Source organism: Mycobacterium sp. NPDC003449, from assembly GCF_053588415.1.
In genome coordinates, this window is record NZ_JBSFPX010000040.1 from 1 (window position 1) to 43,285 (window position 43,285).

Annotated in this window: 46 protein-coding genes and 1 pseudogene; 21 read left to right on the forward strand and 26 right to left on the reverse strand. The window is 68.6% G+C overall.

All coding sequences use genetic code 11. From position 1 onward, the window contains the following. A partial coding sequence (locus ACWDTP_RS13170; protein WP_450020354.1) for a hypothetical protein occupies nucleotides 1–110 on the forward strand: 110 nt, incomplete at its 5' end. A 4-nt stretch (nucleotides 111–114) separates the two neighbouring features. On the opposite strand, the gene ACWDTP_RS13175 is transcribed toward ACWDTP_RS13170, so the two are convergent. From ACWDTP_RS13175 to ACWDTP_RS13185, 3 genes are all read right to left on the reverse strand, one after another. Continuing rightward, nucleotides 115–1,023 (reverse strand): DMT family transporter, encoded by a 909-nt coding sequence (locus ACWDTP_RS13175; RefSeq protein ID WP_450020272.1) that lies wholly within the window; start codon nucleotides 1,021–1,023, stop codon nucleotides 115–117. Between the two features lie 104 nt (nucleotides 1,024–1,127). Further along, nucleotides 1,128–1,421: a hypothetical protein gene (locus ACWDTP_RS13180; protein WP_450020274.1), complete on the reverse strand. Its 294-nt coding sequence runs from the start codon at nucleotides 1,419–1,421 to the stop codon at nucleotides 1,128–1,130. A 117-nt stretch (nucleotides 1,422–1,538) separates the two neighbouring features. Further along, nucleotides 1,539–2,258, reverse strand: coding sequence for a histidine phosphatase family protein (locus ACWDTP_RS13185; RefSeq protein WP_450020276.1), 720 nt, complete (start codon nucleotides 2,256–2,258; stop codon nucleotides 1,539–1,541). A 69-nt stretch (nucleotides 2,259–2,327) separates the two neighbouring features. On the opposite strand from ACWDTP_RS13185, the gene ACWDTP_RS13190 reads away from it, so the two are divergent. Then, on the forward strand, nucleotides 2,328–2,939 hold the full coding sequence (locus tag ACWDTP_RS13190; protein ID WP_450020278.1) for an O-methyltransferase: 612 nt from the start codon (nucleotides 2,328–2,330) through the stop codon (nucleotides 2,937–2,939). Here the strand turns inward: ACWDTP_RS13190 and ACWDTP_RS13195 are convergent. Continuing rightward, on the reverse strand, nucleotides 2,923–3,756 hold the full coding sequence (locus ACWDTP_RS13195; protein ID WP_450020280.1) for an AraC family transcriptional regulator: 834 nt from the start codon (nucleotides 3,754–3,756) through the stop codon (nucleotides 2,923–2,925). The two genes, ACWDTP_RS13190 and ACWDTP_RS13195, sit on opposite strands and share 17 nt — an antisense overlap. Before the next feature lie 51 nt (nucleotides 3,757–3,807). Between ACWDTP_RS13195 and ACWDTP_RS13200 the strand changes: the two genes are divergently transcribed. The 4 genes from ACWDTP_RS13200 to ACWDTP_RS13215 all read left to right on the forward strand — a co-directional run bounded on the left by ACWDTP_RS13200 (nucleotide 3,808) and on the right by ACWDTP_RS13215 (nucleotide 7,414). Then, nucleotides 3,808–5,070, forward strand: coding sequence for an amidohydrolase family protein (locus tag ACWDTP_RS13200; RefSeq protein ID WP_450020282.1), 1,263 nt, complete (start codon nucleotides 3,808–3,810; stop codon nucleotides 5,068–5,070). Between the two features lie 147 nt (nucleotides 5,071–5,217). After that, entirely contained in the window at nucleotides 5,218–5,733 is a 516-nt protein-coding gene (locus tag ACWDTP_RS13205) for a WXG100 family type VII secretion target (protein ID WP_450020284.1), read from the forward strand. Continuing rightward, a complete protein-coding gene (locus ACWDTP_RS13210; RefSeq protein ID WP_450020286.1) occupies nucleotides 5,730–6,878 on the forward strand; it encodes an ESX-1 secretion-associated protein in 1,149 nt (382 codons plus the stop codon). Before ACWDTP_RS13205 ends, ACWDTP_RS13210 begins: the two co-directional genes overlap by 4 nt. Before the next feature lie 35 nt (nucleotides 6,879–6,913). Continuing rightward, nucleotides 6,914–7,414: a hypothetical protein gene (locus ACWDTP_RS13215; protein WP_450020288.1), complete on the forward strand. Its 501-nt coding sequence runs from the start codon at nucleotides 6,914–6,916 to the stop codon at nucleotides 7,412–7,414. 91 nt (nucleotides 7,415–7,505) lie between these two features. Here ACWDTP_RS13215 and ACWDTP_RS13220 read toward each other — a convergent pair whose 3' ends face one another. From ACWDTP_RS13220 to ACWDTP_RS13250, 7 genes are all read right to left on the reverse strand, one after another. Beyond that, entirely contained in the window at nucleotides 7,506–7,931 is a 426-nt protein-coding gene (locus ACWDTP_RS13220) for a Rieske (2Fe-2S) protein (RefSeq protein WP_450020290.1), read from the reverse strand. 13 nt (nucleotides 7,932–7,944) lie between these two features. Next, on the reverse strand, nucleotides 7,945–8,529 hold the full coding sequence (locus ACWDTP_RS13225; RefSeq protein ID WP_450020356.1) for a DUF6529 family protein: 585 nt from the start codon (nucleotides 8,527–8,529) through the stop codon (nucleotides 7,945–7,947). 37 nt (nucleotides 8,530–8,566) lie between these two features. After that, nucleotides 8,567–9,034 (reverse strand): hypothetical protein, encoded by a 468-nt coding sequence (locus ACWDTP_RS13230; protein WP_450020292.1) that lies wholly within the window; start codon nucleotides 9,032–9,034, stop codon nucleotides 8,567–8,569. 78 nt (nucleotides 9,035–9,112) lie between these two features. Continuing rightward, nucleotides 9,113–9,598 (reverse strand): hypothetical protein, encoded by a 486-nt coding sequence (locus tag ACWDTP_RS13235; RefSeq protein ID WP_450020294.1) that lies wholly within the window; start codon nucleotides 9,596–9,598, stop codon nucleotides 9,113–9,115. Next, nucleotides 9,595–10,800: a cytochrome P450 gene (locus ACWDTP_RS13240; protein ID WP_450020296.1), complete on the reverse strand. Its 1,206-nt coding sequence runs from the start codon at nucleotides 10,798–10,800 to the stop codon at nucleotides 9,595–9,597. The genes ACWDTP_RS13235 and ACWDTP_RS13240 overlap by 4 nt, the downstream gene beginning before the upstream one ends. A gap of 97 nt (nucleotides 10,801–10,897) precedes the next feature. Further along, complete coding sequence (locus ACWDTP_RS13245; protein ID WP_450020298.1) at nucleotides 10,898–12,637, reverse strand: ABC transporter ATP-binding protein; 1,740 nt, start codon at nucleotides 12,635–12,637, stop codon at nucleotides 10,898–10,900. Further along, nucleotides 12,634–15,207, reverse strand: a complete 2,574-nt coding sequence (locus ACWDTP_RS13250) for an ABC transporter ATP-binding protein/permease (protein ID WP_450020299.1) — start codon at nucleotides 15,205–15,207, stop codon at nucleotides 12,634–12,636. Before ACWDTP_RS13250 ends, ACWDTP_RS13245 begins: the two co-directional genes overlap by 4 nt. A 154-nt stretch (nucleotides 15,208–15,361) precedes the next feature. Here ACWDTP_RS13250 and ACWDTP_RS13255 point away from each other — a divergent pair, with 154 nt between their 5' ends. Both ACWDTP_RS13255 and ACWDTP_RS13260 read left to right on the forward strand, forming a co-directional pair. Next, nucleotides 15,362–15,970, forward strand: coding sequence for a TetR/AcrR family transcriptional regulator (locus tag ACWDTP_RS13255; RefSeq protein ID WP_450020301.1), 609 nt, complete (start codon nucleotides 15,362–15,364; stop codon nucleotides 15,968–15,970). Further along, complete coding sequence (locus tag ACWDTP_RS13260) at nucleotides 15,967–16,623, forward strand: enoyl-CoA hydratase-related protein (RefSeq protein ID WP_450020303.1); 657 nt, start codon at nucleotides 15,967–15,969, stop codon at nucleotides 16,621–16,623. Before ACWDTP_RS13255 ends, ACWDTP_RS13260 begins: the two co-directional genes overlap by 4 nt. Here the strand turns inward: ACWDTP_RS13260 and ACWDTP_RS13265 are convergent, their stop codons facing one another. Beyond that, entirely contained in the window at nucleotides 16,624–17,268 is a 645-nt protein-coding gene (locus ACWDTP_RS13265; protein ID WP_450020305.1) for a TetR/AcrR family transcriptional regulator, read from the reverse strand. A gap of 105 nt (nucleotides 17,269–17,373) precedes the next feature. Between ACWDTP_RS13265 and ACWDTP_RS13270 the strand changes: the two genes are divergently transcribed. From ACWDTP_RS13270 to mhpA, 3 genes are read left to right on the forward strand one after another with little or no spacing between them, the layout of a single operon-like run. After that, nucleotides 17,374–18,450: a VOC family protein gene (locus tag ACWDTP_RS13270; RefSeq protein WP_450020307.1), complete on the forward strand. Its 1,077-nt coding sequence runs from the start codon at nucleotides 17,374–17,376 to the stop codon at nucleotides 18,448–18,450. Next, complete coding sequence (locus ACWDTP_RS13275) at nucleotides 18,447–19,385, forward strand: fumarylacetoacetate hydrolase family protein (RefSeq protein WP_450020309.1); 939 nt, start codon at nucleotides 18,447–18,449, stop codon at nucleotides 19,383–19,385. Before ACWDTP_RS13270 ends, ACWDTP_RS13275 begins: the two co-directional genes overlap by 4 nt. After that, on the forward strand, nucleotides 19,382–20,920 hold the full coding sequence (mhpA, locus tag ACWDTP_RS13280) for a bifunctional 3-(3-hydroxy-phenyl)propionate/3-hydroxycinnamic acid hydroxylase MhpA (protein ID WP_450020311.1): 1,539 nt from the start codon (nucleotides 19,382–19,384) through the stop codon (nucleotides 20,918–20,920). Before ACWDTP_RS13275 ends, mhpA begins: the two co-directional genes overlap by 4 nt. On the opposite strand, the gene ACWDTP_RS13285 is transcribed toward mhpA, so the two are convergent. The 7 genes from ACWDTP_RS13285 to ACWDTP_RS13315 all read right to left on the reverse strand — a co-directional run bounded on the left by ACWDTP_RS13285 (nucleotide 20,871) and on the right by ACWDTP_RS13315 (nucleotide 27,198). After that, nucleotides 20,871–21,176, reverse strand: coding sequence for a hypothetical protein (locus tag ACWDTP_RS13285; RefSeq protein WP_450020313.1), 306 nt, complete (start codon nucleotides 21,174–21,176; stop codon nucleotides 20,871–20,873). The genes mhpA and ACWDTP_RS13285 overlap by 50 nt on opposite strands. Before the next feature lie 95 nt (nucleotides 21,177–21,271). After that, the gene (locus ACWDTP_RS13290) at nucleotides 21,272–21,940 is read right to left on the reverse strand and encodes a GNAT family N-acetyltransferase (RefSeq protein ID WP_450020315.1); all 669 of its coding nucleotides are present in this window, start codon (nucleotides 21,938–21,940) and stop codon (nucleotides 21,272–21,274) included. 56 nt (nucleotides 21,941–21,996) lie between these two features. Continuing rightward, nucleotides 21,997–23,196: a Dyp-type peroxidase gene (locus ACWDTP_RS13295; protein WP_450020317.1), complete on the reverse strand. Its 1,200-nt coding sequence runs from the start codon at nucleotides 23,194–23,196 to the stop codon at nucleotides 21,997–21,999. After that, on the reverse strand, nucleotides 23,189–23,686 hold the full coding sequence (locus tag ACWDTP_RS13300) for a copper chaperone PCu(A)C (RefSeq protein ID WP_450020319.1): 498 nt from the start codon (nucleotides 23,684–23,686) through the stop codon (nucleotides 23,189–23,191). Before ACWDTP_RS13300 ends, ACWDTP_RS13295 begins: the two co-directional genes overlap by 8 nt. Continuing rightward, the gene (locus ACWDTP_RS13305) at nucleotides 23,679–25,076 is read right to left on the reverse strand and encodes a PepSY-associated TM helix domain-containing protein (protein WP_450020321.1); all 1,398 of its coding nucleotides are present in this window, start codon (nucleotides 25,074–25,076) and stop codon (nucleotides 23,679–23,681) included. Before ACWDTP_RS13305 ends, ACWDTP_RS13300 begins: the two co-directional genes overlap by 8 nt. Nucleotides 25,077–25,168: 92 nt before the next feature. Continuing rightward, nucleotides 25,169–25,711 (reverse strand): hypothetical protein, encoded by a 543-nt coding sequence (locus tag ACWDTP_RS13310; protein WP_450020323.1) that lies wholly within the window; start codon nucleotides 25,709–25,711, stop codon nucleotides 25,169–25,171. A 92-nt stretch (nucleotides 25,712–25,803) separates the two neighbouring features. Continuing rightward, a complete protein-coding gene (locus tag ACWDTP_RS13315; RefSeq protein ID WP_450020325.1) occupies nucleotides 25,804–27,198 on the reverse strand; it encodes a DUF222 domain-containing protein in 1,395 nt (464 codons plus the stop codon). A 150-nt stretch (nucleotides 27,199–27,348) separates the two neighbouring features. Here ACWDTP_RS13315 and ACWDTP_RS13320 point away from each other — a divergent pair, with 150 nt between their 5' ends. Both ACWDTP_RS13320 and lipE read left to right on the forward strand, forming a co-directional pair. After that, on the forward strand, nucleotides 27,349–27,840 hold the full coding sequence (locus tag ACWDTP_RS13320; protein WP_450020358.1) for a peroxynitrite isomerase: 492 nt from the start codon (nucleotides 27,349–27,351) through the stop codon (nucleotides 27,838–27,840). Beyond that, entirely contained in the window at nucleotides 27,837–29,072 is a 1,236-nt protein-coding gene (lipE, locus tag ACWDTP_RS13325) for a lipase LipE (protein ID WP_450020327.1), read from the forward strand. The genes ACWDTP_RS13320 and lipE overlap by 4 nt, the downstream gene beginning before the upstream one ends. A gap of 6 nt (nucleotides 29,073–29,078) precedes the next feature. Here the strand turns inward: lipE and ACWDTP_RS13330 are convergent, their stop codons facing one another. Both ACWDTP_RS13330 and ACWDTP_RS13335 read right to left on the reverse strand, forming a co-directional pair. Then, nucleotides 29,079–29,516 carry a PPOX class F420-dependent oxidoreductase gene (locus ACWDTP_RS13330; protein ID WP_450020329.1) on the reverse strand — a complete coding sequence of 146 codons (438 nt, stop codon included), beginning with the start codon at nucleotides 29,514–29,516 and terminating at the stop codon, nucleotides 29,079–29,081. Nucleotides 29,517–29,560: 44 nt separating this feature from the next. Beyond that, nucleotides 29,561–30,049: an N-acetyltransferase family protein gene (locus ACWDTP_RS13335; RefSeq protein ID WP_450020331.1), complete on the reverse strand. Its 489-nt coding sequence runs from the start codon at nucleotides 30,047–30,049 to the stop codon at nucleotides 29,561–29,563. A 56-nt stretch (nucleotides 30,050–30,105) separates the two neighbouring features. Here ACWDTP_RS13335 and ACWDTP_RS13340 point away from each other — a divergent pair, with 56 nt between their 5' ends. The 3 genes from ACWDTP_RS13340 to ACWDTP_RS13350 all read left to right on the forward strand — a co-directional run bounded on the left by ACWDTP_RS13340 (nucleotide 30,106) and on the right by ACWDTP_RS13350 (nucleotide 32,009). Then, nucleotides 30,106–30,543: a DUF4383 domain-containing protein gene (locus ACWDTP_RS13340; RefSeq protein ID WP_450020333.1), complete on the forward strand. Its 438-nt coding sequence runs from the start codon at nucleotides 30,106–30,108 to the stop codon at nucleotides 30,541–30,543. 287 nt (nucleotides 30,544–30,830) lie between these two features. After that, nucleotides 30,831–31,229, forward strand: a complete 399-nt coding sequence (locus ACWDTP_RS13345; protein ID WP_450020335.1) for a heme-binding protein — start codon at nucleotides 30,831–30,833, stop codon at nucleotides 31,227–31,229. A 90-nt stretch (nucleotides 31,230–31,319) separates the two neighbouring features. After that, on the forward strand, nucleotides 31,320–32,009 hold the full coding sequence (locus ACWDTP_RS13350; protein WP_450020337.1) for an SDR family oxidoreductase: 690 nt from the start codon (nucleotides 31,320–31,322) through the stop codon (nucleotides 32,007–32,009). Between the two features lie 13 nt (nucleotides 32,010–32,022). Here the strand turns inward: ACWDTP_RS13350 and ACWDTP_RS13355 are convergent, their stop codons facing one another. Further along, complete coding sequence (locus tag ACWDTP_RS13355; protein ID WP_450020339.1) at nucleotides 32,023–32,691, reverse strand: class I SAM-dependent methyltransferase; 669 nt, start codon at nucleotides 32,689–32,691, stop codon at nucleotides 32,023–32,025. 74 nt (nucleotides 32,692–32,765) lie between these two features. Here ACWDTP_RS13355 and ACWDTP_RS13360 point away from each other — a divergent pair, with 74 nt between their 5' ends. From ACWDTP_RS13360 to ACWDTP_RS13370, 3 genes are all read left to right on the forward strand, one after another. After that, complete coding sequence (locus ACWDTP_RS13360) at nucleotides 32,766–33,644, forward strand: helix-turn-helix transcriptional regulator (RefSeq protein WP_450020341.1); 879 nt, start codon at nucleotides 32,766–32,768, stop codon at nucleotides 33,642–33,644. 65 nt (nucleotides 33,645–33,709) lie between these two features. Beyond that, nucleotides 33,710–34,942, forward strand: a complete 1,233-nt coding sequence (locus ACWDTP_RS13365; protein WP_450020343.1) for an esterase family protein — start codon at nucleotides 33,710–33,712, stop codon at nucleotides 34,940–34,942. Nucleotides 34,943–34,955: 13 nt separating this feature from the next. Beyond that, entirely contained in the window at nucleotides 34,956–35,861 is a 906-nt protein-coding gene (locus tag ACWDTP_RS13370) for a fumarylacetoacetate hydrolase family protein (protein WP_450020345.1), read from the forward strand. On the opposite strand, the gene hrpA is transcribed toward ACWDTP_RS13370, so the two are convergent. Then, nucleotides 35,858–39,748 (reverse strand): ATP-dependent RNA helicase HrpA, encoded by a 3,891-nt coding sequence (gene hrpA, locus ACWDTP_RS13375; RefSeq protein ID WP_450020347.1) that lies wholly within the window; start codon nucleotides 39,746–39,748, stop codon nucleotides 35,858–35,860. The genes ACWDTP_RS13370 and hrpA overlap by 4 nt on opposite strands. A gap of 140 nt (nucleotides 39,749–39,888) precedes the next feature. On the opposite strand from hrpA, the gene ACWDTP_RS13380 reads away from it, so the two are divergent. Next, the gene (locus tag ACWDTP_RS13380) at nucleotides 39,889–41,718 is read left to right on the forward strand and encodes an acyl-CoA dehydrogenase (protein ID WP_450020349.1); all 1,830 of its coding nucleotides are present in this window, start codon (nucleotides 39,889–39,891) and stop codon (nucleotides 41,716–41,718) included. Nucleotides 41,719–41,778: 60 nt separating this feature from the next. Here the strand turns inward: ACWDTP_RS13380 and ACWDTP_RS13385 are convergent, their stop codons facing one another. Further along, a complete protein-coding gene (locus ACWDTP_RS13385; RefSeq protein ID WP_450020350.1) occupies nucleotides 41,779–42,111 on the reverse strand; it encodes a type II toxin-antitoxin system PemK/MazF family toxin in 333 nt (110 codons plus the stop codon). Then, nucleotides 42,108–42,359, reverse strand: a pseudogene (locus ACWDTP_RS13390) (type II toxin-antitoxin system antitoxin MazE5); the annotation flags it as partial. The pseudogene ACWDTP_RS13390 and the gene ACWDTP_RS13385, both read right to left, overlap by 4 nt. Nucleotides 42,360–42,421: 62 nt before the next feature. Here ACWDTP_RS13390 and ACWDTP_RS13395 point away from each other — a divergent pair. Then, nucleotides 42,422–43,111: a fumarylacetoacetate hydrolase family protein gene (locus tag ACWDTP_RS13395; RefSeq protein WP_450020352.1), complete on the forward strand. Its 690-nt coding sequence runs from the start codon at nucleotides 42,422–42,424 to the stop codon at nucleotides 43,109–43,111. 4 nt (nucleotides 43,112–43,115) lie between these two features. Here the strand turns inward: ACWDTP_RS13395 and ACWDTP_RS13400 are convergent. Then, nucleotides 43,116–43,285 (reverse strand): mycobacterial-type methylenetetrahydrofolate reductase (locus ACWDTP_RS13400; protein WP_450020360.1); only part of this gene is annotated, 170 nt, incomplete at its 5' end.

Below are 43,285 nucleotides of genomic sequence, written 5' to 3' on the forward strand. Positions count from 1 at the left end.
TCGACACCGGCGCGTCCATCGCGCCCTACAACCACTTCGAACTGGGCCAGCCGATCCTGACCGAATACGTCTGGGGCCGCCAGGTGGGGGAGAACACGATCAACCCTTGATCGGCTATTCGCCGACCGGGCCCACCGCCTTCGCCTCCAGTTCGGCCTCCAGGCTCGCCTCATAGGCTCCCTCGTCGCGGCCCAGCGCGACGGTGGCCGCGGCCATCGCCCCGATCGCGAACACCAGCGCGACCGGCTCCCACCCGGTGATGGACATGGACTCGCCGAGCACGATCGAACCCAGCACCACCGCCACGACCGGTTCGAGGACCAGCATCGTCGGCACCGAGGTCTGCAACGAGCCGGCATGGAACGCCGACTGCTGCAGCAGGGTGCCCACCACCCCGAGCAGCAGGACGAGGTAGAGGGCGGGGGTGGTCAGGGCGTCGAACAGGTCGCCTTCGGCGACCATGTGCATCACGATCTTGGTCAGCACCGCCACCACCCCGAACATCAGCCCCACCGCGACGGCCAGCAACACCGCCCGGCGCCAGTTGGTGCTGCGGGTGGCGGCCACCACGCAGAGCGTCACCGCCGCGGCACAGACCACCGTCACCAGGACCGACGTCGACACCGGAACCGAATAGTCACCGGTGCTGGCCCTGGCCAGCACGACGAATACGGTGAGCGCCGCGGTCAGGACCAACGCCCACACCCATTCGGCGCGGCTCACCCTGCGGTGCGCCAGGTGGGCGCTCATCGGCAGCGCGAACAGCAGCGCCGATACCAGCACCGGCTGCACCAGCAGCAACGATCCGAAACCCAGGGCCAAAGCCTGAAAGCCGTAACCGGCCACGGCCGCCGCGGTGCCCGCCCACCACAGTCTGCGCCGTAACAGGGTGCGCAGCATGACGGTGCTGACACCCTTCTCCGGGGGCACGTCCATGGTGGCCCGCTGCCGGACCACGATGCCGACCGCCGCGAAAACCGCGGCACACAGGGCGAACAGCACCGCAAGACCGTTGCCGAGCAAGCCTCGTCAACCCCTTTCGGGCCGGCGTTTTGGGCCTGCTCCGATCGGGAGGAGGCCAGTCCCCTCCAACCGTAGAGTGCCTGCGCCGGTTGCGCTGTCCCGGGTCAGACCACCTGCAGGTGGGGCCGGGACGGCTCGGCCGACGGTGTGGTGGGGCGGTCGGCGGGCGGTGGCGCGGGCGCGATCCGGTCGTTGACGGTGGCGACGGCGGAGTCGACCCTGTTCACGGCGTTGTCGCACAGATCGCGGACCCGGCCGCTGGCGGTCTCGACATCGTCGGCGGCGCTGCGCAGGTAGGCCCTGACACTCACCCGGAGACGTTCGCCCTTGTTGCGCATCCGTTGCCGCAGCCGCGAGTCGACCTCGACGGTGACGTATGGCAGCACTCGAAATCTCATATGCCCCGCTCCCATCTCCGATGTCATGGCTCACAGTAGCGCCGGCAGGCCGGAGTCGGCAGCCAGGCGTGATGGGCGACGCATACCCCAGCTTCGGAGAGCCAGATCACATTCGGGTCAGGACGGCACCGGGGTGCCATCCCAATCGACCAGCGTCCAACCGTCGGTCGGGTTGCCTTTCAGGACGACGGAGCCGGTGTTGCCGAGCGGATGGGTGCGCAGCAACGCCGGATCGGGATTCCTGACGTTCATGGCCACCCAGAGCATGATCGCGCCGCCGTGGGAGTAGGCGACGGGATTGTCCTCGCCGGTGTCGTAGATCTGGTGCACGGCCGAGTCGAAGCGGTCGTCGAATTCGTTGCCGTCCACCGAACCGGGAATCCGGGCGTTCCGGTCCCCCTGCAGCCACCGCTGCGGCGCGGTGAAGTAGGTGTCGGCCGCCCCCGCCTCGGGCCTGCCCTCGTACGCGCCCGCCTCGATTTCCCGCAGCCCGGCCAGCACCGTGACCGGTTCGTGCAGTGTGTCGGCCATCGGCTGGGCGGTCTGCTGGGTCCGGATCATCGTCGACGCGAAGATCCCGTCGTAGCCGTTGGGCGAGAGCGTGCGTGCGCTCTCGACCGCTTGACCGAGGCCCTTCTCGGTGAGCGCGGGACCTGGCGTCGAGGTGTCGATGAAACCCGATGCGTTGCCCGCGGATTGAGCGTGCCGGACGAGCGTCAGGGTGATGGTTCGGTATCCACCCGCGGCCGCCGTCGGCATCACGCCGAATCCGGCGGGCACCACGGCGATCATCGCGACGCACAGCAGCTGCACAGCTTTCGAGCGACCCATCTTCATCCCATCGCGCGTAGGTTCGTTAGCGTGACTACGCTTAACAATGACAGAGTCGCAGGCGCGTTGAACCGCATGTACGCCGCGTCCGCCGGACAGATCGAAAAACTCCGCCAGCAACCCCAAAGATTCGCCAACTTCTCGGAGGCCAGCGCTCAGGAGCGCGCGGATGCGCTCAGCGACATCTACATGCCGGTGACCCCGGAGGCGGGCCGCCTGCTGTATTCGCTGGTGCGGTCCGCCCGTCCGGCGATCGTGGTCGAGTTCGGCATGTCCTTCGGCCTGTCGGCGCTGCACCTGGCGTCGGCGGTGCGGGACAACGGAACCGGGCAGGTGTTCACCACCGAACTCAGTGCGGCCAAGATTGCCGCGGCCAAACAGACCTTCGCCGAGACCGGGCTGGACGACGTGATCACGGTGTTGGAGGGCGACGCCCTGCAGACCCTGAAATCGGTGACCGGCGATATCGGTTTCGTCCTGCTCGACGGCTGGAAAGAGCTGTACCTGCCCGTGCTGCGCGAGGTCGAACCCCGGCTGGTGCCCGGCGCGCTCCTGGTGGCCGACAACACGTCGATGGACGATACCCAGCCGTACCTGGACTATGTCCGCGACACCGCGAACGGGTATGTCAGCGTGCACTTTCCGGTCCGCGACAGCGACAGCATGGAGATCAGCTGCCGCTCGTAGCGCGCCGCCGGTAGGCCGACGGGGTCTCACCGCTGAACTGCGCGAAGCACCGGGTGAACGAGCTCAGGTTCTCGAACCCGACGGCGGTCGCGGTGGCCTGCACCGACTGCCCCGGTGCTGCCAACAGGGCCATGGCCCGCAGCATCCGGGCATGCAGAAGGTATGTGCGCCAGGACAATCCGAGGGTTTCGGCGAACAAGCGCCGCAGCGTGCGCTCGGACACCGCCACCGCACGGCTGACATCCTCGGCGGTCGCCGAGTCGAGGTGCGCCTTGGTGTAGGCCAGCGCCGCCGCCACGATCGGGTGCTCGGAGGTGGGCAGGCTCAGCGGCGCCTCGTGATCGAGCGCCTCGGCCACCAGATTGGCCAGGGTCGAGAAGAACCCGTCCGAGGTGTCATCGCCATGGGCCCGGTCGATCGGCCAGCGCAGCCCGTAGATCATCATCTCGCGAATCAGCGGTGACACCGCGATGATCCTGGCCCGGTCGCCGCCGGGGATCAGCCGCGGGTCGAACATCACCGCGACGGTCTTGACGTCGGGGTTCATCACCGCCTGATGCTCCAGGCCGGCCGGGATCCACGCGGCCTGCTGCGGCGGGAGCAGATAGTGCGCGGTGTCGGTCTCCACCTCGACCACGCCGTGCAGCGCGTACTCGATCTGGTGCACCTCGTGGGAGTGCCATCCGGTGATCAGGCCTTCGCCCTGGTAGAGGTAGCTGCCCGAGGGGGCCCGGCCGCCGCGCCGCAGCTCGATCACCGGCCTGCCGAGGTTGGCCGGTTGAGCTAAACCTCTGTCCGAAGGTGCAGAGACGGTCACGCTGTCCGAGGGTACTAGTTGAACTATGCAGGTGCGCACGCGAGGAGCAATATGAAAAAAGACGACCTGATCCTGGTGAGCATCGACGACCATGTCGTCGAGCCGCCCGATATGTTCCTGCGCCACGTCCCGGCCAAGTACAAGGACGAGGCCCCGATCGTCGTCACCGACGACAAGGGCGTCGACCAGTGGATGTATCAGGGCCGCCCGCAGGGGGTCAGCGGGCTCAACGCGGTGGTGTCCTGGCCGGCCGAGGAGTGGGGCCGCGATCCGGCCGGATTCGCCGAGATGCGTCCCGGCGTCTACGACGTGCACGAGCGGGTCCGCGATATGAACCGCAACGGCATCCTGGCCTCGATGTGCTTCCCCACCTTCACCGGATTCTCGGCGCGTCACCTCAACATGCACCGCGAGGAGGCGACGCTGGTGATGGTGTCGGCCTACAACGACTGGCACATCGACGAGTGGGCCGGGTCATACCCGGGCCGGTTCGTGCCGATCGCGATCATGCCGACCTGGAATCCCGAGGCCATGTGCCGCGAGATCCGCCGGGTTGCCGCCAAGGGCTGCCGGGCCGTCACCATGCCGGAACTGCCTCACCTCGAAGGACTTCCGAGCTACTTCGACGAGGACTACTGGGGCCCGGTGTTCCGGACCCTGTCCGAGGAGAACGTGGTGATGTGCCTGCACATCGGCACGGGCTTCGGTGCGATCTCGATGGCCAAGGACGCCCCGATCGACAACCTGATCATCCTGGCCACCCAGGTGTCGGCGATGTGCGCCCAGGATCTGCTGTGGGGCCCGGCGATGCGCAACTACCCGGACCTCAAGTTCGCCTTCTCCGAGGGCGGAATCGGTTGGATCCCGTTCTATCTGGATCGCAGCGACCGGCACTACACCAACCAGAAGTGGCTGCGCCGCGACTTCGGGGACAAGCTGCCCTCCGATGTGTTCCGGGAGCACTCACTGGCCTGCTACGTCACCGACAAGACCTCGTTGAAGCTGCGCCACGAGATCGGCATCGACATCATCGCGTGGGAGTGCGACTACCCGCACTCGGACTGTTTCTGGCCCGACGCGCCCGAGCAGGTGCTCGCCGAGCTGAACGCCGCGGGCGCGGACGATTCCGATATCGACAAGATCACCTGGGAGAACTCCTGCCGGTTCTTCGGTTGGGATCCGTTCCGGCACACCGCCCGTGACCAGGCCAACGTCGGCGCACTGCGGGCCAAGGGCGCCGACGTCGACACCTCGATCCGCCCGCGCGCCGAGTGGGCCCGGCTCTACGAGCAGCGCCAGCTCGCCAAGACCTGATCCCCTTCCCCCGCGAGCAGACACTCCGGTACCCCTAAACCGGCCATTTCGGGTACGCCCACGTCTGCTCGCCGTGAAAGTTTGATGCGCCTGCGGCCCCGATCCGTGAGTGACAATGTAGGCACTCACGCGAACGAGGGGTCGTGGATGCCGTACACGGTGTCGCAGGTACTGGGGTCTGACCCCGAGTCGCTGTCGGCTGCCTCCACCGAGGCGGCCCGCTCCGCCGAGCGGGTCGATGCGCAGATCGCCAACGCGCGCACACAATTCTCCGCCCTGGGTGCCGATTGGACCGGCACCGCGGCCGACGCCGCGCAGAAGCAGGGCCGCGAGATGCTGGCGGATCAGGGCGAATATCGCGACAAGCTGCGCGACGCGGCCGTCCCGCTGCGAGAGGGCGGCACGAAAATGGCCGAGTACCGCAGGCGCCTGAAGATGCGGGTCGACGCGGCCGAGGACTGGTGGGACGTCGCCGACGACGGTTCGGTCTCACCCGGCTTCTGGCTCCGCCAGTTCGCCGGTCTGTCCGATGTGAACGCCGTGACGGTCGAATCCCGCCGGATCCCGATCGAGTGTGACATCAAGCTGCTTCTCGCCCAGTTCGAAGCCGCCGACAAGGACACCGCCTACAAGCTCCGCAAGATCGGTTGGGACCTGGCATGACCGCGGGCCTCGGGGTGACCGTCACGTCGCTGCGCGAGACCGCGACCGGGTTGGACGGCCTGGCGAGTGGGCTCTACAACGACGGCGGTGGCCCGATGCTGGCAGCGGCGGCCGGGCCGGTTTCCGGATTGGACACCGGGGCGGCGTGCCGCGAGGTCGGGGACGCGTTTCTGCGGCGGGCCCAGGTTCTGGGGGACGGCGCATCCGCATTCGCCGGCCGGCTGAGCTCGGCGGCAACCCTGTACGAGCGGGGCGACAGCGAGGCCGCCGAACGCATCGAGTTCGACCCGCCGGAGGCAGAAGAGAAGGAGACCGGCGACGATCCCGGCGAGCCCGGCTACGACCCGGTCGACGAATACGAAGCAGCGCTGCGCGACGCCGGCCTGCTCGACGGCCCGAAACCCGACGGTTTCTACCGGGAGTGGCTGCGGAACGCGTCCGACAACGACGTACCGCCCGAGGTCATCGTGGACATCGCCCGGCGCCAGCACATCACCCCCCAGAGCTTCGATGTCCTCAAGGGTTCCGAACGGGTCACCGACAAGGACGGAAAGTCGTTCTTCCTGCTCCCGAAAGGCCTATCCGCCGAGCAGTCGCGTAAGGCCGCACTCATGACCTACGTCCTCAACGCCGGTACCGACTATGCGAAAGGCAATCCCGACAACGACTTCGCCGAGACCCCGTATTCCGCCGACGAGATACAACGGATCGTCGATCGACAGAGCGCGAACGGTTGGAGCTACGGGCTGGCCGAACATTTCGATGGACGGTTGACCACTACACCGAACGGCATGCTGATGGGACTGGGCGGCGACCTGCTCGACGATCAACTGAGTCAGCAGGCCGGTTCGACCGCGGGCGATGTCTTCCTGGTCAACATCGACAACCCGGCCGACCCGGCCCAGACCCTTCGCAGCATGATCGGATCCGGCCAGATCTGGTACAGCGACAGTGCGCCGTCGGGCTCGACCATCGATCTCGATCGGATACTTCATCACGAGGAGCGGCATTCCCAGCAGTGGGCCGATCTCGGATTCACGGACATGGTCGGCGACTACGGCCTCAAGATGATCGAAGAGAGGCTCACCAGCGTGCGCAATCCGTTTGAAACCAACGCCGGAGCCTCCGACGGCGGCTACCCGTGATGCGGATCGGCGCGATCCTCTGCACGCTCGTCACAATGCTCGCCATCTGCGGCTGCGACCCCCTTGGCAAGCAGCGGTATCGCCCACCGTCCAAGCCGCCGACGGTAGGAGTCCGGATCATCGACGGAGAACTGCGTATCTGGACGGGCTCACCGTGCCCGGGCACTACCGAGGTCTATCTGGTCTTCGATATGGGCCAACCCGACGCCCCGGCATTGCAGCTGACCGCACCCGGTCCCGGAGTCCGAGTCGAATATCTGACCGTCGGTGACCCTTATCCGGGTTTCGATATCGCCCGGGCCCTACCGCCCGACTTCGACTGGCACACCGCCGAAACCCTGTACGTCTCGATTTCGGGTCCACCCGCGGCGTGGAACGTCACGATCGACCTCGCCGATGCCCTGGACGGTTCCGCACAGCACCCCGACGATACCTACTGGTTCCAGGGTTTCGGCTGGCTCGACCCCGCCGAGGTCGCCGCCCAGAACGGCGAGAAGTTCCTCACCCTGTGCACGCCCGACCCCGCCGGCGGATGATCCCTCGACAGTTTCCCCGCGCGTCCCCCCGCGAGCAGACACTCCGGTACCCGTAAACCGGGATTTTCGGGTACGCTCACGTCTGCTCGCCCTACTTCAGGGTGATCGAATCACCGTCTACCGCAATGGCCTTGGTGTCCAGTGGCCGCTTGGCCGGCCCCTTGGCCACGGTGCCGTCCAGATTGAACCTGCTGCCGTGGCACGGGCAGTTGATCGACGCGCCCACCACCTCCGACACCGTGCATCCGGCATGGGTACACACCGGTGAGAACCCCTTGAAGGTGCCCGCGGTGGGCTGGGTGAGCACGACGGCCCGCTCCCCCGAACCGACGATGACGCCGGATCCGACGGGCACGTCGGCGGTCTTGGCGAGCGGCTGAACCGGCGCCGCGGCGGGAGCCGACGTCGCGGCCGGCTCGGTTGCCGGCGGCTTGCCGTAGGTGGCGCATCCGGCGACTGTGCTTGCGGCCAGGGTGATTCCGGTTCCGACCAGGGCTTGACGACGGGAGAAGAACATGCGGGTCGACCTTTCAGAAGGTGAGGCCGGTGGTGTCGAAGAACCACAGGGCCGAGGTGAGCCAGACGTAGACAAGGACGAAGAACAGCAGCCCACCGATGACCGGAATCACCCAGGGCTTAACGTTTTTGCGGGTCAGCAGCATCATCTTGGTGACGAAGACACCGTAGAAGAAGCACCCGAACAGCGAATGGAACAGCACCCGGGTCTCGCCGGACTGAAAGCCGAGTGCGTACAGGCAGTGCACCGCGACCGGCACGCTGGCCAGCACCGCCAGGCGCCCGGACCACACATGCGCCGGGACGATCCACGACGGCGCCCGCCCGCTCGGCGTCAGCCGGTACATGACGAATGCCGACACCAGCTGGAAGATGGCCAGCGTGACGGCCAGGGTGGCCAACCAGGATTTCACCGCGGTGCCGCTGGAGAATCCGGCGATGCTGACCGAGAAGAACTGCGGGTCATGGATTTTCCCGAATGCCCCGAGCGCGACGGCGACCGCCGCGCCGACCAGGACAGGCACCAGGATGGCCAGGGTTCCGCCGCGGGAGACCACGGGTGCCGGCCGGGTCGGTTCGGTGGCCCCGGTGCCGACCACGGGCGCGGGCCGGGTCGGTGCGGCGTTGAAGTCGGGTTCAGAAGACACTTGTGGTCCCCGGCACGGCGGTGAATTTCCAGCTCTTCTCGCCGATCTTCAACTCGCCGACGATCGTGTTGCCCTGGTGACGGCCCTGCAGGCTACTGGCTTTGTCGGCGCTGGCGAGCTTCAGCACGCCGCCCTTCGAGCTGCCGGACAGCCAGGTCTCGATGCCCTTGTTGTCGCACGCATAGGCCCTGGCGGTGTCCCCGGTGACCCGGATCTCCAATCCGAGGTTGCCGGCCTTGGTCGGGATGTCGGCGACGAAATCCTCGCGGGGACCGAACGGCACCGCCGCGGCCACGCTCGGGGTGGGTGGTGCGGCAGGCGCGGCGGCAGGCGCTGGGGCGGTGGCCGCGGCGGGCTGCGGTGCGGCGGTGTCCCCCTGGTTGGCGTTGACCAGGAATATCCCGGTGCCCAGCGCGGCGGTGGCGGCGATGGTGAGGATGGGTCCTTTGATCTTCATGCCGACGAGCATGCGCGCGGCCCGGGTGGCGCCGCTTGGAGAAAGTGTGGAGATCGCGTGGAGATCGGCGGCCCGGGTTCAGGCGTGCAGCGCGGCCCGCTGCGCGACGTCGACGCAGGCGAACCGCTCGGTGACGCCGATCTCGGCGACCTCGACCCCGGCCGCGGCGAGGGCTTCGGCTTTGAAGGCACGCCCGGCAGCGCTGAGCCGGTGCTCGAACGTCCGCCCCGGCTCGGGTGAGCGCCCCCAGACCAGCACCTCGGTGGGGCGCGACGACTGGCCGTCGTCGTCGGGGCGGTACAGATCGGCGTCGACGGCGAGCACCCAGCGATCGTCGTCGTCCGGACCGGTGCCGGTGCCGTCGTCATCGCCGTCGACGATTGTGGCACCCAGGATCCGCACCGGACCGGCATCGGCGTTGTCGCGCAACGCAACCGTCACCCGCCAGCCGCCCATCACCCGGTCACAGATCAGGCCCGCGACGTGTGCGGCCACATCCGCGGCATCCCGCGCGATGACGTGCAGGCGGTAGACGGTCGGCCCGCCCTGGGCGGCCCCCCTCATCGCCGCACCCGTACCGGGACGTGCGACCAGCCGGCGACGTTCTGCATGCTGACCCGTTCGCAGCGGTCCCAGTCGACGTCGTAGCGGGGCATGAAGTCCAGCAGCTTGTCCAGGGCGATGGTGCATTCCAGCCGGGCCAGCGCCGCACCAAGGCAGCTGTGGATGCCGTAGCCGAAGCCGAGGTTCTGCGCCTCGGTGCGGTCCCGGTCGATGTCGAAGACGTCGGCATCCGTCCAGGCCTGCGGATCCCGGTTCGCCGAGCCGCCGACCAGGAACACCGGCTTGCCCTCGGGGATGGTGACACCGTGCAGGTCGATGTCGCGCAGCGACCGCCGCACGTTGTACTGGGCCGGCGCCTCGTAGCGCAGCAACTCCTCGATGGCGGCGCCGATCTTGCCGCGGTCTTCGCGCAGCATCTGCCACTGCTCGGGGTGGCGGGCGAACGCCACCGCGGCGGCACCGATCAACTTGGTCACGGTCTCGGCGCCCGCTCCACCGAGAAGTGTTGCGAAACCGGCGATCTCGGAGTTACGCAGGCGGGTCGTCCGACCGTCCTCGCGTTCGATCTCGGCGGCCACCAACCGGCTGATCATATCGTCGCGAGGCTCGGCCCTGCGTTGCTTGATCAGGTCGTGATACATCATCCAGGTCTGCGCGATGCCCTGCACCCCGGCCTCCGACATCTCGATCTGGCCGGGCTCGCGGTGCAGCTGGGTGTCGATCCAGAGCCGCACCTGCTGTCGATGCTCGGGTGGCACACCGAGCATGGTCGCGATGACCTCGACCGGGAAGTACGCCGAGAAGTCCGACACCACGTCGAATCGGTCGGGGTCGACGGCGTCGAGATAACGCACGATCTGCTCCTCGACGGTGTCGTGCAGGGCCGCGATCGCTCTGGGCGTGAACACCTTGTTCACCAGGCTGCGCAGGTGGCGGTGCTCGGGTGGGTCGAGCGAGATGATCATCTTCGCCGGTGCCTTCTGCCCGGTCCGCACCATCGCGAGATCGACCCCGTAGGCCGACGAGTAGGTCTCGAAATCCTTGAACGCCGCGGCCACATCGGCATGGCGGGTCAGCGCGTAGAAGTCGTACTCCGCGCTGTAGTACACCGGCGCTTCCCGGCGCATCCGCCGATAGGTCTCGTACGGACCATTGAAGAAATCCGCCGAGAACGGATCGAACACCAGCTGTGCCGTCGCCACGTGACCTCCTACCCGCATGGTCGACACCTTTGCGGGACGCCTAACTGTAATAGTTACAGTAGCGGAGCTCAACTAGCCGCGCGGCTAGGCCGGGGGGTCAGTGGGTGATCTGCCAGCCCGCGGCCTCACCCTGCTGACGCCAGAACTCGCCGAAGCGGCCCTCCGCGGCCAGCAGCTCGTCGATGCCGCCGTCCTCGACGATCCGGCCACCGTCGAGAAACAGCACGCGGTCCGCATTCCGGATGCTCGCCAGCCGGTGCGCGACGATCACCCGGGTCCGTCGTTGCAGGTCAGCGGTCAGAGCGTCGACCACGGCGGCCTCGTTCTCGGTGTCGAGCGCACTGGTCGCCTCGTCGACGAGCAGCACCGGCGCGGATTTCACCAGCGCGCGGGCGATGCTGACCCGCTGGCGTTCCCCGCCAGACAGCGCCGACCCGGCCTCGCCGACCCTGGCCGCATCGCCGTCGGGCAGCCGGCCGGTGAGCTCGTCCACCCGGGCCAGCCGGACCGCCCCGGCCAGCCGTTCGGCGTCGGCATCGGGATCGCCCACCATGATGTTGTCCCGGATCGAGCCGTCGAACAGATAGGGCTGCTGGAACACCACGCTCGTTGCGGCCCTGCGTGTTTCGGCACTGAGCGAGGCGGCGTCGACACCGTCGATCAGGACCCGCCCCGCGGTGGGCTGGTACAGTCCCGCGATCAGCGACAGGATCGTGCTCTTACCCGATCCGGACGGCCCCACGATCGCGGTGGTGCCCCCTGGCTCGAGCACGAAGCTGACCTGATCGAGCACCGTGACGTCGCCGTAACCGAAACTGACGCCGTCGAACTCGATGCGCGGCGCCGACGCCGGATCGGCCAGGCCCGCGGCACCCGAGGTCAGCCCGGGCGCACCGAGGACCCCCCGGATCCGGTCAAGTGTGGCCCTGGTCGATTCGATCGCGGGCGCCAACTCGCTGAGCGCGGTGAACGGTTCGAGGTAGCGGGCGATCACCACGATCAGCGCGATCGCCTCGGGACCGCTGAGCGTCCCGCGCACGGTCAGCACCGTGGTCATACCGGCCAACAGGATCAGCGCCAGCTGGCTGGCCAGGCTGAACAGCAGCTGTCCCGGGATCTGCATGGCCAGCAGCCGGATACCGGCGCCGTGCTGGGTGGCCAGCGCCCCGCCGACCAGGCTGCGGGCCGGCTCCACCCGCCGCGCGGCGCGCAACGCCTGCTGGGTGCGGGCGAATTCGATGATCCGCTCGGTGAGGGCGCTGTTGGCCTCGTCGGCGACGGCGTCGGCCCTGCGGCTCAGCCGGCCCGAACCCCACAGCGCACCGAGCAGCACCACCAGTCCGGCCAGCGCGGCCAGCCCGAGCGGCGGCGACACCGCGACCAGGGCCAGGGCGATCGCCGCGGGCAACAGCACCGCGCCGATCAGCGGGGTCAGCAGGTTGACCACCAGGCCCACCAGTTCCGGTCCGGTCGACGCGATGGCCTGGCGCGCGGTGGCGGTGTTCGCCCCGCTCTGGCCGGCCAGCCACTCCAGCCGGATCAGGGGCAGCCGGTCGGCCACATCGTGCTGGGTGTTGTCGAGCACCGCGAAGCCGAGATCGAAACCGAGACGCGATGTGGCGGAGTCCACGACCCAGCCGGCCACCGTCGCCGCGGTCAGCCACCCCAGCCACGGCCAGGCGTCGGAGGGTGTCGCGCTGAACAGCGCGGCCACCAGCGGCACCAGCAGCACCGTGCCCGCGGCCCGGATCAGCACCGAGACCAGCGTCAGGACCGAGTACAGCGTGAGCCTGCCGCGCATCGCGGCGGGAATCAGGGCGATCAGCGTGCGGATCATCGGCCGGCCTCCACGACGGCGACGGTGTCGCGGCGGCCGGTCTCCCACAGCTGTTGGTAGCGCCCGGCCCCGGCCAGCAGCTGTTCGTGGGTTCCGGATTCGACGATCCGGCCGGCCTCCAGCACCACGATCTGGTCGGCGTGGGTGATGGTGTGCAGCCGGTGTGCGATCACCAGCACGGTGCGGTCCTTCGTCAGCCGGTTGAGGGCCTGCTGCACCAGGTATTCGGATTCGGGATCGGCGAAGGCCGTGGCCTCGTCCAGGATCAGCACCGGGGTGTCGGCGAGGATCGCCCTGGCGATGGTGAGGCGCTGACGCTCACCGCCCGACAGGGCCGACGCCGCGCCGAGCACGGTGTCGTAACCGTCGGGCAGGCGCAGGATCCGGTCGTGGATCTGGGCGTCGCGGGCGGCCTGCTGGATCCGGTCGAATCCGGCGTCCGGATCGGCCAGCGCGATGTTCTCGGCGACCGTCCCCTGGACCAGCTGGGTCTCCTGCAGCACGAACCCGACCTGCCGGTACAGCTCGTCGGCGCTCAGGGTGCGGATATCGGTGGCGCCCAGCCGGATCGCACCCTGGTCCACATCGTAGAACCGGGCCAGCAGCGCGGCCAGTGTCGATTTGCCGGACCCGGACGGCCCGACCAGCGCGGTGACGGTGCCGGGTTGCAGCGTCAGCGAGACGTCGCGGATCACCGGCACACCCGGGCGGTAGCCGAAGCTGACGTGGTCGAACTGGACGGTGCCCGCGACCGTGGTGCCAGCGCGCGCCGGATCGGCGTCGACCTCGAGCTCGGCCTCGTCGAGCGTGGTCTGGATGCGGCGCGCGGCCAGCATGCCGTCCCGGATCCCGCCGAGGCCGTATCCGACACCGAGCAGCCGCACCCCGAATGTGGTGCCCAGCAACAGGAACGGCAGCAGATCCACCGGGTCCATCGCGCCGCCGGCGATCAGCGGGGTGCCGACGGCGGCGATCAGCCACAGGAAGGTGCCGGGCCGGGTCACCAGATCCATCAGGGACTTCTTACCGGTGAACGGCCGCTGCCAGGCCACCAGGAAGGCGATGTACTCGTCGAGCCTGCGCCGGAAGCTCGACGACGCCGCGCCGCCGAACACCCGCACCACCGGCTGACCTTCGAGATAGGCACCGGCCTCGCCGTTCATCCGTTCCGCCCACCGCGCGGCCTGCGCGATGCGCGGACCGGATTGGATCGTCATCACCGACATCAGGACCAGGTAGGTGAGCACCGGGATGAACAGCACCAGCGCCACCCGCCAGTCCACCACGAACAGGTAGACCAGCACCGCGACCGGGGCGACGACGGCCGCGACCGCGTCCGGGATGGCGTGGGTGACCAGGTAGTGCAGCGACAGCGTGTCGTCCTGCACCAGTTGTTTGACGCTTCCCGAGCCGCGGGCGGTGAACCAGCCCAACGGAAGTCGCGACATCTTGGTCAGCAGCCGGGTCCGCAGATCGCGGGCGAATCCGGCGTCGATCCAGTGCAGCCACAGGGTGAGCGCGGCCGCCAGGAAGGTGCCGGTGCCGAGCAGCCCGATCGCGGTCAGCCCCAGCGTCCACAGCCGCTCGGAGCCCGCATCCGACAACAGCAACCGGGACAGCTCCACCAGCAGCACGAACGGCGCCAGCTGCACCAGCGTGATGATCGCGTGCAGCACACCGGAGACGATGAGCCGGTTTTTCAGCGGTGCCAGCAGCCGACCGGCGGCCTGGGCCCGCCAACTTCCCCGCGCGGCCGCCTGCGGCGCCTTGGCCACCGGTTCCGGTGCCGCAACGGGATCGGGTGTGGCGGCGGGTGTCTCGTTGTCCTCGCGTTTGGTGCCCATCGCACGGCCGTCGGTCCAGTAGGCCTGCGCGTGCAGTTCGGACTTGGGGAACCCGAATTCGCCTCTGAGCCGGTTGCGCAGATGCTTGAGCGAACCGGCCTCCGGCGTCACCCAGCAGTACCAGTTCGACCAGTCCCGGTTCTCGACGGCCGCCGCCAGCGAAGTGGTGTCCGCGCGCTCGACCCAGTGCAGGTTCATCCGCGGATGTTCGGCGATCGGGATCAGCAGATCGCTCTCGTGGTGGCGTTCGAGGTACACCTCGATCGGGATGTCGTCGGGGACGATTCCGATGATCCCGTTGATGGCCGGGGTGGCCGCGGCGTCGCCGATCAGCAGGTACCCGGCGGGACGCTCCTCGGGGATGCTGAACCCGGGCGACCCCAGCGTCATCACCGGGACGGTGTCGCCCGGCACCGCCGACCTGGCCCATTTCGATGCCGGACCGGACGGTTCGTGCAGGACGACGTCGATGGTGAAATGCCCGGTGTCGACCTCGGGCTCGGTCATCGTGTACGCACGCTGGAATTCGGTCTTCGAGCCGTCCGGATCGGGCACCCAGAACCGCAGGTAGGACGTCGGCTCGGCGACATGGTCTTCGAACAGCGTTGGCGAGACCATCCGGATCCGGAGCAGGTTCGGCGTCACCTGCTCGGTAGCGACCACGGTGGCCCGGTGGTCGCGGGCCCCGAAGCCGCGCATCATCACGCCCTGGAAGCCGCGCGCCATCAGCGGTCCCCCACCAGGGCGGTCGGATCCGCCACGATCTCAGCAAAAGCCACGCCAACCTCCCAGTCACCTACTCGGACAAACTAAGGGTTGCCTTACCAAACGTCAACCGGCGACTTCAGTAAAAGAGCAATCGCTCTGTTATTGTGGCCGGGTGCCCCGCCCCCGCATCTACGACCCGGACACCGTCCTGGACGCCGCCGAGTCACTGGTCGTGGCGTCGGGTCCCGCCGCCGCCACGGTCCGGGCGGTCAGCGAGGCGGTCGGCCAGTCCAACGGCGCGCTGTACCACAGCTTCGGCTCCAGGGCCGGCCTGCTGGGCCGGGTCTGGCTGCGGGCGGGACGGCGATTCCTGGACGTACAACGCGAATTGGTGACTGCCGCACGTCCCGGAGTCGACGCGATCGCCGCCGCCGCGCAGGCCCCGGCCGTCTTCGCCGAACACTTCCCCGCCTCGGCCACGCTGCTGCTGCTGATCCGCCGTGACGAGGTGCTCGACGAGACGCTGCCCGGCGATCTGTCCGCCGAACTCGACGGCCTGCAAGGGCTTCTGGTTGAGCAGATGGTGCACCTGGCCGCCGGCGCCTGGAACCGCGGGGACCGCGCCGCCGTCGATACCGTCACAACCTGCATCGTCGACCTGCCAACCGCGATTCTGTTGAACCGCAACCGAATCGCCGACCCCACCGCTCGCGCACACCTCGACGCGGCCGTACAGGCCGTACTCACGATCGGCCCGGCACCACAGAAGGGAACACCATGACACCGACCCTGGACTACGACGGCGAGATCGCCATCCTCGACCTCGGCGACGACGAGAACCGCTTCTCACCCGAGTTCCTCGATGCGGTCGGGGCACATCTCGACGCCGTCGTCGACAGGGGCGCACACGGGTTGGTCACCACCGCCGACAGCAAGTTCTACTCGAACGGCCTGGATCTGGATTGGCTTGCTGCACACAGCGATCAGGGCACCGAGTACGTCGGCCGGGTCCAGGGGCTGCTGGCCCGTTTCCTGACGCTGCCGATCCCGACCGCGGCGGCGGTGGTCGGCCACGCCTTCGGGGCCGGGGCGATGCTGGCGATGGCGCACGACTTCCGGGTGATGCGGGCCGACCGCGGCTACTTCTGTTTCCCCGAGGTCGACATCCGGATCCCGTTCACCCCCGGGATGGCCGCACTCATCCAGGCCAAGCTGACCCCGCGGGCCGCGGTGGCGTCGATGACGACCGGGCGCCGGTTCGGCGGACCCGATGCCGTGGAGCACGGGATCGTCGATGCGACCGCCGCCGAGGGCGGGGTGACGACGGCTGCCACCGACCTGCTGCGCCCACTGGCCGGTAAGGATCCGGGCACGCTCGGGGCGATCAAGCAGGTGATGTTCGGTTCCACAGCGCGGGCGCTGCAAACCCCGTAACTAGTCAGGCGCGTCGAGGTCCGGGAGCGGCCTGCGGCAGACGGCCGCGGCCTCGTCGGCAGGCACCCCGAACATCCGCAGCAGGTCCTCGGTGACCCGGTCGGCGGCCGCCGCGTCGTCACGCTCCGGCTGATCGCGCAACAGCCGGCCCAGGCCCAGCAGCGCCCCGGCCGCGACCGCGAGCGCGAGGTCAGGATCGTCGACCGTGAACCGGCCGGCCAGGGCGGCCGCGGCGATATCGCGACGCGCCCTCGGCGCCAGGCCGCGGGCGGATGCGACCAGTTGCAGCCCGCTGGCCAGCATGATCTGGCTCTCCTGGGGTCGCCTGCGAAACAGCCTGCCGGTCAGCCGGAAACTGCGGGCGAACACCTCGGCCGGGTCGTCCAGATCCTCGGTGAGCCGGTCCAGCAGGGCGCCGTGGGCGTCGAGCACATCGCAGACGGCGGCGTCGAACAGCTGCTCCTTGCTGTCGAAATGGTTGTAGAACGAGCCCATCCCCACGTCGGCGGCCTGGGTGATCTCCAGTACCGGCACGTTCAGCTTGCCGTCGGCGATGAAGGACTGCGCGGCGCGGACCAGCGCGGCCCTGGTGCGCTGCTTGCGGCGCTCCAGCCGGCTGACCGGGGCTTCGGACGGCTCACTCACAGTGTCTCAGGCTAACAGGTCGTCTTCAGTTTTGATGATTTCGTCAGAAATTATTGACTGACGGCAGCGTCGTATGTGACGATTTCGTCAGCTGAAGGAGGAGTGATGGACCCCCACCCGGGCAGGGCCCCGAATCCGGTCATCAAGGTGCACGATCTCGCGTGGCTGGAGTTCGAGAAACCGGACCTGGTCCGGGCCGAGGCGTTCGCGGCCGACTTCGGGTTCGGCATCGCCGCACGCACCCCGGCCGAACTCCGGCTGCGTGGCGCCGATCCGGGTGCACCGTGTGTGCTGATCCGGCCCGGTGCCCGCTCCCGGTTCACCGCGGCGGCGTTCACCGCGGCCGACGAGGCCGATGTGCACAGGCTCGCGCGGCACACCGGCGCCGCCGTGCGGGCGCTGCCCGAATCGCTCGGCGGCATCGCGGTGGATCTGGCCGACCCCGGCGGCCTGCCGGTGCGCGTGGTGGCGGGCACCCACCGACTCCCGGCCCGACCCGGCCAGCGGCCGCATGTGCTCAACGTCGACCACGATCTCGCCCGCACCAATGCGACCCAGCGGCCGCCCCGGACCCCCGCCACGGTGCAACGCCTCGGGCATCTGGTGCTGCAGACCACCCGCTACCGCGAGACCCTCGACTGGTATCTGGACCATCTCGGGCTGATCGTCAGCGACTTCCTGTTCTTTCCCGGGCAGCGCGACCGCGGGCCCACGATGAGCTTCATCCGTTGCGACCGCGGGATGACCCCGGCCGACCATCACACCCTGGCGTTGGCCCTCGGGCCGGCGAACCGCTACCTGCACTCCGCATTTCAGGTGTGTGACCTCGATGCGCTGGCCGCCGGCGGTCAACATCTGCGCGACCTCGGCTATCACCGGTCCTGGGGCATCGGCCGTCACATCCAGGGCAGCCAGCTGTTCGACTACTGGCGTGACCCGGACGGCTTCCTGGTCGAACATTTCACCGACGGCGACATGTTCGACTGCACCGTGACCCCGGAGTGGGCGCCGTTCACCGCGTCGGGACTGGCGCAGTGGGGTCCGCCGGTCAGTCGCGACTTCCTCGGCACCGACCCCAGATCACTACCCCACCAAGCCCGTTCGATGCTCACAGCGCTGCGCGGCAGCAACGAATTCGACCTCAGCCGACTCGTCGGCCTGATGAAAGTAGCCCAGTCATGACCTTCTCCATCCTCCGCACCCCCGAAAACTGGTGGCTGAACACGGCTTCCGGCGCCACCCGGATCGCCACCTCCGCGACCACCACCGCCGGGTTGCTGGCCGACCGCGAGGCCGTAGCTGCCGCGGCGGCGGGTACCGACACCGTGCCGGTGGACTCCCTGACGTTACTGTCCCCGGTCACCAGACCGTGCCGGGTGGTGGCCCAGATGACCAACTACATCTCCCACGTCCGCGACGCCGGAATGGATCCCGGCAGCGTCCCGCTGACCTTCTTCCGCAAATCCTCGGCCTCGATCACCGGGCCGCACGACGATATCGTCAAACCCGCCCATGTGCGCCTGCTCGACTACGAGGTCGAGATCGGGTTGGTGCTCGGCCGCGACATCCCGGTCGGCTCAACGGTATCGGCGGACAACCTCGGCGATTACATCGCCGGTCTGGTGGTGACCAACGATGTGTCGGCCCGCGACATCCAGCTCCCGCAGACCCAGTTCTACGAGGCCAAGTCCTATCCGGGCTTCACCCCCGTCGGCCCCGCGCTGGTCCTGCTCGACGACGACGAACTCGCCCGGTTCGACGAGCTCCGGCTGCGGCTGAGCGTCAACGGCGAAGTGCGCCAGGACATGCGGGTGGGCGGTGACATGTTGTACCGGCCCGCCCAGGCGCTGCGATCCCTGGCCCGCTTCCAGGATCTGGCCGCGGGCGATCTCATTCTCACCGGCACGCCGGTGGGTACCGCGTTGAGCGCACCGCCCAAGCCGCTCGAGATCATCGGCTCATTGCTGCCGCCCGCGGTGAAGTGGAAGGTGTTCTTCAAACGCCAGGCCGCCAATCCGCGCTATCTGCACCACGGTGACGTGGTCGAGGCCGCGGTCGCCACCGACGACGGTGCGATCGACCTCGGGCGCCAACGCAACACGGTGCGTTTCGGGTGACCTCGGTCGTCCTCGTCGGCGCCGGGCCGACCGGGGTCCTGGCCGCCACATTGCTGGCGTCCTACGGCGTGGACTGTGTGCTGTTGGAGCGCTGGCCCGAGGTGTACCGCAGGCCGCGCGCCGTTCACCTCGATGACGAGATCTATCGCATCCTGGCCCGGATCGGTGTCGCGGACGGATTCGCGGCGATATCCCGGCCCGCGGCCGGCTTACAGCTGCTCGGTCCCGACCGCCGCGTGCTGGCCCGATTCACCCGCGAGCCGGCCGGCAAACATGGCTTCCCCCAAGCCAATATGTTCGACCAGCCCGAACTCGAGGCGCTGCTGCGGACCAACCTGCAACGGTTTCCGCAGGCCCGCCTGCGGACCGGCGTCGAGGTCACCGGGTTCGCCCGGATCGGCACCGACCGGGTCGCCGTGGACTTCGTCGATCGCGGCACCGGGACCGCCGAACGCATCGAGGGCGACTATCTGCTGGCCTGCGACGGCGCCAACAGCGTGATCCGCCGGACGCTCGGCGTGCCGATGACCGATCTGCGGTTCGAGCAGCGCTGGCTGGTGGCCGATATCAGGTGTGCCGACGACCTCAATCAGTGGGACGGGGTCCATCAGGTGTGCGACCCGGTCCGGGCCGGCACCTATATGCGGATCGGAGAAGACCGGTACCGCTGGGAATTCCGGCTTCTGGCCGGCGAATCCGCCCAGCGGTACGAGACGCTCGACGACCTGCGGCCGCTGATCGCGCCATGGGTGGGTGCGGCCACCGGCCTGGAGTTGGTGCGGGTCGCCGAGTACACCTTCCGGGCCCGGATCGCCGAACGCTGGCGGGACGGCCGGGTGTTTCTGCTCGGCGACGCCGCCCACCTGACCCCACCGTTCATCGGGCAGGGGATGGGCGCGGGCCTGCGGGATGCGTTCAACCTGTGCTGGAAGCTGACCGCGGTGCTCGCCGGTGACCTGCCCGCCGCCGTCCTCGACAGCTACGAGGAGGAACGAAAACCACACGCCCGCAAGTTGATCCGCGTCGCTCTTGCGGTCGGATGGGCGATGACCGCGGGCGGCCGGTTCGGCGACGCGGTACGCGGGGCGCTGCTGTCGTGGGCCGGGCGAACCCCCGGCCTGCGGAACCGGCTGCGCAACGGCGCCAGCCCGGCGTTACCCGCATCGGCGCTGGTGCACCGGCCTGGGTCGGGGCTGGCGGGCACGTTGTGCCCGAATTACCTGATGGCCGACGGGAACCGCGTCGACACCAGACTCGGCGACGGGTTTGCGGTGATCACCACCACGCCGCCGTCGGCACCCGAGCATGCCGCGCTGTCGCGCCGCGGCGCCGTGGTGGTCGTCACCGACCCGGCCGATGAGCTGGGCCGGTGGCTGCGCGCCGGACGCGCGAAAGCCGCGATCATCCGGCCGGACCGCACCGTGATGCGGGCCGGCCCGGATGCCGCAGCGCTCTATCGGGTAGTGCCGACGTCAGCGGGCTTGGTCAGTTACCCCACCCGCGCTGGCCGTCCCAGCCACCGCAGATGCCGTTGAGGCAACCGTGACCCCAGCCGCCCTGGGCCGGGTTCCAGCCACCGCAGCCGTTCCAGCCGGGGCCGCTGTCGCAGCCACCACCGCCACCGGCGTCGCCGCCGCCGACGGGGTCGGCCAGGATGACCTGGCTGGTTCCGGGCATTTCGTTGACAGTGGACGGCGCGTCGGCGAGCAGCATGGCTGTCGGTGCGACTGCAATCGCCGCTGCGGCTCCCGCTACGAACACTGGTCCCATGAGTTTTCGTATGGTTAGCATGACTCCATAATCCTCCGCTGTGAGCCTGCTGCCAAGTAATTTGTGAGCGCTGACACCAGTTTTCGTCAAAGACGCTGGTGAGCGCGCCGACGCTGCTACCCGGGTGGCGTGGCGCCGGGGGCGCGGACCACCATCGGCACCGCGGGGAAGTACGAGGCCATCTCCGACCGGCATTTACGCAGCGCGGCCGTCCCGTAGCCGCGCTTGCGGAAATCCGGATGCACCCAGATCCGGACGTTCACCTCGCCACCGACGAGTTCGCCGAAAACCATGCCGACCTTGTCGGCCCCCTCGATGGCCACGAACCAGGCCGCCTCCTCCGCCGTCACCCGGGCCAGCGCCGCGCTGATCTCATCGTCGATCTCGGCGGCCGGCGCGCCCGATCCGTCGCCGGACGCACCCACATCGGTAGTACGGGCAACGAAGATGTCGCGGTCGGTGTCCGCGGAGAACGGGCGCAGCTCCAGCGTCTCGCCCGAACTGGCCGGACGCTCCTGGGCGGTGAAACTGAGTTGGCTGTTCAGGTCGTCGAGCTCGGCGGCGATGCGCCGCCGCGACTCCTTGGTGATCTGGTCGAAGGACAGGCCGACGACCGCCTCGGCCGCCGGATGCGAGGTGCCGAGCAAGGCCGCCGTCGCATCGACGGCGGCCTTACGATCATCGGCCTCCACGATCACGTCGAGCAGTTCATGTCGCCGATTGAGGGCGTCGAGCAGAGCGTCGGCGATCTCACGTCGGGCCGCGGCCTTGTCCAGATCGGTCATGCTGTCGAGGGTAGATCAGCAACCGTCGGGTCGCCGCCCGCTTCGCACTCCCGTGATCAGCCGCCCAACAGCGCCTGCCCCAGATGACCGTCCGGCCCGGTGACACCCGGCAACACCACGAACACCGCGGAACCGATGGCGGTAGTCCACTGGTTGAGGGCGTCGAATTCGGCCAGTCTGCGCTGCACCGGCAGGAACTGCGCGTCGATGTCGCGTTGACAGGTCACGAAGATCAGCCCGCTGTTCGAGGTCTGCCCCGGTTCCGGTGGATCGTCGTAGTTGTACGGCCTGCGTAGGAACCGCTCCCGGTCGGTGCGGTGGTGCGCCAGCGCGATATGCGAGTTCTCCGGGATGACCGGAATACCGTTGTGCGACATCCCGAAATCCGGTGCGTCGGTTTCCCGTTCACCGGTCAGCGGGGCACCGGTGTCCAGCCTGCGACCCACGGTGAACTCCTTGCTCGGCCGATCCAGCTCATCCCAGGTGTCCAGCCGCATCGCGATCCGCCGGATCACCATCAGGGTGCCCCCGGTCAGACCGGCATCCACCTCATCGCCGGTCCACACCAGGTCGTCGAACTCATCGGGTGCCAGGTTGACCGTGCCGTCCACCTGGCCCATGAGGTTGCGCATCGACGTGCCCCGCTCGTCGGCGCCACGCGCGCCGCGAAACCCGGCCTGCCGCCAGCGCTGCACGGTCATCGACCGGACGTTCTTGGCCAGCACCCGGTTGGCGTGTGCGACGGTCACCGGATCATCGGCGCAGATCTGTACCAGCAGATCGCCACCGGACCACCGGTCCTCGAGCCGGTCGGCCGCGAACGCCGGCAGGTCCCTGGCCGATGGCGGCCTGACCGACCCGAGCCGGTCCAACAGCGCGCCGCCCAGGCCCACGGTGATCGTGAGCCGGGCCGGCCGCATCGCCAGTTCCGGCTCGGTATCGGCCAGGGCGGGGATGCCGCCGGTCAGCCGGGCCGCGTCGGCGGTCCACAGCCGCAGGATCGCGGCCACGGTATCGCGTTCGCTACGACCGGCCACCGGTTTGAGGTCGAACGCGACGAACACCGCATGCGATTGCGGCGCGGTGGCGATGCCGTGCTGATGGATGCCGTGGAACGGTTCGACGTCGGCTCCGAAGGCCGGGGCCGCCGACTGCGCGGTACCGCACTGGGTGACTGCCGCGCCCGCGGCCAGCGCGGCGGCGCCTCCGGTGAGGAGACGCCGCCGGCTGACCGCGAGCCGGGAACGATCAGCCATGATGACCCTGCGGTGCCGAGGGTTGGTAGTTCTCGTCACCGCCGGCGGCGTCGCGGACCTGTGCGGTGACGGGAAGTGTCGAGCCGTCCTCGAACACCACGGTGACCTCGACGTCGGCGCCCGGCGCCAGCGCCGTCCTCAGGTCCATGAGCATCAGGTGATCGCCACCGGGTGCCAGCTCGTGACTACCGTCTGCCGGGATGGTGAAACCGCCCGGTTTCGGCCGCATCGTCTTCGATCCGGCCGAATCCGCGACCACCTCGTGCAATTCGACCATGCCCGCGGCCGGTGAATTGGCGGACACGATGTGGGCGTCGTGGTGACCCGAGTTCTGGAACGTACCGAACACCGCCGTCATCCCGGTGTCGGCGGCACTCACCCACTGGTCGGCGATCGAGACGGTCGTCGCCATCTTCTCGTCCTGGTGCGACGCCGCGCATCCGGCCAGTGCCAGGGCCGCGAGCCCGAGAATGATCGTCGACCTAGACATTCGCGTCTCGCTTCCGCAACGCCACCACGGCGTCGACGATCAGGAAGGCCAACAGGCTCAGCCCGAACAACGGCAGACACCACCCGATCACGACCGCCACGGCCACCACGGCGGCGATCGCCCGCGGAGGGAGTCGGCGGATCGCCCCGCGCAGCGGGGGGCGGCCGAGCGCCCAGGAGGATCCCCTGGTCGGACGACGCTGCCACCACATCCGGTAGCCGCGCAGGATGACGGTGATCAGACCGATCGCGGTGAGCGCCAACACAATCTGGTTGGCGATCCCGAACAGCAGACCCATATGGGCCTCGATGGTCCACTCGGTGAGCTTGGCCAGCAGCGGCCAGTCCGCGAAGTTCACCCGATCGGTGATCTGCCCGGTGTCCGGGTCCACCGCGATCGAATCGTAGCGGGTCGGCCAATCACGTTTGCGCTCAGATACTTTCCAGGCCTCACCGGGCTCGGCCGGGGGATACATCCACATCGGTCCGGCCAGTCCGGCCTTCTCCGCCGTCTGCAGCACGGTGTTTGCGCCGTGCAGGTTGGTCTCCCCGCCCGCGTGCCCGTGATGTGGTGTGGCCGCGGTGGATGCGCCGGCCAGTGCGGTTTCGACGCTCGGCGCCGCGGTGTCGAGCTGGGTCTGGATCTTGTTGACCGTCTCACCCGCGTAGCGCGACCAGGTGATGCCGGATACCGAGAGGGCCAACAGCACCAGAATCGCCCAGACCCCGACGGCCGCGTGCCACGACATCGTGCGGCGCCGGCCGCTCGCCGAGCGGTCGGGTACGGCCAGCGCGCGCAGCCTCGCGGCGTCCCTGCGCTGCAGGACCCACAGCGCCACGCCGGCCAGGGCGATCACCCACATCCAGCTGGCCGCGAGTTCGCTGTAGTTGCGGCCCACCGCGCCGAGGTGCAGGTTGCGGTGCAGTTCGTCGAACCAGGACCGCAGCGGCATCCACATGCCGTAGGTGGTCAGGGCGCCGCGAACCTCACCGGTGTAGGGGTCGACGAACACCGTGCGGGAGTAGTCGGGCGGCACGTCACCCGTGGCGGGATCGACGGCCAGGCTCACCTGGGTGGTCTCATCGGGCCCGGCGGGTGGCCGGACACTCTCCACGGTGCCCTCCGGATGGGCGGCGCGCACCGCGGCGATCTGGTCGGCGAGCGGGATGCGGTGCTCACCGACGTGGTCGACGGTGAGCTCGTGGCGGTAGACCATGGTGTCGATCTGCGGGATGAGCGCGTAGAGCAGCCCGGTGACGGCGGCGATCAGGATGAACGGGCCGATGAAAATGCCCGCATAGAAGTGCAACCGGATCAGCAGCGGACGGATGGCGTGCGGTTTGGCGGGTGGGGACTCGGTGCGTAGTTGGTCGTCAGGGGTTGTGGTCATGGAAATGCCTTCGTGTGAGGGATGCGGGCGCGCAGGCGCGCAACGGGTAACTGCCCGCCGGGTGCCGACGGGCTCGAAGTGCAGGACGGGCGCTAGTGGCCCATGCCGGGAAGCACTGGCGGTGCCCGCATTCCCAGACCGGTGCGCAGCAGAACCGGCCGCGCCACAACAACATTCGAACGCCACCAGATCGCACGGCCGACCGGGCGGATCCGCAGGGCGTTGAAGATGCGCAGCCAGCACAACACCGACGCGCAGACCACGTAGAGGTATTCGACCGCGCCGATCATCAGGCCGAGCCCGATCGCGGCGGCGATGTGCAACGCCAGCATCGGGGCGTCCATCGCCGCGGCGGCGTGGTGGTGACCGCCTGCCATTCCGAGCGCGAGGTGACCGAGCAGCTGGCCTGCGCCAAGGCCCGCGATCAGCAGGGCCACCCGGGCCGGACGGGCGGCGGGCGTGAATCCGGCGACGGCCGCGCCCAGCGCCGCGCACACCAGCAACAGCACGACCACGGGGCTGCTGGACGGCGGCGCACCCCCGGCCGCGGTGTGGGCCACCGCCGCCGTCATGGCCGAGCAGCCGCCGACCAGGCCACCGCGCATCCGCGCGGCGTGGTTGGCGGACGTGCTCACCTGCGGAACCTTACCGTTCGGCCTGATCGGCGGCCACGGTGGCAAGCTTCCGCCGTCGTCGGCCCCGTCGCGATCGCTCGGCGGGCCCGGAATCAGGCTGGTTGACAGTCGGTTTCGTCGTCGTCTTCGAGTTCGGTGAGGTAGAGCTGTGGGTGGTGGTAGTTGTTGACCCGGGCTTGGCGGGTGTCGAGGAGTCGTGGCGGTGTCCATTCGCAGCGGCCGTGGGTGTTCATGGCGGTGCTCCAGCCGCCGGCGGTGACCAGGCGGTTGTCGGGACCACAGGCCAGGGCCAGGTCGTCGATGTCGGTTCGCCCGCCGGCGTCCCAGTCCTGTTGGGCGTGGTGGGCCTGGCAGGCATAGCCGCTTGCGGTGCAGCCGGGTCGGGTGCAGCCACGGTCGCGGGCGAACAGCATCAGCCGCTGCCCCGGGGTGGCGATCCGTTTGGTGCGGCCGAGATGCAAGGCGACGTTGGTGTGTTTGTCGAACACCGCCAGGTAGTGCCAGGCGTGGCTGGCCAGCCGGATCAGGTCCGGGATCGGCAGCCGGGCGCCGCCGGCAGTGACCGCCACCCCGGCCCCGGCTTCCAGTTCCTGCAGGGTGGTGGTCACCACGATGCTGACCGGCAGCCCGTTGTGCTGGCCCAGTTGGCCCGACATCAACGCGATGCGGCAGATGACCAGCATGGCGTCGTGAACGCGTTGGGGGTAGGTGCGGGTGTCGGCGTCGATCTGGGCTTGTGACGGGGTGCCGGAAATGCAGGGGTTCTGCTCGGCGGGGTTGCACATGCCGGGCGCGGTGAGCTTGGCCAGCAGCGGCTCCAGCGCGGCCCGCAACTCCGGGGTCATCAGCCCGAGCATGCGGGTCATCCCGTCGGCGGCCTGCTTCTCCACGCGGATGGCGCGTTTGCGTTGACAGTCCTCGTCGACGGGTTCGGGCCCGTCCTGGTTGAGCAGGTACAACGTCTGATCGGCGGCCTTCTGCAACGCCTCGGGCGGCTGGTGTGCGGCGACCGCGAGCAGGGTCTGTTCGGCCTGCTGGGCGGTGGTGGCGTCCACCCAGTCGGGCAGGTGTTCGGCGAATGTGTCCAACAGGTCGACGTGCTCTTGGTTGATTCTGCCCGCGGCTTGAGCGGCCGCGGTCGCCGCACGCCGCGGGGCCAACGGCTGCCCGCTCAGCGCGGTCCGCGGCCCGAGGTTCTCGGCGTCACGCAGCCGGCGGCGGGCCTGCTGCGCCGAGATCCGCAACCGGATCCGTAGCACCTCGGCCCAGTTCTTGGCCCCGACCGCCTTCGGACCGGTCTGTGCCGTCAGGGCCGCCAACAACGCGTGATCGATGACGGGATCACGCCGGGCCACGACTTCGCGGCGAGTCTGCAGCTCCAGCAACTCCCCGGGGGTCAACCCGCCGTAATCGAGGTCGGCGAGCCGGGCCTGGGCGGCCTCCCACGCGGTGAACGCTTCCGCGATCTCGGCTCGACCCGACCTCATGACCCCGAACATACATTCGACCACCGACAAGTCGGCCCAGCTCACCGACCCAAACCGCGAACGTGCGCAAACTGCCGACACAACCCGGCGCGCCCACCGACAAACACGCACGGTCGCGGTGCAGGCGCACCGCCGTAGGCTGGCCGGGTGATCGACCAGCCCGGCCTGCACCCCGGCATCGCGGTGCTCGCACCCCTGCTGGGCGGCTGGGCGGGCCTCGGCGCCGGCGAGTACCCGACGATCGACCCGTTCGGTTACACCGAGGAGGTCACCTTCGGCCATGTCGGCAAACCATTCCTGACCTATCACCAGCGCACCAAGGCCCGCGACGACGGCAGGCCGCTGCACGCCGAGACCGGCTACGTGCGGGTGCCCTCCCCCGCTCGGGTCGAGTGGGTGCTCGCGCACCCGACGGGCATCACCGAGATCCAGGAGGGGACGCTGAGCACCGACGGCGCCACGATCGAGATGACCCTGACCGCCACCACGATCGGCCTCACCGGATCGGCGAAAAACGTTACCGCGCTGAGCCGTTCAATTCGGGTATCCGACGACGAGCTGACCTACACGGTACAGATGGGTGCGGTGGGCCTTCCGCTGCAGCACCACCTGGCCGCGACGCTACGCAGGAAGCAGGCATGACCTCAGACGGCAGAATCGCGGTACCGGCCGACCTCGACGCGGTCACCGATATCGGCGATGAGGACCATTCGGGCGTCGATCCGGAAGCCATCGAACGGATCTGGCAGCAGGTGCGGCACTGGTATCTGGCCGGAATGCACCCCGCCATCCAGGTCTGCCTGCGCCATGACGGCAAGGTCGTGCTGAACCGCGCGATCGGACATGGCTGGGGCAACGGGCCAGGCGATGCCCCCGACGCCGAAAAGGTCCCGGTCACAACCGAAACCCCGTTCTGCGTGTACTCAGCCGCCAAGGCGATCAGCACGACCGTCGTGCACATGCTGGCGGAACGCGGCCATTTCTCCCTCGACGACCGGGTGTGTGACTACCTGCCGACCTACACCAGTCACGGCAAGGACCGCACCACCATCCGGCACGTGGTGACCCACAGCGCCGGTGTCCCGATCCACACCGGGCCGCGGCCCGACGTCACCCGGGTCGACGACAGTGAGTACACCCGGCAGCAGCTGGCGGCACTCAAACCGGTGTACCGGCCCGGCCTTGTGCACATCTACCACGGCCTGACCTGGGGGCCGCTGATCCGCGAAATCGTCCTGGCCGCGACCGGACGCGGTATCCGCGACATCCTGGCCGAGGAGATCCTCGATCCGCTCGGGTTCCGCTGGACGAACTACGGCGTCACCGCCGACGAGGTTGCGCTGGTGGCACCGAGCCATGTCACCGGTAAGCCGCTGCCCCCGCCGATCGCCGCGGCCTTCCGCGCCGCGGTGGGTGGCACCCTGGACCGGATCATCCCGCTGAGCAACACCCCGCTGTTCCTGACCAGCGTCGTCCCATCGTCGAGCACCGTGTCGAATGCCGACGAGCTGTCCCGGTTCGCCGAGATCCTGCGCCGCGGCGGGGAACTCGACGGTGTCCGGATCATGAAACCCGAAACCCTCTATGCGGCCACCCAACCGTGCCGCAGGATGCGGCCCGATGTGGCGACCGGGCTCAAGCCGATGCGCTGGGGCACCGGATACATGCTGGGCGGTAAGCGGTTCGGGCCGTTCGGCCGCGACACCGTATCGGCGTTCGGCCACACCGGGCTGGTCGACATCGCGGTGTGGGCCGATCCTCGGCGCAGCTTGTCGGCCGCCGTCGTGAGCAGCGGTAAACCGGGCGCACACCGCGAGGCCAACCGCTACCCGTCGGTGCTCGACCGGATCGCGGCCGAGATTCCGCAGCGCTGATCCGACTCAGCGCAATTTCTCGCCGTAGACCCGTTCGACGGTCAGCGCCATCAGCACGCGGCGGTCGGACACCATGACCGCCCGGTACTCGTCCCAGTCCGGATGCTCACCGGCCGCGCTGCGGTAGTAGTCGACGAGCGCCTGCACCTCCGGCCCCTGCGGGTCGGTACCCGGCCCGGTCAGCGTCACCGGACCCTCGGCGGTGGCCCAGGCCCAGCCGTCGGCGCTGGTCACCTCGAGCGCGGCCCGCGGGTCGCGGCGCAGGTTCACGGTCTTGGCGCGCCCCTCGGTCATCGACACGTAGACGATGCCCGCCTCGCGGTCGTAGAACGGCGTCACCGGGGACAGCTGGGGTATGCCGGTGGCCTTGATGGTGGCGAGCACACCCAACCGGGCCTCGGCCAACAGTGCGCGCGGATCGAATGCAGAAGTGGTGGCGGTCACATCGATGGGCAACCTCGACGGCGGGCCCGCTATTCCAGGCACGGCTACCCGAGTTCGAGATACATGATGTGCAACCCGACCAAGCCGTGCCTGCGGGACCGGTAGGCCTTCGGCACGGTGCCGATGATCCGGAAACCCAGGTCCTGCCACAGGGCGACGGCCCGCGCATTGGTCTCCACGACGGCATTGAACTGGATTGCCGTATAACCGTTCTCGCGATGCCAGTCGATCACCCACCGGGCCATCGCACGTCCGGCACCGCGGACCGGGGACGCGGGATCGACCATGAAGCTCGCGGTACCGACGTGATCGCCGCGGCCGGGCTTGTTCGGCCCCATCCTGGCGGTGCCGACGATGTGAGTGTCCGCGACCGCGACAATGGTTCGGCCGGGCGGGGGTCCGAGCCAGAGCCCGGCGATCTGCGCGTCGGTCAGGTCCTCGGGATAGGTGTAGCTTTCGCCGTCGGCGACGATGGCGCGAAAGAACGGCGCGATCCCGGCGATATCGGCATCGGTGGCCGGGCGGATGTCCACCCACCGACCCTATACGGGCATTGACTACACGCTGTAGTAGACGTAGCGTCCGAGCCATGAAGCAATGGAGCTTCGCGCAATGGGGACTGCTGATCATCGCGGCGTTTCACGTGGTCCAGGCGATTATCGGGTTCATCCTCGAACCCAGCTTCGCGACCGGCCCCGGCGCCCCGACGGTCCAGCTTTTCGGCATGGACTACAACGGTTGGCACGCGGTCGCCGGGCTGGCCCTGTTCGGGCCGGGGCTGATCCTGTGCTGGCGCAAATCCTGGTCGGTGCTGTATCTGCTGTTGGCCGCGGTGGCCGGGGCACTACCCGGGATCTGGGCGTTCTTCTCGAATCAGGTCGCCTACGTCTTCTCCTTCCCGAACAACGTCACCGACGCGGTGGTGCACCTGGTCACCGCCGCGGCGATGCTGGCCGTGGCGGGCGTCCAGATCCGTCTCGACGGCGGTCTGCGGAATTCGCTGGCCGAGCTACGGGCAAAACGCTGAGTTGACATGGTTAGCTGAGCCCGGCCGACGATAACGATTCGATAACCGCGCACATCACGATCAATTAAGAACGTCGGCCGGAGTCTGAGAATTCGCTTTACCACCCGGCGAACAGGTCGGAATTTGAGGCGCAATTCACTGCCGCGACCGGTAACGCCGTCGCACCGGCGGCACCGCACCGGGCCACGCGAGTTTTGCCCACCGGGGACGCGGTTACCGTCGATTCGGGCGGGGAAGTCGGCGACCGGTCGAGACCGGATCGCAACACGACCCAAAGGAAATTGATCATGAAATTCACTGGTATCACTTCACGCGTCGGAATTGCCGGCATCTGCGCGTCGGGTCTGCTCGGCGGCGTCGCCGCGACGATGATCGGCGCGCCTGCGGCAAATGCGGCGCCGGACTGCAGCGCGAGCGAGGTCAGCCGCACCGTCAGCGCGACCTCCGATGCGGCCCGCGCCTACCTCGACACCCACCCTGGCGCGAATCAGGCGGTGAGCACCGCCTTCACCCAGCCCCGTGCCGAGGCCGCGGCCACCCTGCGTGGCTACTTCACGTCCAATCCGGGCGAGTACAACGACCTGCGCGGGATCCTGGCACCGATCGGCGACACCCAACGCAGCTGCGACGTGACGGCGCTGGCGCCGGAACTGGCCTCGGCCTACGACGAGTTCATGGCCGGCTGACCACCGGCGGGAACAACCCGCCCCACCCCGCGGTTCTCACTCCATATAACCAAGTCAGCCCTCGGGGGCAGACCCAGCCAAGGAGTAGCCGTGCAGATTCAGGGATCGGTCGCATTCGTCACCGGAGCCAACCGCGGCCTTGGCCGCCACCTGGCCCGACAACTCGTAGCCCGCGGCGCCAAGGTGTACGCCGCGGCGCGCAAACCCGAGTCCGTCGACCTCGACGGCGTCATCCCGGTCCGGATCGACATCACCGATCCGGTCAGCATCGACGCCGCGGCCGAGATCGCCCGCGACACCACCCTTCTGGTGAACAACGCGGGCACCGCCAGCTACAACGGCCTGCTCGACGGTCCGCTCGACGACATCCGCGCCCAGATGGAATCGCATTACTTCGGCACCTTGGCGGTCACCCGGGCCTTCGCTCCGCACCTGATCGCCAACGCGCCCGGTGCCGTGCTCAACATCGCATCGGTGCTGTCCTGGGTGCACCCGGCGGGCATCGGCGCCTATTCGGCGGCCAAGGCCGCCCTGTGGTCCCAAACCGATTCTGTCCGCGAGGAATTGGCTCCCAAGAATGTTGCCGTGACCGCGCTGCACGTCGCTTATATGGACACCGATATGACCGCGGGCGTCGACGCCCCCAAGGCCGACCCGGCCGCGGTCGCCGCGGCCGCACTGGACGGCGTCGAAGCCGGCCTCGTCGAGGTGCTCGGCGACGACCTCACCCGCCAGGTCAAGGCCGGTCTCAGCGTCGACCGCGGGACCGTCGGCGGGTAGTCACCGGTCCGGTCTAGCCTTCCCGGCGGACCGCGCGGTAGAAGGTGAGCCTGCCGATCAGGCGGTGCGGCACGGTGCCTGCCACGGCGCAGTCGAATCCGGCCGAGGAGAACAACCGCGGCAACGCATCTCCCAGGTTCCCCGCGTTGTGCGGGTTGTGTTTCATGAAGCGGGCCGCCGGGTGGTGGTCGGCGGACATGTCCCCGCCGACATCGACGATATGTACCTGCCCGCCCGGTTTCAGTACCCGGAACAGCTCTGCCGCCGCCGCGGCCTTGGTGGGCTCGTCCAGGTGGTGCAGCATCATCGAGGACAGCGCCCGGTCGAATACCCCGTCGGCGAACGGCAGGTCCTGGGCGTAGGCCCGCTCGAACCGGATCTCGGTCATACCCTTGACCTTCCGCTGAGCCCGGGCCAGCGCACGGGGATCGGGATCAGTGCCCGTGATATCCGCCCCGGGGCGAGACCGCTTCAGTCGCATGGTGAGATTTCCGGTGCCGCAACCGATCTCGACCACGCGCTGACCGTCGGCCAGGTCGGCCTGTGCGACCAGGGCATCGTAGGTCCGGCCCATCCCCAGCAGCCGGGTCAGCAGGTCGTAGCCCGGTAACAGCAGATCGTGGCCCGCCGCGGGCAGATAATCGTGACGGTTCTTCAACAGATGCGGATGATGTTCGGCCATGCTGTTCATCGTGAACCGATTTTCAGCTGCGGTGTTTGATGATCATCGGGAATATCGGGACTATCTTTGGCAGTGTGGTCGATGCGTCCCGGTTGGTCACCCACCGCGCGGGTGTCCCGGTCTACCGGTACTGGACTGAGTGCGGTGTACCTCCGGTCACGGTGGTCCGGGGCAGGCGTGCCGATCTGCCCGAGCACCGGCCGCATATTCACGAGTTCCCGGTGCTCTGGTACACACCCGACACCGCGGTGGTGAGCGTGGTGGCGCCGGGCCGGGTGGTCGACCCGATGCGGGTCGACCCCGACGGCAGCGGCGTCGGGGTGTTCTTCGACCCGGCCGCGCTCGGCGGCGACGGCCATTCGCCATGGCCGGTGTGGCAGGCGCACCCGCTGCTGTTCCCATTCAGCCACGGCCGGTCCGGGGGTCTGCTCCAGCTCGCGGTACCCGCCGACCGGCGATCCGGATGGGACGACGGGATTGCGACGATCGAGGCCGAGATCGCGATGCGCAGGGACGGATTCCGGCAGGCGGTGCTGGCTCACCTGACCCTGCTGCTCATCGACCTGGCCCGGCTGGCCGACGATGTGGTCGGCGACCTGCGCCGCAGCGGTGAGCCACTTCTGGCCGATGTGTTCACCGTGATCGACCGGCGGCTGGCCGAGCCGCTGTCGTTGCGTGACGTCGCCGACGAGGTCGGGATGACCGCAGGCCATCTCACCACGCTGGTGCGCCGGAGGACCGGGCGTACGGTCGGCGACTGGATCACCGAGCGACGCATGAGCCTGGCCCGCGAGCTGCTCGCCACTACCGCCCTGCCCGTCGCCGAGGTCGCCCAACGGGTCGGAATGGCCGACCCCGGGTATTTCAGCAGACGCTTCCGGCGGGTCCATGGCGCGTCGCCACGCGATTGGCGCCGAACCGCAGGCACCGGCATCGGAACTGAATCGCCTTGATAACAGAGCGGTTACGCCGGGCGCGGCCCGGGTGATCGGCAGGTCGGCGTTGTTAGCGTGCCGGTGTGAAGCGGACGTTCCCGAACAGGATGTGGCGCCGCGTGGCAGCGGCCGCGGTGGCCGCAATGACCCTCTCCGCACTATGGGTGGCCGGACCGCTGCCGAACGCGGCGGCGTACTCACCCGAAGGACTACCGGTCGAATACCTGCAGGTGCCGTCGCCGGCGATGGGGCGTGACATCAAGGTCCAGTTCCAGCCGGCCAGCGGCCCGACGCCCAGTTCCGGGGGTGCACACGCGCTCTATCTGCTCGACGGGCTGCGCGCCCAGGACGACGCCAACGGCTGGGACATCAACACCGCGGCTTTCGAGTGGTACCACGATTCCGGTGTCGCGGTCGTGATGCCGGTCGGCGGGCAGTCCAGCTTCTACAGCGACTGGTACCGCCCGGCCGCGGGCACCGCCGGAACCACCACCTACAAGTGGGAGACGTTCCTCACCCAGGAACTGCCCGGCTGGCTGTCCACCAACCGTGGTGTCTCCCCGGTCGGCAACGCCGCCGTCGGGCTTTCGATGTCGGGGGGCGCGGCGCTGACGCTGGCGGCCTGGCACCCCACCCAGTTCATCTTCGCCGGTGCCCTGTCGGGATTTCTCAACCCATCGAACGGATTGTGGCCCACCATGATCGGATTCGCGATGAAAGACGCGGGTGGCTACAACGCGGCCGATATGTGGGGCCTTTCGAACGATCCGGCGTGGAGGCGTAACGACCCGACGGTCAACATCAACCGTCTGGTGGCCAACAACACCGCCATCTGGGTGTACTGCGGCAACGGCACGCCATCCGATCTGGACGCCTCCGACGGAAACTTCGGCACGATGTACAGCGCGCAGTTCCTGGAGAATATCACCGTCAACTCCAACAAGGAGTTTCAGCAGAAGTACGTGGCCGCAGGCGGCAGGAACGCGAAGTTCAGCTTCCCGCCCAACGGCACCCACAACTGGAACTACTGGGGTCAGCAGTTGCAGGATATGAAGCCCGACCTGCTGCGGGTGCTCGGCGTCGGTGCCCCGGAGCCCGCGCAGGCACCGGCCGTGCCGGGCCAGGCCCCCGCCGTGCCAGGACAGGTGGCGCCGGTTCCGGGCCAGACCGTTATGCCCGGCCAGGTCGCGCAGGTGCCCGGTGTCGCGGCCGCGCCCGCCTACCCCGCCGCGCCCGGCTACCCTGCCGCACCCGGCTATCCCGCGGCGCCCGCCTATCCCCGAACGCCCGTCATACCCGCGGCACTCCCCCGCTGAGCCACGGCGTGCCATGAAGCTTCGCCGAGTCCGCGGCGGCACCGGCCTCCGGGTCGAGTCGCTTGACCCGGACGGAAATTGGACGCCCCATCCCGACCTCACACCGCTCGGCGGCCCGGTGTTCGACGAGGACTGGCAGCTTGCCGCGGCCGACCGTCAGCTCCGGCACAGCCCGCACCTGCTGCCATTCCAGCCGGTGTCGTTCCGTGACTTCATGCTGTACGAACAGCACAATATCGACGCCGCGCGGGGCCTGATCCGGCGCTTCCATCCCGGCCTTTTCCGGGTGACCTCCCTGTTCGAGCGGGTGACGGGTCGACCGGTACCGCAGTTCAAGCCCAAACCGCTGTTCTACCGCCAGCCCATCTATTACATGTCGAACGCTCAGACGTTCGTGCCTTCGGGCACACCGATAGCCGTGCCGAGCTATTCGCAGGCACTGGACTTCGAGCTGGAGATCGGTTTCGTCCTGGCCGCACCGCTGTTGGGCGCATCGCCGGCCGAGGCGACCGCAGCGATCGGCGCGTTCGTCCTGCTCAACGATTTCAGCGCCCGCGATGTGCAGCGTCCCGAGATGCTCAGCGGCTTCGGGCCGCAGAAGTCGAAGCACTTCACCAGTTCGATGTCGGAGACCGCGGTGACCGCCGACGATGTCCTGCCCCGGATCGACCGGCTCACCGGGTCCGTCGTCCTCAACGGTTCGGTGGTGAGCAACGTGAGCAGCGCCGGGATGCAGCACAGCCTCGGCGAGGTGCTGGCACATGCCTCACGCAGCGAACCACTGTTCCCGGGTGAGCTTTTCGGCACCGGGACGCTCCCCGGCGGCAGTGGCATGGAGACCGGGAACTGGCTCCGACCAGGAGATACCCTCACCCTGGTGCTCGACGACATCGGCCTCGTCGAGCACACCGTCAGCTAACGGGTGACGGCGTCGATGGCCTTGTAGATTCGCTGTTCGCTGACCGGCCGCGGCGTCCCGAGCTGCTGGGCCCACAGACTGACCCGCAATTCCTCGATCTGCCAGGCGATCTCGCGGACGTCGGCGGCGGCCGCGCGGGCCGGTGACAGGGCCTGCACCAGATCGTCGTAGGCGTCCTCGACGGCGTGGACCCGCTGCATCCGGTCCCGGTCGGCCGCAGGCGCCTGCGCCAGCCGCTCCAGCCTGCGCAGGACCGCGGTGAGGTAGCGGGTCAGGTCGGCCAACCTCGCGATTCCCGCGCTGGTGACAAATCCTCTGGGCAGCAACCGATCCAGCTGTGACCGGATATCGGCGACGGCATCCGACTGGGCCTGCGACGGTGTGTCCGGCACCGCCACCCGTGCCTCGTGTACGGCGGCGAGCACCTTCTCGACCCGGGTCACCGCGGCCTGCGTGGTGGGTCCCAGCTCCTTGGCGGCCCGCTCGGTCAGGGCCACGAACTCCGCCCGGGTCCACACCGGCGCACGCAGCAGCACGTCGGCGGCGGCGTCGGCGCAGTCGTCGAGCAGTGCGGCCAGGGTGCCGTCCGGGTTCGCGTTGAGCGACAGCCGGGCCCTGGTGCCCAGTCCCCGTTCGATCGCCTTGACCGGCGACGGCACGCTCAGCCGCAGTAATCGGCGCAGGCCGCGGCGCATCGCGGCGGACTGTTCGGCTTGGCTGGCGAAAACCTTGAGGTCCACCGACTTTCCCGTGTCGACAAATGCCGGGTAGCCGCGCACGGTGTGCCCGCCACTGGCATTCTCCACCATGCGGGGCAGCTCGGGCAGATCCTCGGGCCAGGTTGTGAGACCGCTGCGTTCCAGGTCGCCCGCGACCGCATCGGCCACGGCCTGCGCCACCGGAACCGCCAGCTGCTCGCGCAGCGCCTCGATATCCTTACCGCGGGCCACCTCTTCGCCGTCCGAGGATTCCACGGCGAACGTGACCCGCAGATGCGGCGGGAGCTTACTCAGGTCGAACGCCTCGATCGGCACCAGAATGCCGCTACGCCTGCGTAGTTCGCGCTGCACGGAATCCAGCAGTGAATCTGTGCCCGGATCGAGATCGGCAAGGATCGCGCGGGCGGTGTCGGGTGCCGGAACGAAGTTGCGGCGCAGGTCTTTCGGCAGTGATTTGATCAGCGCGGTGACCAGCTCCTCACGCAGTGCCGGGACCTGCCAGGCGAATCCCTCCCCGCCGAGCCGGGCCAGCACGCCGACCGGGACGTGCACGGTGACACCGTCGTCGGCCGCCCCCGGTTCGAAGCGGTAGCTCAGTGGCAACCGCAGGTCGCCGGTCTGCCAGGTGTCGGGATGCTCGTCGGCGTCGTCGGTGGTGCGCACCAGGTCGTCGCGGGTGAAGGTGAGCAGGTCCGGCGTCCGGTGCCGCTGTTTCTTCCACCAACCGTCGAAGTGGCGTCCCGAAACGATATCGGCCGGGATCCTGGCGTCATACAACGCGTAGACCTCGTCGTCGCCGACCAGCAGGTCACGCCGGCGCGCGCGCTCCTCCATCTCCTCCAGATCCGCACGCAGCCGGGCGTTGTCGCGGAAGAAGTGGTGCCGGGTCTGCCAGTCACCTTCCACCAGCGCATGCCGGATGAACAACTCACGGCACAGCTCCGGCTCGATCTGGGCGTAGCCGACCTTACGGCGCGCAACCAGCGGCAGCCCGTAGAGCGTCACCCGTTCGAAGGCCATCACCGCGGCCCGCTTCGCCTCCCAGTGCGGCTCGCTGTAGCTGCGCTGTACGAGATGGTCCGCGACCCGCTCGACGGCCTCGGGTTCGATGCGCGCCGCGACCCGCCCGAACAGCCTGCTGGTCTCGACCAGGTCGGCCACTACGATCCAGCGGGGCGGTTTCCTGGTCAGCACCGAGCCGGGCGCCAGCACGAATTTCGAGTTGCGGGCCCCGGCATAGTCGCGGCCCTCGCCCTCGCGCAACCCGATATGCGAGAGCAGCCCCGCAGTGAGCGCGGCATGGATGGCGGCCGGCTCGGCCGGTTCGTCGGACTCACGGATTCCGATATCGCGGGCGATGTTGCGCAGCTGCCCGGTCAGGTCCTGCCATTCCCGAATCCGCAGGTAGTGCAGGAACTCGTCTCGGCACATCCTCCGGAAAGCACTGCCGGAGCGCTGGTTACGCTGCTCACGCAGATAGTTCCACAGGTTGAGGTAGGCCTCAAAATCAGATGAGCAGTCGGCGTCGGAGAACCTGGCGTGCTTCTGTCGGGCCGCCTCCTCGCGGTCGGCCGGCCGTTCCCGTGGGTCCGGGATCGACAGTGCCGCGGCCAGCACCAGCACCTCACGCACGCAGCCTTCGGTGCCGGCCTGCAGGATCATCCGGCCGACCCGCGGGTCGAGCGGCAGGCGGGCCAGGCGGCGCCCCACCTCGGTGAGAGCACCACCGGAGTCGAAGGCACCGAGTTCCTGCAACAGTTGGACGCCGTCGCGGATGCTGCGTGCGTCGGGCGGATCGAGAAACGGGAAATCCTCGACCGCACCCAACCCCAGCGCGGCCATCTGCAGGATGACCGCGGCCAGGTTGGTCCGCAGGATCTCCGGATCGGTGTAGCGGGGCCGGGATTCGAAATCGGCCTCGGAGTACAGCCGGATGCAGACACCGGGCGCGGTGCGTCCCGACCGGCCGGCTCGCTGCGCGGCCGAGGCCTGCGAGATCGGCTCGATCGGCAGCCGCTGCACCTTGGTCCGCCTGCTGTAGCGGGAGATGCGCGCGGTGCCGGGGTCGACGACATAGCGGATGCCCGGAACGGTCAGCGAGGTTTCGGCGACATTGGTGGACAGCACGATCCGGCGCAGCGCCGGGCTCGGCTGGAACACCTTCTGCTGTTCGGCCGTGGACAGCCGGGCGTAGAGCGGCAGCACCTCGGTGCGGTCGTCCAGCACGGTCCGAAGGGCTTCGGCGGTGTCCCGGATCTCACGTTCCCCGGACAGGAACACCAGCACATCGCCGGGTGGCTCGGATTCCAGTTCGGCGACCGCGTCGATGATGGCCTCGGTCGGATCGCGGATCACGCTACGCACGATCTCGTGGTCGGGATCGTCGGGATCGTCATCGGTGTCCGATGTCACGGCGACTTCCAGTGGCCGGTAGCGGATCTCGACGGGATACGTTCGACCCGACACCTCGACGATCGGCGCGTGATCGAAGTGCGCGGCGAACCGCTCCGGCTCGATCGTCGCCGAGGTGACGATCACCTTGAGATCGGGGCGGCGCGGCAGCAGCTCACGCAGGTACCCGAGGAGGAAGTCGATGTTGAGGCTGCGCTCGTGGGCCTCGTCGAGGATCAGCGTGTCGTAGCGCAGCAGCCTGCGGTCCCGCTGGATCTCGGCGAGCAGAATGCCGTCGGTCATCAGTTTGACCAGCGTTGCGTCACTGGCCTGATCGGTGAACCGGACGGTATAGCCGACCGCATCGCCGAGTGGGGTACCGAGCTCGTCGGCGATCCGCTGCGCGACCGTGCGCGCCGCCAGCCGGCGTGGCTGGGTATGGCCGATGGTGCCGCGGATGCCGCGGCCCAGCTCCAGACAGATCTTGGGCAGCTGAGTGGTCTTACCCGATCCGGTCTCCCCCGCGACGATCACCACCTGGTTGGCTTCGATGGCCGCGGCGAGGTCGGCGCGACGCTCGCTGACCGGCAGGTCGGGATAGGTGATGTCCGGGACGGCGGCTTGCCGGGTCAGCACCAGCGCTTCCGCCGCGGCGAACTGCCCGGCGAGTTTCCCGGGATCCCGGAGATTGCGCAGCCGCCGGCCGAGCCGGGCCGCGTCCCGGATGGTCAGACCGTCGAGGCGGGCGCGCAACTCGGCGACTGACGGTTCGGACACTCGACCAAGGATAGGCCCCCGGGACCAGGTGTGATGCAGGTCATACCCGGCATTGAGCTGGCAACATCCGGTTGCGTAGGCGTAGGTCGGCGATACCTACGGTTGCGTATCCCGCCTGGCGTGAGCAACGCTTTCGGATCGTGGGTCATTACATCGCCAATGTGCGCGATCTCGAATTCAATCTTTTCCAGGTTCTCGGCTTGGGGCCGATCCTCGACTCCGGCTCGTTCGGCGAGCTCGACAGCGACACCGTGCGGACCATGCTCGACGAGGTCGCCCGGTTCGCCGAAGGCGTTGTCGCGGAGTCCTTCGCCGACAGCGACCGCAACCCGCCGACCTTCGATCCGGCCACGCACGACATCACGGTGCCCGGCCCGATCGCCAAGACCGTGCAGGCGGTCAAGGACGCCGAGTGGTGGCGCATCGGCATCGCCGAGAACGCCGGTGGCACACCCGCGCCCGCATCTCTGGTGTGGGGCATCCAGGAAATGATCATGTGCGCCAACCCATCCGCGATGTTCTTCTACGGTCTGGGTCCGGCGATGGCCCACACCCTGGCCGAGGTCGGCACCCAGGAGCAGCAGCGCTGGGCCCGGATGAGCATGGACCGGGGCTGGTCGGGCACCATGGTGCTGACCGAGCCCGACGCGGGCTCCGACGTCGGTGCCGGCCGCACCAAGGCCGTCGCCCAACCCGACGGCACCTGGCACATCGACGGCGTCAAGCGGTTCATCTCGGGCGGCGACGTCGGCGACACCGCCGAGAACGTGTTCCATCTGGTGCTGGCCCGCCCCGAGGGCGCCGGACCCGGCACCAAGGGGCTGAGCCTGTTCTATGTGCCCAAGTTCCTGTTCGATCCCGAGACGCTCGAACTGGGCGACCGTAACGGCGTATTCATGACGGGCCTCGAACACAAGATGGGCATCAAGTCGTCGCCCACGTGCGAATTGACGTTCGGTGCGCACGGCACCCCGGCCGTCGGTTACCTCGTCGGCGACGTCCACAACGGCATCGCGCAGATGTTCCGGGTGATCGAGAACGCCCGGATGACCGTCGGGGTGAAGTCGGCGGGCACCCTGTCGACCGGCTACCTGAACGCGCTGGCCTACGCCAAGGAGCGGATCCAGGGCTCGGACATGCTCAAGATGACCGACAAGACCGCACCGCGCGTCCCGATCATCGAGCACCCCGATGTCCGGCGCAGCCTGCTCACCCAGAAGGCGTACGCCGAGGGGTTACGGTCGGTGTACCTCTACACCGCCGCCCATCAGGATCCCGTGGTGGCGCAACAGGTCTCAGGCGCCGATGCCGAGCTGGCGCACCGGGTCGAGGATCTGCTGCTGCCGATCGTGAAGGGGGTCGGCTCCGAACGCGCCTACGAGATCCTGACCGAATCCCTGCAGACCCTTGGCGGTTCGGGCTACCTGCAGGACTATCCGATCGAGCAGTACATCCGCGACGCCAAGATCGACTCGCTGTACGAGGGCACCACCGCCATCCAGGCGCTGGACTTCTTCTTCCGCAAGATCGTCCGCGATCAGGGCGGCGCACTGGCCCATGTGTCGGCCCAGATCACCCAGACCGTCGAGGCCGGGGGCGCCGAACTCAAGACCGAGATCGAGCGGCTGGCCACGGCGCTCGCGGATGTGCAGTCCATGGCGGCCACCCTCACCGGGTATCTGATGTCGGCCCAGGAGCAGCCCGAGCAGCTGTACAAGGTGGGGCTCGGTTCGGTGCGTTTCCTGCTGGCGGTCGGCGATCTGCTGATCGGCTGGCGCCTGCTGGTCGGCGCCCAGGTGGCCACGACCGCACTCGCCGAAGCCGAGGACCGTGACCGACCGTTCTACGAGGGCAAGATCGCGGCGGCGAAGTTCTTCGCGCACAACATGTTGCCGCTGCTGACCGCGGTTCGCGAGGTCGTCGAATCGGTCGACGGCGACGTCATGCAGCTCAGCAACGAGGCCTTCTGACGTAGCGCGCTCGCGAGTGTGAATCGTCGGCGAGAAATCGGCCCGCACATCGCACAGGATTCACATTCGCGAGCAGTCGACCGCCACGCCCAGCGCCGCGCATACCTCCCGCATCCGGACATCGGCCAACCGGCCGAGCCGATCGACCAGAACCGCGGTTGCCACGCTCTCGATCGAGTCGAGGTTGACGGCCGAACGCCGTGGGATCGGGTCGGTGCCCGGCTCCAGGACAACCTCGCTGGCCAGCTCGCGGATCGTCGTCGTGCAGGGGGCGACCAGCGCGCGTCGCAGCCTCGGAATGGCGGCGTCGCGGGACAGGACCACCACCGGGCGCCGTCCGACTTGCGGCAGCTCGCACCACCAGAGTTCGCCGCGGGCAGGCACCTCGCTCACGAGGCGCCGGCCGCTCGTCGCCAGGATGTCAGATCGCCCCATTCGTCGGGCTCGTCCGGCGGGTGCTTGTCGTAGGCCCGGTAGCCGGCGTCCACCACGGCGGAACGGTGACGGCTGAGCAGCGCCTCCAGGGCTTCGTCGATCAGTGCGGCGTCGGTGATCCCCGACCGGGCCCTGCGGGCGTTACCGAGCAACTCCGCGTCGACCGTGGTGCTCAGGCGTGTGCGACTCATGCCATAATCATGCCACTGCGCGATCTGGTGACAACCTCGTTCGCCGGCCCGCGACGGCCTTCGCAATGATGGGTCCCATGACCGAGTACGCGATCGCCCCGCCACCGCAGGCATCCCTTCCGGTGAGCACCGGGCCCGAACGTTTCCCGATCCGGCGGGTGTTCTGCGTCGGTCGCAACTACGCGGCCCACGCCCGCGAGATGGGTAAGGATCCGGACCGCGAGCCGCCGTTCTTCTTCATGAAGCCGGCCGACGCCGTCATCGACGCCGCGGGCACGGTTCCGTACCCGTCGCTGACCTCACAGTTCCACCACGAGATCGAACTGGTGGTGGCGCTGGGGTCCGGTGGCCGCGACATCGCGGCCGACGACGCGCCGAACCTGGTGTGGGGCTACGGTGTCGGCGTCGACCTGACCCGGCGTGATCTGCAGGACCAGGCCAAGAAGCTGAGCCGGCCGTGGGACTGGGCCAAGGGTTTCGACGCGTCGGCGCCGTGCACCCCGATCCGTCCGGTCGCCGAGGTCGGCCACCCAGATACCGGTGCGATCTGGCTGCGGGTCAACGATGACCTCAAACAGCAGGGCGACCTGAAAGAGCTGATCTGGTCGGTGCCGGAGGTCATCGCCGCGATCTCGACCGCGGTGGACCTGGCACCCGGCGACCTGATCTACACCGGGACGCCGGCCGGGGTCGGGCCGATGCAACCCGGCGATGTGGTCTCGGGCGGCGTCGACGGGGTCGCCGAGTTCACCTTCACGGTCGGCTGATCCGTCAGGCCTGGTCCGGCGACCAGTAGTCGAGCATCTCGGCGAAGGTGTCGAACGCGGGCCGCGATACCCCGTAAGCCGCTTCGAAGTGGATGCTGATCGGGAAGCCGAGGTCGGCCACCCCGTCGATGACCCGCTTGTAGAGGTCGAGCATCAGTTTGCGTTTCTCGGTCG

Bases quoted from the DNA above. Each gene is read 5' to 3' on its own strand.
- ACWDTP_RS13295 (WP_450020317.1), bottom strand. From the start codon at position 23,196: ATGGCTGATCGTTCCCGGCTCGCGGTCAGCCGGCGGCGTCTCCTCACC.
- ACWDTP_RS13230 (WP_450020292.1), bottom strand. From the start codon at position 9,034: ATGAAGATCAAAGGACCCATCCTCACCATCGCCGCCACCGCCGCGCTG.
- ACWDTP_RS13300 (WP_450020319.1), bottom strand. From the start codon at position 23,686: ATGTCTAGGTCGACGATCATTCTCGGGCTCGCGGCCCTGGCACTGGCC.
- ACWDTP_RS13285 (WP_450020313.1), bottom strand. From the start codon at position 21,176: ATGCTAACCATACGAAAACTCATGGGACCAGTGTTCGTAGCGGGAGCC.
- ACWDTP_RS13180 (WP_450020274.1), bottom strand. From the start codon at position 1,421: ATGAGATTTCGAGTGCTGCCATACGTCACCGTCGAGGTCGACTCGCGG.
- ACWDTP_RS13210 (WP_450020286.1), top strand. From the start codon at position 5,730: ATGACCGCGGGCCTCGGGGTGACCGTCACGTCGCTGCGCGAGACCGCG.
- ACWDTP_RS13220 (WP_450020290.1), bottom strand. From the start codon at position 7,931: ATGTTCTTCTCCCGTCGTCAAGCCCTGGTCGGAACCGGAATCACCCTG.
- ACWDTP_RS13260 (WP_450020303.1), top strand. From the start codon at position 15,967: ATGACACCGACCCTGGACTACGACGGCGAGATCGCCATCCTCGACCTC.
- ACWDTP_RS13305 (WP_450020321.1), bottom strand. From the start codon at position 25,076: ATGACCACAACCCCTGACGACCAACTACGCACCGAGTCCCCACCCGCC.
- ACWDTP_RS13270 (WP_450020307.1), top strand. From the start codon at position 17,374: ATGGACCCCCACCCGGGCAGGGCCCCGAATCCGGTCATCAAGGTGCAC.
- ACWDTP_RS13190 (WP_450020278.1), top strand. From the start codon at position 2,328: ATGTACGCCGCGTCCGCCGGACAGATCGAAAAACTCCGCCAGCAACCC.
- ACWDTP_RS13185 (WP_450020276.1), bottom strand. From the start codon at position 2,258: ATGAAGATGGGTCGCTCGAAAGCTGTGCAGCTGCTGTGCGTCGCGATG.
- ACWDTP_RS13395 (WP_450020352.1), top strand. From the start codon at position 42,422: ATGACCGAGTACGCGATCGCCCCGCCACCGCAGGCATCCCTTCCGGTG.
- lipE (WP_450020327.1), top strand. From the start codon at position 27,837: ATGACCTCAGACGGCAGAATCGCGGTACCGGCCGACCTCGACGCGGTC.
- ACWDTP_RS13205 (WP_450020284.1), top strand. From the start codon at position 5,218: ATGCCGTACACGGTGTCGCAGGTACTGGGGTCTGACCCCGAGTCGCTG.
- ACWDTP_RS13235 (WP_450020294.1), bottom strand. From the start codon at position 9,598: ATGAGGGGGGCCGCCCAGGGCGGGCCGACCGTCTACCGCCTGCACGTC.
- ACWDTP_RS13200 (WP_450020282.1), top strand. From the start codon at position 3,808: ATGAAAAAAGACGACCTGATCCTGGTGAGCATCGACGACCATGTCGTC.
- ACWDTP_RS13245 (WP_450020298.1), bottom strand. From the start codon at position 12,637: ATGATCCGCACGCTGATCGCCCTGATTCCCGCCGCGATGCGCGGCAGG.
- ACWDTP_RS13275 (WP_450020309.1), top strand. From the start codon at position 18,447: ATGACCTTCTCCATCCTCCGCACCCCCGAAAACTGGTGGCTGAACACG.
- ACWDTP_RS13315 (WP_450020325.1), bottom strand. From the start codon at position 27,198: ATGAGGTCGGGTCGAGCCGAGATCGCGGAAGCGTTCACCGCGTGGGAG.
- ACWDTP_RS13290 (WP_450020315.1), bottom strand. From the start codon at position 21,940: ATGACCGATCTGGACAAGGCCGCGGCCCGACGTGAGATCGCCGACGCT.
- ACWDTP_RS13340 (WP_450020333.1), top strand. From the start codon at position 30,106: ATGAAGCAATGGAGCTTCGCGCAATGGGGACTGCTGATCATCGCGGCG.
- ACWDTP_RS13345 (WP_450020335.1), top strand. From the start codon at position 30,831: ATGAAATTCACTGGTATCACTTCACGCGTCGGAATTGCCGGCATCTGC.
- ACWDTP_RS13355 (WP_450020339.1), bottom strand. From the start codon at position 32,691: ATGGCCGAACATCATCCGCATCTGTTGAAGAACCGTCACGATTATCTG.
- ACWDTP_RS13250 (WP_450020299.1), bottom strand. From the start codon at position 15,207: ATGGCGCGCGGCTTCCAGGGCGTGATGATGCGCGGCTTCGGGGCCCGC.
- ACWDTP_RS13215 (WP_450020288.1), top strand. From the start codon at position 6,914: ATGCTCGCCATCTGCGGCTGCGACCCCCTTGGCAAGCAGCGGTATCGC.
- ACWDTP_RS13370 (WP_450020345.1), top strand. From the start codon at position 34,956: ATGAAGCTTCGCCGAGTCCGCGGCGGCACCGGCCTCCGGGTCGAGTCG.